Source organism: Roseburia yibonii, from assembly GCF_014297335.1.
Lineage (GTDB): Bacteria > Bacillota > Clostridia > Lachnospirales > Lachnospiraceae > Roseburia_D > Roseburia_D yibonii.
On record NZ_JACOQH010000001.1, the window covers coordinates 1 to 57,671 of the forward strand.

Sequence of the window (57,671 nt, forward strand, 5' to 3'; positions counted from 1 at the left end):
CTGTAGCTTGTCGATCGGTTTGTACATTGTTTTAGTCCCTCGTATGCTCAAAATCTGTAAAAAACTGCAAGAAAAACGATTTGTTTTCGTCAAAATCCTTGCTATCATTATACCAGAAAATGGGGCAAAAGTCAGTACAATCAAGTGTTTGCGATAGTGTAAGTTTGTTGTAGGAATTAATAGAGCAGACTTACCCCTTGAACCAGTCAGAATTAGTTGACTGATTTTAATATAGCTGTATTTATTATTTTCTACAACCCCCAAATGTGATTCTTTAGGGATGCAATTTTTTTGATTTGTGGATATGGTATTGAATACACCGGAATATCTGCCAATTCTCCAAGCTCCCGTTTGTTCTTTCTTTCTGAACTCAATATATTTGCTGCAGACAATTCTAATGCTTCGGCACCTGCAGCCATTGGCAGCTGCATTTTCTGGTATCGCACCAGTTCCAGCATACTTCTTCCGTTGCGCTTATACACTCTTAACTGAGCCATTTTATCTGCGCCAATAACAGACCAGCCCAGCGGTCTGGAACTTAATCTGTCCGAAAAAATATGACTGATATGCCCTTCAGCACTGCAATGAATGTTGTCTTTCCTGTTTCTTACGCCAGTCATAATGGCAGACCAGTGCCCAAGTATATATTTCTTAGATGCCTCCACTGCCTTTTGCTTACTTTCAGCTTCCGTTAATTCAATTATCTCGTCAAATGTTTTTTCAGCCAGCTTCTTGTTTTTCTTGTTTATGGCATGCCAAATTTCACTTCTGGCATCAGATGCGGAGTCCATAAGGTGTGAAGTTGCCGCTACAATGTATTTATGCATATGATATTTATCCAGTACGAACTTTGCTTTGCTATGAACCTTTGCTCCATACTTAATCCAGTCTGCTCCATCCCCATTTACATAAATGTGTTCGATAGAATCCTCATCATAAGCATTTGCAATGTAATCAAATACTTCCTTCCACAGACGGTCCGTTCCTTCTGGACCCTGATACCCACCACCGAAATATTTAGCATTAATTAATTCATGTCTATCATAGTCAGCATCAATTCCCTCATAAATATAAACTAATTTAGGCATAAAGGTGTTGCTATTAGAAATCTTTACATCACCCTTCTTCTCTAAATGCTGGAGAGATACATGGTCTTCATCAGCATCTATATATAAAGTTTTAACTGACTTCTTTTCATCTGGAGCCTCGAGTAGTGGAAAACATAATGGATGAAGTTTCTCCATAACGGTTTCCTTGCTTACTACAGCACCGGAAATGCATGCATTTGTCCCACCTTTGCGATAACTGCTATCTGCAGCCTCTTCAAAAATCCTCGCAACAGCATCCTCTGTTAAATATTCATTTTTTTTAAATCCAATAAGAGTGTCTGACAGATAGCAGCGTTCTCCTGTCTTCTTATTCCTGAAATATGTTCTGAAATAAGTGACTTCTCCAAGCGAAGTCAGCCTGGTAATCGGATCACGACGAATTATTTCCCAATCAGGACGAAGATTCCTGCGTTCACGTAAAACGGTATCATAAAATTCCCATTCTTCTGCAATCATGGAACATCCTAATTCCACTACACTTTTAGTTACTCCTTCTACCATTTCAGCAATTTTAGAAAGATTTGATGAATAGGAAACAAAAATATCTTCTAATTTTTTTACCCCTTCTGTCTGAAAATGTTGTATACTTTTAATCATGAAAGCACCCTCCTTTGGATTTTTGTTTTTCGTCAAACTCAATCCTAACATAAGGAACAGGTGCTTTCTTCTTTTTCTATTAAATTTTCCTACAAAAACTTTACCCTAGCAGTGTTTGCGGCTTAATCAGCAGACACTATTTAATAGTGAAGGGTATCTAAAACATTTAATCTGCTACATCTAATAGGAATCCATATCTTCCATTATTTTTTTCTTTTGTGAAATGAATTATATTTGCATCTTTATAGTTAATCTCTGGTATCTCGTTTTCAATTACAATTGTCTGTATTCCTTTTTGGTTATCAACAATATTTTCAAATAAAGTATTTCTCATAGTTTCTGATGGCTTTTTTGTTTTCTTTTCTTTAAGCGATAAGATAGGCGAATCCAATACAAGGAAATCAGGAGAATACTTTGCTTTGCTCTCCATGTATCTTGATAGAACAATAGCTACTACCGAATTGAAATATGCATTATAACCTTTTCCATTTGAACTTTTCTTTTTCCCGTTTATAACAATGTCCATATCAGCTTTGTCGAATATTACTGAAAGCAAATTATCATAATTACAATTTTCAAGAAACGATTTAATACCACTACTTAACTCGTTAATAAAACTATAATCAAGATGTTCTTTCACCTTGAACTTTAGTTCACTTTCTTCATCTGTGTCATTTTCAATCATATCAGCGGTCTTTTGCTCTGATAATTTCTTGAGAATATCTATTTCTTTTTGACATTCAATCGCATCTTTGTAGACTGATAGTTTTTCTTTTAGATTAAACACCTGTGGCTTTAGCTCTTTTCCGATAAGTTCTTCAATTGATTTCTTTTTTGCCATCAGTGTACCAATTTCTTGTTCTAAACTGAGTTTTTCAGAACGTAGCTCTTTAGAAGCACTTTCCAAATCTTTTGCTTGTAATTTTATTTTTTTATAATCTGATTTTGCAGCATCAATATAGTTTTGATTTTTCTTAACAACTACTTCGCCATCACAAAACGGGCAATGAGTTGAAAAAGAAGCGTTTAAGTTCGCTTCGCCATCAACAATAAAATTAAGTCGTTTTAAATCTGCATCATACTGAGTAGTCAGTTCATCATACCTATTTAATAGCACATTGCATTCTGATAAATTCTCATTTTTCTCATATAATTGGGCAAGAATTTTTTGATTTTCTTCAATAGAACTATTTATTCGTTTCTCATTCGTGGAGATTTCCGCCATAATTTTTTCAATTTCTACAGCAATATCTATATTGGGATTTTCCTTTAATTGAGCCAGTAATTCTTGATTTCGTTCCGATAACCTAAACAATTCTTTATTTATATACGCTTTTACAGCATTCTTTTTTGCTTCTTTGATTTCCTTAGTGTCTTTAGTCTCTGTCTCTGCAAAATCTTGACCAGATAAAAGAAAAATTAAGGATGCAATTACAGCTGTATTTGATGTATCTCTACCAGATAGTATAGCTGAATACTCAGAAATAATTTTTGTTTCTGTAAGCATAAACATGTGGCTAAAGGTTCGCCAAGACAATATCTGCTTCTTATAATTTTCATTACTGATAACCAAATGCAAATCATTGATACCAATTAACGATAGCCATACGGAATTTATAGTTTTATCATAATTGGTTCTACTTGCTTTAGTAGCATATTTTCCTGAGGGGACATTATTATCGTTACTACTAACTTCAATTTTGTTTTCCCCGATTTTTCGACTCATTGTTATCGTACCGCATTGAGTCCTCACGATTATTTTTATATATTGATAACCTGTTGAAATATCAATCGGCTCCCGTTTTGAACCAAACATATAATCGATACATTTAACAATATATGTTTTTCCTGTATTTGATGGACCATATATAATGTTCACACCGTTCGATAACTCAATAATCGAATCCGTCTTTCCTGAACCTGTGACGATTATTTTTTCAATATAGAAACTCATGATTTTTCACCTCTCAACATAGCTATTGCATATTTATTTATACAATGGGTTAATTTTCTATCGGAATAGTCAAGAAACAACACATTAGCTTTTTTTACAATTTCAATAAAATCTTCTGCATATTTATCATTAAGAGATTCACAAAAAGTAACTCCTTCTTTTGATATACTATAATTAAAACCACTTTTATTGCAATGTGGAGTGATGTAACCTCTTAATACAAGTTCTTTTATTGCCTTGGATACGATTTCTCGCTTTGATGTATACTCACTAAATCTATAATCGTTATCTCCGTGCAAATTATATTCTGATACTCCAAAATCTTTCCCATATATTGCTATAAAATCCAAAGCAGTGATTCGGTCAATAGATAATCTGGTCTGTACCGTATTCAAAATTATCAGTATTCTTAAGGATACTTCAAATGAAGTGTTAAAAATGTTATTCATTCTTCATTCACCCACCTCAATTTATTATCATTAACTAGCATATGGCAAACTCCCTTTCGTTCGCTATTTCCTATGCAATGCAGTTTGCTATCCAACATAGATTTGGATGTATTAGTTACAGCTGCTTGCTTTAAATCTTCTACCAAGCGTTTATACCCGCTATCGTATTCTTGCTCATGCGTATCAATTATTCCATTGTATATTTCTTCTTTCAATACATCAAATTGTTGAGAATCGGTCAAGGTATCTCTAACAAACCTGCGTATCGTTTCGGCAGAATAATAATCTTTTCTTTGTCTGTTTAAATGCTTAAAGTAGGAACTATATGCTTCTAAAGATTTTATAGTATCAATTTTAATATTCAATTCGTCCGAATATGCTTCTAACAAAGCAGAAATATAAGGCATCTCTTCACTCTCAACCGTGTCAGTTGGTGTTAGTGTCGTAGGAAGGCTGAGTCTACGTCCTCCAAAGCGAATATTACCATATATCGTATCTAAATATTCATCTATAACCTGTGCAATAGGATATGTTTTAATTATTGTAAAATCAAAAGACTTTATATAATCCAAAAATGACTTATCTAATGGAACTTCTTTGGTTTTAGTAATTTTTGTTTTACAGTATGTATCCCAATTCTTTATAAGGCTGGTTAGGAGGTCGGATGGCTTATCTATCAAGTCTTGCAGTGAAGAGCCTACATCGTTTGAAGCAATAATAAAATACTCCTTTGGTATGGGGATTTCTTTTTTATATGTATAATAACAGAGTTTACCTAATTCCAAATAATAATTCGTTGGAGCAAGTCCCGTATTGTAATGCTTGCATTGATAATAATCTACAGTACCATCACTATAATAACCAATAACATCTCGACCCTTATCTCCAGCACCTCCAATTCTTTTAATTGAGGAATACTTCGACTTTTTGCAGCCAAATAACCATTCCAATGTGAATTGCTCAAAAGAATCTTCATCCATAATATGAACTTTATCAATAGGTGCGATATTAGTATCCGTTCCATACAATTCGATGTCTATATGAGGTTTATCTAATTGAACAAATGATAACATATCCTCACCTCCATCCCTTTACTTTAGTGTCCCATATGTTTTGCCACTCTTTCTCATTCACTATCGCATCAAACACAGGCTCAAGAAAAGTCTGGATTTCCGTAATGACGAATGAAAACTCAAGCGTATTATCTTTTATGGTTTTCAAAAAGAATTTCCAACGCTTCTGCATATCCTCATCATCGGCAAGTGCAACAACACGCTTAAAGCTATCTCTGTCATAGGGAGTACCACGCCGCTGTAAGGTTTCAAATATAGCTGCCTGCAATTTTTCACCCTCAAAATCGAATGTCCTTGAAAGATAATAAATATCGTAAAAATCTTTCATTCTACCTGTCAGTTCAAAACGTTGCAGTATGGCATCAAATTTCTCGGCAGTGGTGCTTTCAAGGGAATAAGTTTTAATTACAGGTGCTTCAAAGTCTGGAAGCTGCGTGTTGATTGTGCGTTCTTCGGCACGGGGGACTATAATATCACCCACACCTATGTCAACATTGAACGGCACACGCACATTTTTTATTTGAGCAATAATCTGTGTACTGATACCGTGATATTTTCTTTGCGGAGAAATTTCCTCAAAGCCTTTTGCTCGCATTTCTATATAATCGTTACCTGTCGGTGTATCGATGATTTTACAAATCAAATCTTTTACATCATCTATTGAATTAGAGTATCCACGGAGCAGGAAATCGACATCAATTGTTGCTCTACTTTCAAAATTAGTTAAGGTATAAATGAACAATCCACCTTTGAGTATTAGCGTATCCTCACACCCAGATTTTGATAGCTTTCTCAAAAATTCTTCCTGCACAAAAAGCTGCAAGCATTGCTGATAGCTGATACCGGAAGCTTTTGCTTTATTTCTCAGCTTTGCCAGAACGGAAGCTGCAATATCTGCCATTACAACCACACTCCAATCAATTCTTTAACCTTTTTCTGCACACGCAGTTTTTTGGCATACATCATAAGGTTTGGTATATTCTTTTTCGGGTCATTAACATACCCTTGTATTGCTTTATTGAAAATTTCTTTATCCATTTTACTCATATTTTTCAGGACATCACAAATTGTTCGGTCACGGTCATAAATTCGCACTTTTGTAAAATCAATCTCACCTGTTGTTTCACCAATCGTAACCAAATCGGACTCAAGGCGATATACTTTAATGAATGGATACTCTATATTGGTTCGTAATTTTGAAACATTCCTGTCTATGGCAAAATTCCACTCAGCGGGGTTTCTATCGCTGTATTCATAATAGAATAGAGCAGTTTCCATACAAAGAATAGCATCGGGAAACAAACTATTAATGATAACTATTTCTTTGGCTTCGCCGTTTTCAATCCAGTGATAATAACCTCGTCTTATTCTTTCAATAAAACCCTCATCTAAAAGTTGTTTAATGTCTGCATAGTATAGCTTAGCTTCAAGAAGCTCGGCAGTAGTCATTACATAGTGATGCCGATTGAACAGCTTTCTCACATTTTTAATATCATTTTCACGAAGCATTTGTCCACCTCTATTTAATTGCCTCAATTTTTTTATTGGTTGGGTACTTTACTATATTATATGCAATTTCCATATAGAAAGTCAATAGTAAACTGCCCACTTAAAAATAAACAAGTGGGCAGTTTACTATAATAGAAATATGCGATATTTCCGATGCTTCTCTGGGGTAAAAAAATAAGCGTACCACTATTTCTAATGATACGCTTATCGTATTTAACTGTTAATCAAGGTCTATGAATACCCTTATAGTGGTATCTCTCCACTGATTTTTCCTTACATACTGTCCGTTAGCCTTTCGATAGGCTGCTGCCTGCTCGAAACTAAGCGGCAATTCAAAGGAAAGAGAACTTCTACCTATTTGCAATCGCTGCCTGTGCTGCTGCAAGTCTTGCGATCGGCACACGGAACGGTGAGCAGGATACATAATCCAGACCGATCTTGTGGCAGAATTCTACGGAAGACGGATCTCCGCCGTGCTCGCCGCAGATACCTACATGGAGCTTCGGATTTACCGGTTTTCCAAGTTTGATCGCCATCTCCATCAGTTTGCCGACACCGGTCTGATCGAGTTTTGCAAACGGATCGTTCTCAAAGATCTTGGTATCATAGTAAGAATTCAAGAACTTTCCTGCATCATCACGGGAGAATCCAAACGTCATCTGAGTCAGATCGTTTGTACCAAAGCAGAAGAAATCTGCCTCTTTTGCGATCTCATCCGCAGTAAGCGCTGCTCTTGGGATCTCGATCATCGTACCTACTTCGTATTTCAGATCGATACCGGCTGCCTTAATTTCCGCATCCGCGGTCTCTACTACAACTTTCTTTACATATTTTAACTCTTTAACTTCGCATACAAGCGGGATCATGATCTCCGGCTCTACGTTCCAGTCCGGATGTGCTTTCTTCACATTGATCGCCGCGCGGATCACTGCTTTGGTCTGCATCTTTGCAATTTCCGGATAGGTTACTGCAAGGCGGCATCCTCTGTGTCCCATCATCGGGTTAAACTCGTGCAGGGAAGCAATGATCGTCTTGATCTGCTCTACTGACTTATTCTGCGCTTTTGCAAGCTTTTCAATATCCGCTTCCTCTGTCGGAACAAATTCATGAAGCGGCGGATCTAAGAAACGGATCGTTACCGGGCATCCTTCCAGCGCTTCATAGAGTTTTTCAAAATCTCCCTGCTGATAAGGAAGGATCTTTTCCAGTGCCGCTTCTCTTTCCTCTACGGTATCGGAACAGATCATTTCACGGAATGCCGCGATTCTGTCCTCCTCAAAGAACATATGCTCCGTACGGCAGAGTCCGATGCCTTCTGCGCCAAGCTCACGCGCTTTCTTCGCGTCCGCCGGTGTATCTGCATTGGTGCGTACTTTTAATGTTCTGTATTTATCTGCCCATTTCATAACGCGGCCGAACTCTCCTGCGATCGTCGCATCCACGGTCGGGATCTGACCATCGTAAATATTACCGGTCGTACCATCCAGAGAAAGGAAGTCTCCTTCATGATACTCTTTGCCTGCCAACGTAAATTTCTTATTTTCCTCATCCATTGCGATATCGCCGCAGCCGGATACACAGCAGGTACCCATACCACGCGCTACAACCGCCGCATGGGATGTCATACCACCACGAACGGTAAGAATGCCCTGAGAAGCTTTCATACCGGTGATATCCTCCGGAGAAGTCTCCAGACGTACCAGAACGACCTTCTCTCCTCTTGCTGCCCATTCAACGGCATCCTCTGCGGAAAATACGATCTTGCCGCACGCAGCGCCCGGAGAAGCTCCAAGTCCCTTTCCTGCCGGTTTTGCTGCCTTTAATGCAGCCGCGTCAAACTGCGGATGAAGCAGGGTATCAAGGTTTCTCGGATCGATCATGGCAACCGCTTCTTCCTCGGTTCTCATTCTCTCATCCACCAGATCGCAGGCAATCTTTAATGCCGCCTGAGCGGTTCTCTTACCATTACGCGTCTGTAACATATATAACTGGCAGTTCTCAACTGTGAACTCCATATCCTGCATATCTCTGTAGTGTGCCTCCAATGTGTTGCACACGATCTTAAACTGCGCATACGCTTTCGGGAATTTTTCTTCCATCTCGGAGATCTTCATCGGAGTACGCACACCTGCAACTACATCCTCGCCCTGTGCATTGGTAAGGAATTCTCCAAACAGACCTTTCTGTCCGGTTGCCGGATCACGGGTAAACGCAACACCGGTACCACAATCCTCACCCATATTTCCGAATACCATCGCCTGTACATTGACTGCGGTACCCCAGGAATACGGAATATCATTATCGCGGCGGTAAACATTCGCACGCGGATTATCCCAGGAACGGAATACAGCCTTGATCGCTCCCATCAGCTGTTCCTTCGGATCATCCGGGAAATCACTGCCGATCTTGGACTTATACTCTGCTTTGAACTGATTTGCAAGCTCTTTGAGATCCTCGGCGGTCAGGTCGACATCCTGCTTTACGCCTCTCTTTGCTTTCATCTGATCGATCAGTTCCTCAAAATATTTTTTACCGACCTCCATAACGACATCGGAATACATCTGGATAAAACGGCGGTAACAATCCCACGCCCACCGCGGATTGTTTGATTTTTCCGCAATTACATTTACAACGTCTTCATTAAGACCTAGGTTTAAGATGGTATCCATCATACCCGGCATGGAAGCTCTCGCTCCGGAACGAACTGATACAAGAAGCGGGTTCTCTCTGTCACCGAACTTCTTGCCCGTGATCTTTTCCATTTTTACTATGTACTCATTAATCTGAGACTGTATCTCATCATTGATCTCTCTGCCATCTTCATAATACTGCGTACACGCTTCTGTCGTGATCGTAAATCCCTGCGGTACCGGAAGACCAATATTCGTCATTTCTGCTAAGTTAGCACCTTTTCCACCAAGAAGTTCACGCATATTGGCATTACCTTCTGTAAACAAATACACCCATTTTTTTGCCATATCAACAGTTCCTCCTAAAATTAGTTGTAGTTCATTCGTGTTTTGCCACTTTTGAACAATATATTGTGTCCGCTTTCCGTTGCACATTATATATTTTAACACATTTTTAGATTATATCAACATTTTTTTGTCGTCTTTTTACAAAAGTCCTGATGATTTGTTTCATTCTTTAAAAGATCATATGTCAGAAATGACGGGATTATGTATGCCCGGATGCTGTCTTTTCCCCATAACAAAAAAAATTGCATAGATATGCAATTTTTTTGTTATCATTTTTAGTTGTCCTCTTTTGCCAGCGCAAGCACTGCCCTGACACATGCGTCCACACCTATTCTCGATGAATTGAGCGCGATATCATACTGCTCCATACTTCCAAAGCTTGTATTGGTGTAATACGTACAGTATTTTTTCCGCACACGGTCGATCGCACGGATCTCATCCGCCGCCTGTGCCTCGGTCAGATGCTCCATTCTGTCTTTCATACGATTTAAGCGCCAGTTGAAATCAGCACGCACAAATACATTCAGACAGTCGTCATATTCCTTTAAGATCGCATTGGCATTTCTACCAACGATCACACAATGTCCTTTTTCTCCGATCTTGCGGATCACCTGCTTCTGCGCCTGAAAGATCTTTTCACTCAGAGGCTTGTTATAGAAATTGAACAGGCTCTGCGTAAATCCGAAATTAACCGGGACTTTCTCATCCCATTCGATCAGGCTTGAAACATCGATATCCGCCTGCGCAGCTGCCATCAAGATCAATTCCTTATCATAATAATCATAGCCAAGGCTGTCTGCCAGTCTTCTGCCGATCTCTCCGCCGCCGGCGCCGAACTCTCTGCTTATGGTTATAATCTTTTTCATGAATCTCCTGCTCCTGTTATAAAACTTTATTTAAGAAATCTATGGTACGCGGTTCCTTCGGATTGGAGATCACCTCTTCCGGTGTTCCCTGTTCCACAATATAGCCGCCATCCATAAATACGACACGGCTTGCCACTTCTCTGGCAAATCCGATCTCATGGGTAACAACGACCATTGTCATTCCATCTGCGGCAAGTTCTTTCATGACTGCGAGAACTTCTCCAACCATCTCCGGATCCAGCGCACTGGTCGGCTCATCAAAAAGCATGATATCCGGATTCATTGCAAGCGCACGCGCGATCGCAACACGCTGTTTCTGTCCACCGGAAAGCTGTGGCGGATACACATCTGCCTTTGCATCCAGTCCGACACGTTTTAAAAGCGCCATGCCCTTTTCACGGGCTTCCTCCTTGGTCATCTTTTTTAATTCTACCGGTGCCAGCATGATGTTCTCTAAAACCGTCATATGCGGGAACAGATTAAAGTGCTGGAATACCATACCGATATTTTCTCTCAGCTTGTTGATATCTGTCTTTTTGTCATCCACATGAATGCCATCGACGATGACTTCTCCTGCCGTAATATCCTCAAGACGGTTCAGGCAACGGAGAAACGTTGATTTTCCGGAACCCGAAGGTCCAAGGAGCACAACAACCTCTCCTTCTTTTATTTCCATATCAATGTCTTTTAAGACTTCGAGCTTTCCGAAACTCTTCTTTAAATTTTTAACTACTACTTTAGTTTGCTTCGAGTTTTCCAACGTTTATCCTCCTTTCAATCCTCTTTGCTACCCGGGATAACGTGATGATGACAACCATGTACATAACCGCTACGATGCCCCATACCTGAAGCGCCTTAAACGTGTTACCTACGATGATATTACCTGCCTTTGTCAGTTCCGGGAATCCGATAACCGAAAGAATGGAAGTATCCTTTAAGGAGATGATGAACTGGTTGATGATAGATGGGATCATTGTACGGATCGCCTGCGGAAGAATTACCTTTCGCATGGATTTTCCATAACTGAGACCCAGGCTTCGTGCCGCTTCCATCTGTCCTTTGTCCACCGACTGGATACCTGCGCGGAAGATCTCCGCCATATAAGCTCCGGCGTTCATGGAAAGTGAGATTGTTCCTGCCACAAGTGCGGTCAGCTTAAAATCGGTAAATCCGATTGCCTTTACCGCTGCCGGGATACCAAAATATATGAAATACGCCAGTACGATGAGCGGCACCCCACGGATGCCGTCCACATATATCGTACCGATACAATTCAATATTTTTGATTTGCTCACGTTCATCAATCCGAAGATCAGACCTATTATGAACGCGAAAATGAGGGATAATAAAGTCAGAAGAAGCGTCTGTCCCAGGGACTGAAGCAACATGACCTTATATGTCTGTATAATTGAAATCATACCTGTCTGACCTGCTTTCGCTTTTTTCTATTCGTTTATTTTGTATATTTATCCACAATTTCCTGATATGTTCCGTTTGCCTTGATGTCTGCAAGACCTTTGTTGAACATTTCAAGAAGTTCTGCATTCTGTCCCTTCTGTACTGCAAAGCCGTAAGAAGAACCTGCTGCTGTTGTGCCTTCCGGCATTTCCATTCCGGCACCCTGTTTGATGTTATATGCCATAACCGGATAATCTTCAAAACATGCTACGGTGTTTCCGGTGATCACGTCCTGATACATTGTCGGAGAATCTTTAAACTCTACGATGTCAAATCCGTACTGATCCGCGATGGATTTTGCGTAATCGGAACCGTTTGTTGCTGTCTTTACTGCTACTTTCTTTCCGTTTAAGTCATCATAGGAAGCGATGGAAGAACCTGCTGCCACTGCCATGGTAACATCCGCATCATAATATGCGTCTGAGAAATCGAACGTCTCTTTTCTTTCATCTGTGATAGACATTCCGGCGATCACACCATCTGCCTGTCCGGACTGTACGGCTACAAGCGCTGCGTCAAATCCGAGAGACTGTAATTCATATTCAAATCCCTGATCCTTTGCGATCGCATCTAAGAGATCCACATCGATACCTACAAATGCTCCGCTCTCATCTGTAAATTCAAATGGTGCAAATACCGTATCGGTTGCGATCACATATTTCTTTCCGCTTGCGGAAGATGCAGTGTTTCCGCTTTCTGTTGCAGATGTTTCTTCTTTTGCTGCGGAAGATGTATTGCTGCTGTCATTTCCTGTAGATGAACCACATCCTGCGAGCATGGATGCTGTCATTCCCAATGTTAAACAAATTGCCATCATTCTTTTTTTCATAATAGTTACCTCCACGTATTATTTTATCCATATTATCGCGCAAAATGCCACGAATATGCTTTTGATTATATCGGAAAACAAAACTTCTGTAAAGCCCCAAGCAAAGAAAAGAGCCTGTCCATAAAAATGGAAGGCTCCTTTGTCTTACATTAAAACGCGAATTTTTCTGTAAAATACGCATCAAGATCTGAAATTTTAATACGTTCCTGTTCCATGGTATCTCTGTCACGGACAGTTACTGCCTGATCTTCTTCGGAGTCAAAATCGTAGGTTACGCAGAACGGAGTACCGATCTCATCCTGTCTGCGGTAACGCTTTCCGATATTTCCTCTGTCATCAAATTCACAGTTATATTTCTTGGAAAGCTGTGCAAATACTTTCTCCGCGCCTTCGTTTAATTTCTTGGAAAGCGGAAGCACACCGATCTTGATCGGAGCAAGCGCCGGATGGAAATGCAGTACGGTACGCATATCCGGTTTTTCCTCGGTTCCGATATTTTCCTCATCATATGCAGCACATAAAAACGCGAGAACTACACGATCCGCGCCGAGTGACGGCTCAATGACATATGGAATATATTTCTCGTTCTTGGTGTCATCAAAATAAGTAAGATCCTGTCCGGAAGTATTCTGATGCTGGGTCAGATCGTAATCGGTACGATCCGCAATACCCCAGAGTTCACCCCAGCCAAACGGGAAACGGAATTCGATATCGGTTGTTCCCTTGCTGTAAAAGACAAGTTCTTCCGGTGAATGATCGCGCAGACGGATTTCATCTTCTTTGATGCCAAGGCTGTATAACCAGTCACGGCAGAACGCTCTCCAGTACTGGAACCATTCGGTATCGGTTCCCGGCTCGCAGAAAAATTCAAGTTCCATCTGTTCAAACTCACGGGTACGGAACGTAAAGTTACCCGGTGTGATCTCGTTACGGAACGATTTTCCGATCTGTCCGATTCCAAACGGGATCTTCTTTCTGGATGTTCTCTGTACGTTCTTAAAGTTTACAAAAATACCCTGTGCGGTCTCCGGTCTTAAATAAACCGTGTTCTTTGCGTCCTCTGTAACGCCCTGGAAAGTCTTAAACATCAGGTTGAACTGACGGATATCGGTAAAATTGTGCTTGCCACAGCTCGGGCACGGAACTTCATGCTCGTCGATGAAGTTTTTCATTTCTTCCTGAGACCAGCCGTCTACCGATCCGCCATAATCAATCCCGTGTTCATCACAGAAATCCTCGATCAGCTTGTCCGCGCGGAAACGCTCGTGACATTCTTTGCAATCCATAAGCGGATCTGAGAATCCTCCCAGATGTCCGGATGCTACCCATGTCTGCGGATTCATAAGGATCGCGCAGTCTACACCGACGTTGTACGGATTTTCCTGGATAAATTTCTGCCACCATGCTTTTTTTACATTGTTTTTCAGTTCCACACCGAGATTTCCATAATCCCAGGTATTCGCAAGTCCACCATAAATGTCGGAACCCGGATATACAAATCCTCTTGCCTTTGCCAGCGCAACAATCTTGTCCATTGTCTTTTCCATATCTCTAACCTCACATTTCATTATTTGTATATAATATATGCCAATCCGGTATCTGCACTGTCAGAACCCTCACCGTAAACGGTTGCCGTATCTTTTCCGGTAACCTTCACATGATCCGATACATAGAGGATCTCACCCTTCACCTTGACATCTGTATCCTGTTCTAAAATAAGTACCTTGCGGTCTTCCTCGGAAAGCACTTCATCTGCGGAAATCCCGGATACGGTCTCTGATGCCGGTTCCCATGCAGTTTCCGTGTTTTCTTCTATGATCTGACCCTGGATCACATTCTCCGTAGCCGCTTCTTCTTCCGGTACCGTGGCTGCTTCTGTTCCTGTCTCCGCACTCTCATCCGGTGTCTTAAAATTCACATCAAAATCATAACCGTCCGCCTGTGCCTGCAGCAGAGTTCCCGTATACAGCTTTGCCTCGTTGAAAGACGCGTAACTGTCGTAACCGTCATACTCCATCAAAAGACGCGCAACACCGTTTTTCACTTCGTATTTCTTTACCTCGACGCCGGATTTTCCGTTCTCTTCCTGATAAGAAGCCACTGCATCATCAATGTAACTCTTTAACTCATCCTCATTATAGTAATCCTCGCCGAAGTCCTCTACGATCACCTCGGTGATCTTCCCGTTTGACCCTACATACAGCGTATTGGTATCCACGTCCATGGATACTCCGCCACAGCCCGACAGAGAAAGCGCCATAATAAGAATCGCCGGACAAAGTCCTGCTGTTTTTTTCATAAAGTTCCTCCTCACTGTCACCAAAACAGTCTTCGCTCCTGTTAATCTTATGTATTATACTATTTTCATATTCTGATTTCAAGCCGCAATCTCATTTTACCGGCGACTGGTTTAAAATCTCCAAGGACTTAAAGTGATGCGGGATATAACTGTTCCAGTAATTCCCCATCACCTGTTCCAACACGAGAAGCACCTGTTCGGTGACCGTAAAGGTATAGAGTTTTTTTAATTCCACAGAAATAATGTACTGGAGTGTATACAGCACGGACTCATTTAAAAGGATACCACTCTCCATGGTTCCGCAGTCTTTGCAGAGCGTTCCCCGGTATTTGACACTGAAATAGCAGAGATCCTCTTTTTTTCCGCACTTCATGCAGGAGAATACATTCGGATATTCCCCGTTTACGACCAGTACCCGAAGCTCATAGATCACCTTCACCAGACGATTGTTCAAAGACGGATGCTGAAGCGCCCGAAGCGACTGGTATAAAAGCTTTAACATCTGCCGCTCGTCGTTGTTTTCCTGCGTATAATAGGACGCAAGTTCCAGAAAATAAAACCCGTAATAAACACTGTCGAGATCATTCAAAAGATCCCTGAAATAATTCGCGACCGTCGCTTTCACAAGCGTGTATGTAGTCCTTCCCTCAAACAGTTCAAATTCACCGTAACAAAACGGATTCGCCGCCGCAAGGAGCTGGCTGTTCGGCCTTCTTGCTCCTTTTGCGAACGCCGTGATCTTTCCCCGTTCTTTGGTCAGTATCGTCAGTCTTTTGTCATAATCTCCTATGGGCATTGTCTGCAAAACCATTCCCGTCAGCACGATGGTCTGCCCCATAAACGCTCTCACCTCTTACTTTTTCGTCTGCCATATGCTCTTTTTTCTCACTGTACCTGTAAGTAAGGTAATCCTCTACTTTTCCCGTTGTCACAAATGTATCCCAGGCTTCGTCTCTCATCTGAAATCCCCCTTGGTCATATTTCTTTTGCAGGTAATATTAGGATTTCCGAATTCATACAGGATATACTAGAAAAAAAAGCCAGCTATCTTTCGTCCTCTTTATAACCGAAATTCTTGATCAGGATGTCACTGTCGCGCCAGTCTTTTTTCACCTTCACCCAGAGCTTCAGGTTCACCTTGCAGCCCAAAAGCCGTTCGATCTCATAGCGTGCATTGGTTCCGATCTTCTTTAACATGGCACCGCCCTTTCCGATGATGATCCCCTTGTGTGAATCACGCTCGCAGATGATCGTCGCGTCGATATCCACGATATTTTGTCCCTTACGGTCTTTCATTCGCTCGATGGAGACTGCGATACCATGCGGGATCTCCTCATTCAGGGCATGAAGTGCTTTCTCACGGATAAGCTCCGCAACGATCTGACGCTCCGGCTGATCCGTGATCGTATCCACATCATAAAACATCGGTCCTTCCGGCAGATACTGAAAGATCAGATCTATGATCAGATCCGTGTTCTGACCGCGCAGTGCGGACGCAGGTACGATCTCCGCGAAATCATAGACTTTGCGGTATGTATCGATATAGGTAAGCATCTGATCACGCTCAGAAAGCGTGTCCAGCTTATTGATCACCAAAATAACCGGTGTCTTTGTATTTTTGAGCATTTCGATGATATGCTGTTCTCCCGCGCCGATATAGTCCGTCGGTTCCACCAGCCAGAGGATCAGATCCACTTCATTTAAGGTATGCTCCGCCACATTTACCATGTATTCCCCAAGCTTGTTTTTTGCTTTGTGGATACCCGGTGTATCAAGAAAGATGATCTGTCCGCGCTCCTCATCCGTATATACCGTCTGTATCCGGTTTCTGGTTGTCTGCGGCTTGTTTGATGTGATCGCGATCTTCTGGCCGATCAGATGGTTCATCAGTGTTGATTTTCCCACATTCGGTCTGCCGATCAGTGTCACGAATCCTGATTTAAATTTATTTTCCATGTAATGCTCCTTTTAATATAACTTTTCAATCGTGTCAAATAACGCTTTTTCTTTCTTTACCGCATCCTCGTTTCCGATCACGCACAGATTGTGATCCGAAAGGACTGCTTCGATCAGGTCCGCAAGCGCGCGGATGTTTTCCGGCTCCGCGTTTATCACTTCATCACGTTCCTTCTGCACATCCGCATAGGTCACGCCGGTCAGATAAGCACTCAACGAGCGGCTTCCCTTGGCGGAAGGATTTAACGGAGTATCGAGATCACTGATCGTTCCAATGATATATTTTGTCATATCACGCTCATCCGCGTCAAAATTTTTCAGATACTCCGGTGTTTTTTCGTATATCTCATTCGTCTTTCCAAGATTCGGATCACGATAGGAGGTAAAATAGGAATCTCCGTTTCGCATAAATCCGCTCATGCAGCCGTAGGCACCGCCTTTTACGCGGACATTGAGCCACAGATAATCATAGCTTAATATCACTTTTAAGATGCGAAGCGCTCCGGTATAGGAAAATCCCCGTTTTACAAAGTTTCCTGCTCTTGAAACATACTGTACCTGGGAAGCGTCCAGAAAGCCTTCATTCTTCTTTACGCAGTTTAATACCGGAACTGCCGCCTGCGGTGCTCCGCTTCCAAGGATCTCCTTTAAGCCGCCGATCTCTTTTACCGCCGCGTCATATCCCTCACGGTCTGCGGTAAGGCTGACCATCAGGCGCTCTTTGCAAAAGATTTTCTTTCGCAGTGCGTCAAGACGTTCGATCAGCATTCCCTTTTTCTCCTCAAAATGTTCTTCATAATCCGCGATCACCCGATACAGAGCGATTCCGCCTGTCATATCATTATAATATGCGGTTTTGGAGAAATAGGACATGGCACGGATCGCTGACACCGAATGTCCAGCGGAACTTAAAGACATCTGAAGTCTTGATTTCGCCTGCGCAAGGATCTCATAAAGACGCTTTTCATCCGTGATATCCGTGGTTCCCAAAATATCCTTTATGATGTCCATTGCCTTATCTGTATTTTCATAGAGAACCTTCGTGCGCACCTCATATTTTGCCTGATAGGAATCCGGCTTCTTCACGGAAGGATAAACCCCGATTGAAGAGGAAACGCCGCCGGTATACAGATTGATCTCATTCGCGAGATCCGCATAACCGTACCGGCTGGTGTTCATATAACCGAGCACCGCCTTTAAAATACCAAGATAAGGGATCTCCTCCTCAGAAAGATCCGTGACGTCAAAAAGGAAATCAAGGTAGTTGATCCGGTTGGTAAACATCTCGTGGAACAGAACCGTTGTTCCGTCACAGTCTCTTACTTCATTGATAAACGGGGATGCCTCTTTTTTCATATCCGACCGCTTTAACATCGGGATCTTTTCAAGATCCTCCTTCGGTGACGGCTCTTCCTGATACTGTTTTAAATGCGCCGTATCCTCGATCAGCGCCTTTATCTCGTCCGCACTTAAAGATGCCTTATAAGCCGCGAGCTGTTCTTCTAATTTCTTTTCCTTTTTCGCGTTCAGTCCGCATTCCGGCTCGATCATTACGATCGACACATGCGTATTGTCAAGCATATACTCCTGGATCAGCTTTTCAAAATAATCTGTCTTCGTCATTTCTTTTAAGAATGCGAAAACCGGTGCCGCCTCCAGATGCATAAACGGCTCCTTCTCATCATACAGCCAGCTGTCAAGACTCTGCAGGCCATAGATCAGCCCCTTCGGGAACTGACCGTAGTCCGCTTCGCGGTATTTGAATTCAGAACTGTTGATCCCTGCGAGCAGCGCCTTTTTATTGATCCCTTTTTCCACCTGCTCTTTTAATGTATCGCGGATGATCCGCACGAACTCTTCTTTCTGTTCCGGGTTTGCGTTCTTTGCCGCAACGGAAAAGATCGGCTGATATGTGCTGCTGTCGTAAGAACCCATGATATCCTTTCCGATCTTTGCGTCTAACAGCGCTTTCTTTAATGGCGCACCCGGCGCGTTTAACAACGCGTAATCCAGTACATCAAACGCGAGATACAGCTTCGGATCCAGTGTGGTACCGATCGCCATATTATAGGAAATATATGTGTTGTCTTCCGTGGACTCATCACTTGCGATCGAGTATTTCTCTCTTACCTCTCTCGGCGCGTCAAACGGCTTCTGAAGCGGTATTTTTGAATCAACGGTAATTTCTTCATAATTGCATAAATATTCTTTATCAAGCCATACAAGCTTTTCTACGATATCCATATTTCCATAAAGATAGATAAAAGCATTGGACGGGTGATAATAGGTCTTATGGAATTCCAGATAATTCTCATAAGTTAATTCCGGAATGCGCTCCGGATCTCCGCCGGATTCGTTGCTGTAAGGCGTATCCGGGAAAAGAGAATTCAAAACAAGCCGGTCTAACACTCCCTCCGGTGAAGAGAATGCCCCCTTCATCTCATTGTAGACCACGCCGTTTATTGTGATCGGTGCATCCTGGTCTTCAAGTTCGTAATGCCAGCCTTCCTGTTTAAATATTTCTTTCTTTTTATAAATATTCGGATGGAATACCGCATCAAGATAAACATCCATCAGGTTTGCGAAATCCTTGTCGTTGCAGCTTGCCACCGGATAAACTGTCTTATCCGAATAAGTGATCGCATTTAAGAATGTATTTAAGGATCCCTTTACAAGCTCCACAAACGGATCTTTGACCGGAAATTTGTCCGAACCGCAGAGCACCGTATGCTCGATAATATGCGCCACTCCGGTACTGTCCTTTGGCGGTGTGCGAAATCCGATGTAAAATACCTTGTTTTCATCATCATTACTGATCACACTGATGCGTGCTCCGCTCTTTTTATGACGCAGCAGATACCCCTTTGAATTTAAATCCTCGAGTTTCTGCTCTTTTATGATCTCATACGCGCTCAAATCCTGTATCTTCAAATTCCATTCCTCCAGTTTTTCTCTATTTTAACCACACGTTTCTGTTTTCATACCTGCAAGCAACGGTAAAATGCAGTGAAATGGATGCCTGCGCAGGCACGGCGCCCATTTTCCTCGTCGCCATTACAAAAAGAGGACGCAAATATGCATCCTCTCAGTTGTATTTTTCGGTTGTTCACTTGCTTGAAATCTATGAATTAAGCTAAACGAACTACGTTAGCTGCCTGAGGTCCTTTTTCCCCTTCAACTACATCGAATTCTACGGTTTCGCCGTCTTTTAATTCTTTGAATCCATCCATGTTCAATGCAGAAAAATGTACAAATACGTCATTGCCTTCCGCATCGGAAATAAATCCATAACCTTTCTTTGCGTTAAACCATTTTACAGTTCCTTGCATAAATAATTTCCTCCTAATACTAAAAGATGCACACTCCTTGTGCTGTTCACAAAGTAAACACTAGCATATCTTACAATTTTTGTCAACTTCACTTTTTGAGATTTACATCAATCTGCTGGAACGGGATCTCGATGCCATTTTCATCCATCGCATTCTTTAAATTTTCGGTCAGGCGCCAGCGTGCCGGCCAGTAATCCGCCGTCTTTACCCAGATGCGGCATCCCATGGTCACTTCACTTGATCCGAGCTCGGACACGAAGATATCCACGGTCTCTTCCGGCAGTCTCGCCTCTTCCGCCAGTGCGACATCCCGCATGACTTCTTTTGCTTTCTTTAAATCCGTATCGTAGGAAACACCCACCGTCAGATCGATTCTCCGCTTATCCATCTGGGTCAGGTTGGTCAGGCTTGTATTCGCGAGTGTTCCATTCGGGATCACAATGATCTTATTATCGATCGTGCGGAGCTTGGTATAGACTGTGGAAATGTGCATGACCGTTCCCTCATTGCCATGGGTATCCTCGATGATGTAATCTCCGACTACAAACGGCTTTAATACCAGGATCAGAACGCCTCCCGCGAAGTTGGAAAGGCTTCCCTGCAGCGCAAGACCCGCAGCCAGGCTGGCTGACGTCACAACCGCGACGATCGAGGTCGTCTGTATGCCGAACAGGCCAAGTATAATGCAAAGCAGTACAAAATAGGCAACGATTCTTATGATAGAATCCAAAAACTGGATCACGCCGACATCAAAGTTTAATTTGGTCAGCCACTTTTTAATCTTCTTTCGTGCAAAAGAAATAATTTTGATCCCGACAAAATAAACGATCAGGGCAATGATGATCTGCGCCCCGAGGCTTAAAACCTGTGGAAGCATTTTTTCCAGATAGGATTTGATCACTCCCGGATTGGCATTCTTTGCCGCTTCTGCTTCCTGCTGCACGATATCGGTAATCGTAACTTCGGTATCGGTAGATAATAATATCATAGGCTTCTCCTCTTAAAGATAAATTTTTTCAGTTTAATTCATGTATGAACAGACCACTGTAAAGTTTCGGTTCAAACCAGCTGGATTTTGGCGGCATCAGTTTTCCGGCGTCCGCAACCGCAAACAGTTCCGCGATCGAGGTCGGATGCATTGCGAATGCCACTGCCCATCCGCCATCCACTTTCTCTTCCAGATAATCCAGCCCGCGGATTCCGCCGGCAAAGGAAATACGCGCATCTGTCTTTGGCTCTGTGATCCCAAAGAGCGGCGCAAGCACCTTCTCCTGCAGGACGAAGACATCCAGGTTTTCCACCGGATCGCTGCTCTTATCTTTTTCATGGATCCGGCACTGATACCACTGTCCGCCGAGATACATGCCAAACATTCCCTTTTCCTTCGGTCTGCGCTCTTCTTTTGTACACGGGCTGACCCTAAAATGTTCTTTCATCCGGCTTAAAAAATCTTCCTGTGTCATACCATTTAGATCTTTCACGATCCGGTTATAATCCATGATAAAAAGTTCTTCATCCGGGAATAACACTGACAGGAAGTAATTGAATTCCTCTTCTCCGCTGTAACCCGGATTGGCTTTTCTTTTCCTTTCACTGACTTTCACCGCAGATGCCGCGCGGTGATGTCCATCCGCGATATAAACCGCCGGAACCTCTGCAAACGCCTCTTTTAACTGCGCAATCTCTTTGTCATCATCGATCAGAAATACCCGCTGTCCGATCCCCTCTCTTGAAATGAAATCATACACCGGAGTTTTTTCTTTTGCACGCGCTACCAGTTCACAGATCGTCTCGTTTTTGCGGTAAGCAAGAAAGATCGGTCCGGTCTGGGCATTGCAGGCATCCACATGGCGGATCCGGTCTTCTTCTTTTTCCGCTCTTGTTTCCTCATGCTTTTTGATCACGTTGTTTTCATAGTCATCGACCGAAGCGCAGGCAACGATCCCGGTCTGCGTCCGTCCCTCTCTGGTTTCTTCGTAAACATAATAACATGGTTTCTTTTCTTTCTCAAATCTTCCTTCTGCGATCCAGTCATACAACAGATCATGTGCTTTTTGATATACCTCCGGTGCATAGGGATCGGTATCCTCCGGGAACTGTGTCTCCGCCCGGTCAATACAAAGGAAGGACTCCGGATGCTTTGCCGTCTCCTCTCTCGCCTCCTTCCGGTTGTATACATCATAAGGCAATGCCGCTATTTTCTCTGCCCAGTCCGCCTGCGGACGAACTGCACAAAAGGGTCTGATCTCTGCCACTTTTTTCCTCCTCTTCCCCAACAGAAAAATCCAGGCACAAACGACCTGGATTTTCTGCTTTATATTCTCTTATTTGATCACGCGCACGCGAAGTACACCGTCAACTGCTTTTAATTTTTCTACCACTTCATCCGTAAGTGCTGCGTCTACATCCATCAGGGTGCAGGCAAATTCGCCACGGCTCTTGTTGGTCATATCAGAGATATTGATATCCGCATCTCCAAGTACCGTTGTATAACGGCTGATCATTCCTTTTTCATTTTTGTGAAGGATCAGAACACGTCCTGCCGCCTGGCAGATACCCATGTTGCAGTCCGGATAATTTACGGAATGTGTGATATTTCCGTTTTCCAGGAAATCCATGATCTCATTTACTGCCATCACAGCACAATTATCTTCGGATTCTTCTGTGGAAGCTCCGATATGCGGTGTTACGATCGTTCCTTCTTTTCCAACGGTAGTCGGATTCGGGAAGTCAGATACATACTTGCGTACCTTCTTTTCTTTTAACGCTTCCACCATTGCTTCCTCATCTACCAGCAGATCTCTTGCGAAGTTGAGTACAACCGCTGTCGGTTTCATCATCGCGATTGCTTCTTTGCTGATCATCTTTTTGGTAGAATCCATAAGCGGTACATGTACGGTGATGTAATCACATTCTTTGTAGATCTCTGTGACATCCTGCACATGTTTTACGCCACGGGAAAGATTCCATGCAGCATTTACGGAAATGTACGGATCATAACCAAGTACTTCCATTCCAAGATGTGTTGCGGTATTTGCTACCTTGACACCGATCGCACCAAGCCCGATCACGCCGAGTTTCTTACCGGAAAGCTCGGTTCCCGCGAAGTTCTTTTTCTGCTTCTCAGCAAGCTTTGCGATATCCGCGTTTCCTTCCTCGGAAAGTACCCATTCCATACCGCCCCGGATGTCACGGGCTGCAAAAAGCATTCCCGCGATCACAAGTTCTTTTACGCCGTTTGCATTTGCGCCCGGTGTATTGAATACAACGATTCCCTGTTCTGCGCATTTGTCAAGCGGAATATTGTTGACTCCGGCTCCGGCTCTTGCCACTGCAGTTAAATTCTCCGGCAGATCCATCTCGTGCATCGAAGCGCTTCTTACTAAAACCGCTTCCGCTGCATTGATGTCATCTGTCTTTTTATAATCATCGGTCAGTAAATCCAGTCCCACATGAGAAATCGGATTTAAGCATGTATACTGAAACATTCTACCCTAACTCTCCTTTTATGTATTTTTATGCATTCTCTGCTTCAAACTTCTTCATGAACTCTACTAACTTTTCAACACCTTCTTTTGGCATTGCGTTGTAGATAGAAGCTCTCATACCACCTACGGTACGATGTCCCTTTAAGTTTACAAAACCGGCATCTGCTGCTTCTTTTACGAATTTTGCGTCCAGATCCTTATCTCCGGTTACGAACGGTACGTTCATCAGAGAACGGTCTTCCTTTACAACAGTTCCGTGGAACATTTTGCTCTGGTCTAAGAAATCATAAAGGATCTTTGCTTTCTCTTCGTTGCGTTCTTTCATCACGGAAAGTCCGCCCATCTTCTTTAACCATTTGAATACTTTTCCACAAATATAGATACCATATGCAGGCGGTGTGTTGTATAAGGAATCCGCATCCGCATGTGTCTTGTATTTCAGCATGGTAGGTGTTCCCGGGAGTACATCCTCAGTGATCAGATCTTCACGGATGATCACAATAACAACTCCGGCAGGTCCGATGTTTTTCTGAACTCCACCATAGATAATGCCGTATTTTGTTACATCAACCGGTTCTGACAGGAAACAGGAGGAAACGTCAGCTACCAGGGTATGTCCCTTGGTGTTCGGAAGCTTTTTGTATTTCGTTCCGTAAATCGTGTTGTTTTCACAAATGTATACATAATCCGCATCTTCCGGAATATCCAGATCGGAGCAGTCCGGGATATAGGAAAATGTCTTGTCTTCGGAGGATGCAACCGCAACTGCGTCTCCGTAGATCTGTGCTTCCTTATACGCCTTCTTTGCCCACTGGCCTGTGATGATATAGGCAGCTTTCTTATTTTTCATCAGGTTCATCGGGATCATAGCGAACTGCTGTGAAGCTCCGCCCTGTAAAAATAATACTTTGTAATTATCCGGGATATTCATCAGATCACGGATATCCTTCTCTGCTTCCTTGATGATATCATCGTATACTTTGGAGCGGTGGCTCATCTCCATAACGGACATGCCGCTTCCCTTGTAATCCAACATCTCATCTGCTGCTTCTTTTAAGACCTCTTCCGGTAATACCGCAGGTCCTGCAGAAAAATTGTAAACTCTGCTCATTGTACCTTTTCCTCCTGTCACTCTTCCCTTTTATTTGTTATCCAAGTCTTCTTCACAGAACACTTCGCTGATTGCAGCGCCCGGTGCAACCATCGGCCACACTTTATCGTCACAATTTATGATACAGTCTAATACTACTGGTGTTTTGCTGTCAAGTGCTTTTTGGAAAGCGTCTGTGAACTCTTCCCTCGTCGTCACCCGTATTCCGGTGGCTCCCATGGCCTCCGCAAGCTTTACAAAATCAACCGAATCGTTTAACACGGTAGCGGAATAACGTGCCTCATAAAATAAATTCTGCCACTGTCTTACCATTCCAAGTACATGGTTGTTTATCACGACCTGGATCAGCGGTAATTTTTCCCGCACCGCAGTTGCGACCTCATTCATGTTCATCCGGAAACATCCGTCGCCGGCAATATTTACCACCTGCTTATCCGGATTCGCCACCTGTGCGCCGATCGCTGCGCCAAGTCCGTAGCCCATTGTTCCAAGACCGCCGGATGTAAGGAGTGTGCGCGGTTTTGCATAGCGGTAATACTGCGCCGTCCACATCTGATGCTGTCCGACCTCGGTGACCATGATCGCCTCACCCTTTGTCATCCGATAGACCTGCTCTACGATATACGGTCCGCTCAAGCCTTCCGGATGATAGGTGAGCGGATATTTCTCCTTATATGCCAGGATATGATCCATCCATTCTTTGTGCTCCATCGGCGCAAGCTGTGCATTCAGTCTGCCAAGGATCTCCTTCACATCTCCGATCACACTTGCTGTCACCACGATATTTTTGTTGATCTCCGCCGGATCCACATCCAGCTGCAGGATCTTTGCCTGATTGGCGAATTTCTTCGCATTTCCGAGTACACGGTCACTGAAGCGCACGCCGATCGCGATCAGAAGATCGCACTCACTGACACCGTAATTCGATGTCTTGGTTCCATGCATGCCAAGCATTCCGGTATACCGCGGATCGGTACCGTCGAATGCTCCTTTTCCCATCAGGGAATCGCAGACCGGTGCGTCAATCTTATCTACAAATTCGCGCAGATCCTCGCTCGCGCCGGAGATCACTGCTCCGCCACCGACAAATACATACGGTTTTTTTGCTTCCCGGATCAGCTTTAACGCGGTCTGCAGATCCTCTTCCGTGATCCGCCCGGTGTCTCTTTGTACTGCCACAGGTTCTTTTGCCTGATACTCCGTCTTCTGTGCCGTGACATCCTTCGGAATATCCACAAGCACCGGACCCGGTCTGCCTTTTTTCGCGATCTCAAAGGCTTTCCGGATCGTATCCGCAAGTTTTGTAACGTCTTTTACGATATAGTTGTGCTTTGTGATCGGCATGGTAACACCGGCAATGTCGATCTCCTGAAAACTGTCTTTTCCAAGGAGCGGTACACCGACATTACAGGTGATCGCCACGATCGGCACCGAGTCCATATACGCGGTCGCGATCCCGGTGACCAGATTGGTCGCGCCCGGTCCCGATGTTGCAAGACACACACCGACTTTTCCGGTACTTCTCGCATAGCCGTCCGCAGCGTGAGAAGCTCCCTGCTCGTGGGAGGTCAGCACATGCCTGATTTCATTTTTATGCTTATATAATTCATCATATACATTTAAAATTGCGCCGCCCGGATACCCGAATACGGTATCCACGCCCTGTTCTTTCAAACATTCTATTACGATCTGCGCACCTGTCAACTGCATCTATGCTTCCTCGCTTTCTAACCCCTTTTTCCCTTTTAGTTCTCTCCTGTTCCCGGAACCTGAAGGATCGCGCCACGGTTACCGGATGTAACCATTGCCGCATAACGTGCCAGATAGCCGGTCTTTACCTTTGGCTCTCTCGGCTGCCATTTTGCTTTTCTTGCCGCAAGCTCCTCATCGGAAACAGCAAGTTCGAGTGTCATCTTCGGAATGTTGATCTTAATGATATCTCCTTCCTCTACAAGCGCGATCGGGCCGCCGACTGCTGCTTCCGGTGAGACATGACCGATGGAAGCTCCACGGCTCGCGCCGGAAAATCTTCCGTCCGTGATAAGCGCTACTGAAGATCCGAGTCCCATTCCCGCGATCGCGGAAGTCGGATTTAACATCTCACGCATACCAGGGCCGCCTTTCGGTCCCTCATAACGGATCACAACAACATCTCCGGCAACGATCTTACCGCCCTTGATGGCAGCAATCGCGTCTTCCTCACAGTCAAATACGCGCGCCGGTCCTTCATGTACCATCATCTCATCGCAGACTGCGGAACGTTTTACCACGCCGCCGTCCGGTGCAAGATTTCCCTTTAATACGGCAAGTCCGCCGGTCTTGCTGTACGGATTGTCAAGCGGTCTTATCACTTCCGGATTCTTGTTTTCCGCATCCGCGATATTTTCTCCTACGGTCTTTCCGGTCACGGTCATACAATCGGTATGTAACAGCCCTGCGTCCGCAAGCTCCTTCATAACCGCGTAAACACCGCCCGCCTCATTTAAGTCTTCCATGTAAGTCGGGCCTGCCGGCGCAAGATGACAGAGGTTCGGTGTCTTTTCACTGATCGGATTTGCAAAAGAAATATCAAAATCAAAACCTACCTCATGCGCGATCGCCGGAAGATGTAACATACTGTTGGTAGAACATCCTAACGCCATGTCTACGGTCAGCGCGTTTAAGATCGCATCCTTAGTCATGATATCTCTCGGACGGATGTTTTTGCGGTACATATCCATAACCGCCATACCCGCATGCTTTGCGAGTTTGATACGCTCTGAATATACCGCCGGGATCGTTCCGTTTCCACGCAGTCCCATACCGAGCGCTTCGGTCAGGCAGTTCATGGAGTTTGCGGTATACATTCCGGAACAGGAACCGCAGGTCGGACATACTTTCTCCTCAAATTCTCTTACGTCGTCCTCGGACATGGTTCCCGCCGCATAAGAGCCTACCGCCTCAAACATGGAAGAAAGACTTCTCTTCTGTCCCTTTACATGTCCCGCTAACATCGGGCCGCCGGATACAAATACCGTCGGCACATTGATTCTTGCCGCAGCCATCAAAAGTCCCGGTACGTTCTTGTCGCAGTTCGGCACCATGACAAGCGCGTCAAACTGATGTGCCTGTGCCATACACTCGGTGGAGTCCGCGATCAGATCTCTGGTCACAAGTGAATATTTCATTCCGATGTGTCCCATGGCGATTCCGTCGCATACCGCGATCGCCGGAAATACAACCGGGACGCCGCCTGCTTCCGCAACGCCCAGTTTAACTGCATTTACAATTTTATCCAGATTCATATGGCCCGGTACGATCTCATTATAGGAGCTTACGATACCAACCATCGGCTTTTTCATTTCTTCTTCTGTGAAGCCAAGTGCATTGAAAAGGCTTCGATGCGGTGCCTGCTGCATTCCGCATTTTACATTATCACTTTTCATCTCTTTTATTTCCTTTCTCTCTATCATAAAACGCTGGAGTTTCTACACACGCTCCGCGATCAGATCACCCATCTGCTCTGTTCCGACTTCTCTGACCGAAGCACGTTTTTCCGCTTCCTGCGGCATAATATCGATCGTGCGGTATCCCTCTTTTAACACCTGTTTTACCGCCTGTTCAATGGCATCCGCCTCTTTATCCAGATCAAGGGAGTAACGGAGCATCATTGCTGCGCTCAAAATGGTCGCGATCGGATTTGCGATCCCTTTTCCCGCAATGTCCGGCGCGGATCCGCCGCTCGGCTCATACAGTCCGAATTTGGTGTCATTTAAACTTGCAGAGGAGAGCATTCCGATCGATCCGGTCACCATACTTGCTTCATCGGATAAGATGTCTCCAAACATATTCTCTGTTAAAATAACATCAAACTGGCGCGGGTCTTTTACCAGCTGCATTGCACAGTTGTCAACCAGCATATGCTCATATGTAACCTCCGGGTAGTCCTTTGCCACTTCTTCCACGATCTTTCTCCAGAGTCTGGAAGAATCAAGCACATTTGCCTTATCCACGGAAGTCACTTTTTTTCTGCGCTTCATTGCGATGTCAAAGCCGCGTTTTGCAATTCTCCGGATCTCATTTTCATTATAGGAAAGGGTATCAACCGCTGTGACCACACCGTCCACTTCTTTTGTCTCGCGTGCGCCGAAATACAGTCCACCGGTCAGCTCCCGCATGATCATCATGTCAAAACCGTCTCCGATAATATCATCCCGAAGCGGGCACGCTGCCTTTAATTCCTCGTAAAGATACGCCGGTCTCAAGTTCGCAAACAGATTTAAGGATTTGCGCAGTTTCAAAAGCCCTGCCTCCGGTCTGAGTTCCGGTGCCAGCTTATACCACGGTGAGGTGGATGTATTTCCACCGATCGATCCCATCAGCACCGCATCCGATGCCTTTGCCTGTGCGATCGCCTCATCGGTAAGCGGAACGCCTGTCGCGTCAATGGAACAGCCGCCCATCAAAATGTCTGTATATACAAACTCATGTCCGTATGTTCTGCCAATTTTATCCAATACTTTTTTTGCTTCTCTTACGATCTCCGGTCCGATTCCGTCACCGGAAATAACTCCAACCTTACACTTCATGGAATTTCTACTTCCTTTCTCATTCAAGACTTTTCTCTGATATGCTTAATAGTTATACTATATAGTATTTCTGCGTTTATTTCAATAAGCGTATCTATTCTTGTTTTTTATATTTGATATGCTTTGCGGTTATAGAAAGGCTTTTTTCTATTATTTCATCTTATAGAAAAACAGGCCGGCTTTCCTTTCGGGGAATCCGCCCTGCTTTTTTATGATCCGTTACTTAAAATCTTTCTTCGACTTCCTGTTTTAACTGTTTTACGCCGACTTTCTGTATGCCGGAAACCAGATCTTTCGCCACATTCGTGATACGGTTGGTCGAGCTCTTGCACTGTGCTACGATCGCTTCCACTTCATTCATGGAATCCAGAGTCTCTCTTGCGCTCTGCGTATTTTCCTCTGCGGTCTGCGTGAGGGTCACGATTCCCTCTTCCATCGCATTCTTATGTTCGTTTAATTCATCCACTTCCGTTCCGATGCCGTGGATGGAATCACTCACAAGCGCGATCTCCTGGTTCAGTGACGCAAAGATGCTCTCTGTCTCATGGATTTTTTTGTTCTGCTCCTCAAACGCCTGGGAAACTTTTTCTGTGATGTCCACGCTGACATTGGAATTCTCGATCAGGGTATTGACGATCGCATTGATCTTCTCCGAAGATTCCCGTGACTGATCTGCAAGTGTACGAATCTCCTCCGCAACGACCGCGAAACCTTTTCCCTGTTCTCCCGCGCGCGCCGCCTCAATACTTGCGTTTAACGCAAGAAGGTTGGTCTGGCTGGAAATTCCCGCGATGATCTCGGTTACCGTGCGGATCTGCATTGCAGACTGGTTGGTCAGATCTGTCTGGCTGCGGACATTTTCCACTGCCGCACTGTTATCCTTACTGATCGTTACAAGTTCCCGCATGATATTTTCCGCTTCTTCGTTGCAGGATTTCATTTTTCCGGCGCTCTCCACGAGCACATCGATATTCTGCGCGATCGTTTCCACCGCCTGGCTGATGTTCATGATCTTCTGCTCGATATCCCTGGTCTTATCTGCCTGTGCCGCTGTATTATCGGTAATGGAGTTTACTTTTCCGCTGACGCGTTCCACAGAATCCGACATATTTCCAAATGATTCCTGAAAATCTCCGGATACTTCCTCCAATTCCGCTGTCGCCGTGCGGATCTGGTTTACTACCTGCGCAAAAGATGTGATCATCTCATTTGCGGAACGCGCCATCTCTCCAAGCGCGTCATCCCGCTGTAAGAGCGCATTATCCTGCTCCATATGGTCATCGCCCATTTCTTCCATATGTTTGACCATAAAGCGGATCTTTCCGGTCGCTGCCCTTACTGCTGCCACTACTCCGCCGATCATCGCAAGGATCACAACAAGCAGGATCACGTTCGCCACAAGACTGCTCAACGTTCCCTTCTGTACCAGATACATCACGCCCATATTTATCAGCCACAATACTACAAACGGCAATGCACAGACACAAGCCAGTTTGCCCAGCATTGCCGTCTTTTCCTGTTCTTTTCCGGTATTCATACAAAATCCCCCTTATCCTATGTTCTTTTTACTTATTTTATCAGAAAATCCGGCTTTGCGAAAGCCCAAAAAACAAAAGAGACCCGGGGCAGCTGCCTCAAGTCTCTGTTTGACTGCCCATTATTTCTCAGCCTTTTTGTCCTTCTTATCCGCTTTTTTGTCTGTCTTGTCCACAACAGCCTCTTCCGGCTTTTCTACTGCCGCGATCGCAGCTCTCTGCATCGGAATACGGCAGTTCTTGTTGTTACCAAATTCAATGATCACTGTGTCATCTGAGATATCGATGACTACACCATAAAATCCGCTGGTTGTAAGAACCGTATCGCCAACTGCGAGCTCGGAAAGCATGGCGTCCTTACGCTGCTGTTCCTTCTTCTGCGGACGAATCATCATAAAATACATCAGTACAAAGATAAGTATCAGCCAGAAAATCATAAAACTCATCGAGCCGGTACCTGTTGCTTCTGCTAAAATAGACATTGCATTTTTCCTCCTAAAATCACCATATAAATTGCTTCCTGTCTCTTTGAAGCGCTCCTATTATTCTACACAAAGTTGTCTGCCACATCAAGTGGTTTTCCATTTTTTCATAGAAATTTTACTTATTTACCATCCATCTGGCTCATACCGTAAAGTTTTTCATCCATATAGGACGCATATCTGCCGGCGTCAATGGCATCCCGGATCTCTTCCATCATCGTATTGTAAAAATACAGGTTATGCATCACACATAAACGCATGCCGAGCATCTCCTTCGCCTTTAACAGATGGCGGATATATGCCCTGCTGTATCTGCGGCATGCCGGACATCCGCAGCCCTCCTCGATCGGTCTGTCGTCCAGTTCAAAACGCTGGTTAAACAGGTTTAATTTTCCCTGATTGGTGTAGACATGTCCGTGTCTTCCGTTTCTTGTCGGATATACGCAGTCAAAGAAATCCACCCCGCGCGCAACACCCTCCAGGATATTTGCAGGCGTTCCCACACCCATAAGGTACGTCGGCTTGTTCTCCGGCAAATGCGGAACCGTGACATCCAGGATATGATACATCTGCTCATGTGTCTCTCCTACTGCAAGTCCTCCTACCGCATATCCGTCAAGATCCATCTCCGTGATCCGCTTCGCGTGGTCGATACGGATATCCTCAAGAACTGCTCCCTGATTGATCCCGAACAACATCTGGTTCTTGTTGATCGTATCCTCAAGTCCGTTCAACCGCTGCATCTCCGTCTTGCAGCGCGCAAGCCATCTGGTCGTACGCGCCACTGAATTTTCCACATAATTCCGGTCAGCCAGCGCCGGCGGGCACTCATCAAACGCCATTGCGATCGTAGACGCAAGATTGGACTGGATCTGCATACTCTGCTCCGGTCCCATAAAGATCTTCCTTCCGTCCACATGCGAGTGGAAATATACCCCCTCTTCTTTGATCTTTCTTAAATCCGCGAGGGAAAACACCTGAAATCCGCCGGAATCGGTAAGGATTGGCTTGTTCCAGACCATAAATTTATGCAGACCACCCAGTTTTTTTACAATTTCATCCCCCGGTCTCACATGAAGATGATAGGTATTGGACAGCTCCACCTGTGTCTTTAACTGTTCGAGATCCTCGGTGGAAACCGCTCCCTTGATCGCCGCGGCAGTACCTACATTCATAAACACCGGTGTCTGTATATCGCCATGCACGGTATGAAGCACGCCCCGCTTCGCCCGTCCGTCTTTTTTTAATAACTCGTACATAAGATCTCCTTTTTCTTTTATTGCTCAGTCGTCTGTTTCTTATTATAGCGGCTTCCCCCAAAAATGTACAGAACAAAATCCCCGTTCATTTTTGATTTTCCGGTTGTCTTTCTTTTCCAAATCCTCTATACTTAAAATTATTGTATTATTATAGAAAACAGGAGGACATCATGGCAGGTTCAACGTTTGGAAATATATTTAAGATCACAACCTGGGGAGAATCCCACGGCAAAGGTGTCGGCGTCGTTGTAGACGGCTGTCCGGCAGGACTTCCTCTTTCCGAGGCAGATATCCAGGTCTATCTGGATCGTAGAAAACCGGGACAGTCAAAATTCACCACCCCGCGTAAGGAGGACGATGCGGTCGAGATCCTTTCCGGTGTCTTTGAGGGTAAGACCACCGGCACGCCGATCTCGCTGGTTGTTTTTAACAAGAACCAGCAGTCAAGGGATTACAGTGAGATCGCGTCCTACTACCGTCCGGGACATGCTGATTATACCTTTGACGCAAAATACGGTTTCCGGGATTACCGGGGCGGCGGACGTTCCTCCGGCAGAGAGACGATCGGACGTGTTGCCGCAGGTGCCATCGCCTGCAAGATCTTAGACACGCTCGGCATCCACATTCTGACTTATACCAGATCCATCGGTCCCGTTGCGGTCGATATGTCACGTTTTTCCAAAGATGAGATCAAAAATAACGCGCTTGCGATGCCGGATAAGGACGCTGCCGAAAAAGCTGCCTCCTACCTGGAAACATGCATAAGTGAGCAGAATTCTTCCGGCGGAGTCGTTGAATGCGTGATCACGGGAATGCCTGCCGGTATCGGCGATCCGGTCTTCGAAAAGCTGGATGCCAACCTCGCCAAAGCCATTCTTTCCATCGGTGCGGTCAAGGGCTTTGAGATCGGGGACGGTTTTGACGCAGCCACCGCTACCGGTCTTTCCAACAACGATGCCTTCTGTCTTGACGCAGACGGTTCTGTCTCCAAAAAGACCAATCACGCCGGCGGTGTGCTTGGCGGAATGAGCGACGGAAGCCCGGTCATCTTCCGCGCAGCGATAAAGCCGACACCTTCCATTGCTTCCACGCAGCAAACGGTAAACAAAGCAGGCGAAGAGATCCAGATCCAGATCAAAGGACGCCATGATCCGATTATCGTACCGCGCGCCGTTGTCGTGGTGGAGTCCATGGCTGCGCTCATGGTCACCGATCTGCTTTTGTCCAATCTTGGTGCCCGCATGGAGTATCTGGAAAAGATTTACAACGTTTAAAAAATCTGTCTTAAAACATTGTTTACAAAAAAAGACCACAGGACACGAAACCGTGTTCTGTGATCTTTTTTATTTCTCTTCTTCCAGTCTGCATCCGCAGGCTTCACACAGGTCATAAAAATCGGTAAGCCAGGCATCTGCCACTGTTTTTGCACCATGAAATTCATTTCCCTCTGTGTCAATTCTTTCTTCGTCCGTGCGGATTTCATCGATCATTCCCCGCAGCTGGTAGCCCTCGCGCTCATTTGCCGGCATCTGTTCCGCCAGAAGCTCAATGCAATGGCAGATCTCTTCCAAGATCTGCAGCGCATGCTCTTTTTCCCCGTGTTCCTGTGCCAGAAGCTCTTCCAGTTTTTTTGCCTCTTCGGTCAGGCTATACTTTTGACTTCTCATTTTTCTCCCCCTGTCTTTGCTGCTTTTTTATTCCTCTTTTCTGCGCAGAATATCGTACTGCATAAGTTCCTGCCCCAGGTCAAGATATAAGACCTGCTTCGGATGCGGTGCGCTTGGCATATCATTTCCTTCCTCATCCACGATGCGCTTTACCGTGACCGGAATATTATCCCCGTTCGCGCGCATGACCTCGATCGTTTCCCCGACAGAAAACTTGTTGCGCTGTTCAATCCGATAGAGCCCTTCCTCATTCTGCTCTCCTACAATGCCAAGATATGTGTATTCCTTCTCATAGGTGTTATTATCATAGATCTGAGCTTCCTCGGACGGTTTTCCAAAGAAAAATCCGGTCGTAAAATGACGGTAGGTACAGTTTGAGATCTGATCCAGATACCACGGCATATTTTCCTTATACTTTTCCGGAGATTCCAGATAATCATCGATCGCTTTCCGGTAAGTACGCGCAACTGTCGCGACGTAAAGCGCCGTCTTCATCCGTCCCTCGATCTTGAAACTGTCGATCCCGGATTCGATCAGCTCCGGAATATGCTCGATCATACAAAGATCCTTGGAATTAAAGATATAGGTTCCACGCTCATTTTCGTAAACCGGCAGATATTCACCCGGCCGTTTTTCTTCCACGACCGCATATTTCCAGCGGCACGGATGCGTACACGCACCCTGGTTTGCGTCACGCCCGGTAAAATAATTGCTGAGGAGGCATCTTCCCGAATAGGAAATGCACATCGCACCATGCACAAATGTCTCGATCTCAAGCTCATCCGGGATCTTTGCACGGATCTCACGGATTTCTTTCAAGGAAAGCTCACGCGCAGTCACAACTCTGCTTGCGCCAAGTTTCTGCCAGAATAAAAAAGTGCCGTAATTGGTGTTGTTCGCCTGCGTACTGACATGTATATCAATTTCAGGACAGACTTCCCGCGCAACCGTAAACACGCCCGGATCTGAAATGATAAGCGCATCCGGTCCGATTTCTTTTAACTCCTCGAAATACGCGCGCACGCCTTCAAGATCCTCATTATGCGCAAGGATATTTGCCGTCACATAGACTTTTACATCATGTGCATGGGCAAAAAGGATCCCCTCTTTCATATCCTCCATGGAAAAGTTTTTTGCTTTCGCACGCAGACCAAACGCTTCTCCGCCGATATACACTGCGTCCGCACCAAATATAACCGCTATTTTCAGTACCTCAAGACTGCTTGCCGGTACCAGTAATTCCGGATGTCTCATTTTTTCTCTCCTGCTTTCTATTTCTTTACGCTGACCGTGATCCCATCACCGATCGGCAATACCGCCGTGGTCAGTTCTTCGTGGTGGGTAAGGGTGTACAGATATTCCCGCATCCGTTTGTGGATCGTACGGTTCCTCCGTGTCACCGCAAAACGGGACTGTATGATGTCACCGTCCTGCAATACATTGTCCGATATCAGGGTGCCGCCGCTTTTTAACAGACGAAGCACCTCCGGCAGAAAATGGATGTACTGCCCCTTCGCCGCATCCATAAATATAAAATCAAAAGGTTCTTCTATTGTCGGAAGAACCTCTTTTGCATCTCCGGTCAGGAGTGTGATCACGGATTCTTTCCCTGCGCGCTTAAAATTTTCACGCGCGATTGGAATCCGCTTTTCATAATTTTCAATCGTGATGATCTCACACGCACCCGGATTATATTCTGCCATAAGAATCGCGGAAAAGCCGACTGCCGTACCGACCTCCAGGATCCGCGCCGGACGTTTCATCGCGAGAAACACCTTCAAAAACGTCTGCATTTCCTTGCGGATGATCGGAACATCACTGCGCAGCGCTTCCCGTTCGATCTCATCTAAAATCTCTGTATTCCCGGTTTCCAACGAATTGATGTATGTAACCAGTCGTTCCTCTACTACCACTGTCTCTTCTCCGCCTTCTTTTATGTATTCTCCGTGCTGCTTTCCGTATCTTCTTCCGCCGCCATGATCTGCATCATCTCTTCGGCGGTCATTGACGTGTTCAGGGTATACGTGCCCTCCTTGATCGCCCCGGAATAAGATGACAGTTTCAGCTGAACCACAAAAAGGTTCGCGTCACGGATCAGGCCTTTCTCCTCAAGCTGTCTGCCGACATCCTTCGCGGACATATCTGCCGTCACGGTAACTGTCTTGTCTGTACCGGGCGCGCTCTCCATCGCATCCTCTGTATAGACGCGGTATCCAAAGCCATATGCCCACTGACCTGCCCGGATCAGCCCGAGTACCACAAGAACCAGGATCAAAAGGGAAATGACGCTGCCGGTTATTCGTATTACGACTCTGCTGGTATTTTTCATCTCAACTGCCTCGCTATTCTCCTTCGTTTTCAAAACCGACTTCAAAGTCCAGTTTCTCTACAAACTCCCAGTTGATCTCCTGAATGACGCGGCAGAATGCCAGTTCTGCCGCAAGATACTCTGCCGCGAGCGAATTTTCACAGATCTTCGACTTCTCCCGCTCCAGCTTATCCATCTCTCCAAAAAGATCCGCGTCTTTCTGATTCTGTAACTGATAATTCCGTTTCCGGAATTCCGCAACTCTTTTTTCCACTTCAGGTTTCTCATGAATCCGCGCCTTGATGTCCTGATAATTTTTATATTCCTCGCTCGACCGTATCGCCGCGAGGAGCGCATCAAGCGCTTCTCTCATCTGTTCCATGTTCCTGTCCTCTGCTTTTTACCTAGACTTCCATAATGATCGGGATGATCATCGGTTTACGCTTTGTCTCTTTCCATACAAAATCGCCAAGCGCATCCTTGATCTCTGATTTGATCTTTCCCCAGTCTGTGATATTTTTATCCATACAATGATCCATGGTATCATTCAATACCTGCTTTGCCTCATCCATCAGGCTTTCCGAACCACGCACATAGACAAATCCTCTCGAAACGATGTCCGGTCCCGCAAGCACCTGCCCGGAGCCGCTTTCCAGCGTCAGAACAACGATGATGATTCCCTCTTCCGCCAGATGCTGTCTGTCACGCAGTACGATATTTCCAACGTCTCCGACGCCAAGTCCGTCTACCATGACATCTCCGACCGGTACATGTCCGGTAACTGCCGCTCCATCCTCATCAAGCTCTAATACATCGCCCGATGAGAGCAGGAAAATATGATCTTTGTCAATACCGATCTCTTCCGCGATATGTGCCTGTGCCATCAGATGACGGTACTCACCATGCACCGGGATCGCATATTTCGGTTTTACCAGTGAGTAGATCAGTTTGATATCCTCCTGGCACGCATGACCGGATACATGGACATCCTGGAAGATCACTTCCGCGCCCTTCATGGACAGCTCATTGATGATCTTGGAAACTGCCTTTTCATTTCCAGGAATTGGATTGGAACTCAAAACGATCGTGTCATTCGGTTTGATCGTGATCTTTCTGTGGATGCCGGATGCCATTCTCGATAACGCCGCCATGGATTCTCCCTGGCTTCCGGTCGTGATAAGCACGGTTTTCTCATCCGGATAATTTTTCAGCTCCTCAATATCGATCAGCGTATTGTCCGGGATATTGATGTAACCGAGCTCCTGCGCAGTGGAAATGATATTGACCATACTGCGTCCCTCGATCACCACTTTTCTGCCATATTTATACGCCGTATCGATGATCTGCTGTACACGGTCCACATTGGACGCAAAGGTAGCAATAATGATACGGTTATTCTTGTGATCCGCAAAGATCGTTTCAAATGTTTTTCCGACTGTCTTTTCCGACATCGTAAAGCCAGGGCGCTCCGCATTGGTACTGTCGCACATAAGCGCCAAAACGCCCTTCTTTCCGATCTCGCCAAAACGCTGTAAATCAATGGCATCACCAAATACCGGTGTGTAATCTACCTTAAAGTCTCCGGTATGCACAACGATACCTGCCGGTGAGTAGATCGCAAGTGCCGCCGCATCCTGGATACTGTGGTTGGTCTTTATAAATTCCACGCGGAAGCAGCCCAGATTGATATGCTGTCCGTATTTTACCACCTTGCGTTTCACCTTGGACAAAAGATTGTGTTCGGTCAGCTTGTGATCGATGATGCCCATCGTCAGCTTTGTCGCATAGATCGGCACGTTCACTTCCTTTAATACATAAGGGATCGCACCGATGTGATCCTCGTGTCCATGTGTGATGAAAAATCCCTTTACCTTGTCGATATTGTCCTTTAAATAGGTGACATCCGGGATGACCAGGTCGATGCCGTACATGTCATCTTCCGGGAAAGACAGACCGCAGTCCACTACGATAATGCTGTCCTCATATTCGAATGCCGTGATGTTCATTCCAATCTGCTCTAATCCTCCAAGCGGAATGATCTTTAATTTTGAATGATTACTGTTTTCTGTTGACTTTTTCTTCAAGTCCGCACCTCCATTTATTTTTTGATTCTCCGTTCCTGTTTCATTTTTTAAGATTTGTTCATAACGAGTCAAGCGACCATGCACGCATGTCCGCCTGACTCGTTCTTTGCGGGAATAACCGTCTGTTTCAAACGTTTCCCTATGTATCTTGTTTTTAAAATCAGCTGCCCGTTAATGTTCTATAATTCAATATCGACATCTTCCAGCATCTCGGAAAACACTTTAGCGATTGCTTCTAATTCTGCTTCTTCTTCCACGATCTCATAGACCGCTTCTTTCTCTGTATCTTCGGAAAGATCTTTTAAGACAAATGCATCTGAGTCACCGTCTTCATCTACGGTTACCAGAAGATAGTCCCTGTTATTGATCCTCGTCTGTTCCAATACATAAAACTCCAGACATTCTCCCGTGTCCGGATCGGCAAATTTTATTTTCTCCATGAAAACTCCTATTCTGTCTGATTCTTCAAAGAATCCAGATAGCCCTGAAGTATAAATTCAGCGGCAATTCTGTCCACATACTTTTTACGGTCTTCCCGTCTGATCCCGCTCTCCATCATGACCTGATCCGCAGATACTGTCGTCAGTCTCTCATCCCATAATATTACGGGAAGAGAAGTCCGTCTCTCCAGCATCTCCTTGAATTCCAGCGTCTTCGCGCAGCGCTCTCCCTCCGTATTGTTCATATTCTTGGGATAGCCAAGCACGATCCGCTCCGCACCGTATTCCGCAATGATCTCCTCGATCCTTGCCAGTGTCTGGCGCAGCTTTGTCGGGGATTTTCTCCGTACGATCTCAACTCCCTGTGCCGTGATCAAAAGCTCATCGCTCATCGCAACGCCCACAGTCTTTGAGCCAAAATCCAAACCGATGATACGCATAGTCTCCTCCTACTGCCAGGAATTGGTCTTAATATATTCTTTTAAAATTTCTTCCACGAGTTCGTCACGTTCTACCTTCATGATCAGACTTCTTGCATTATTATGGCTGGTGATATACGTCGGATCTCCTGACATAATATATCCAACAATCTGATTTACGGGATTGTACCCTTTCTCGGACAGTGCATGATATACGATATCCAGTACATCTTTGACTTTGATTTCCGGTTCTTTTTCTACTTTGAAATATTGTGTGTTATTTTTATCCTGCATAATTTCACGCCCTTATTTTTGCTCTTTTGTTCTTCTGAAGTCAAAAGCATCGCTGTTATTATTCTAATACAAATTACATTAAAATTCAACCATAAGATACAGCCCGTCGGAAAGCTCCCGCTCCATTCTGCCGCGGACCATCGTATTTGCGGCATGTCCGTCTGCCCGTACCGCCACTTTTACATACTCTTTTGTATAGCCGGTAAAATAGCGCATACCGTCCAGCTCCATCTCTTCCTCAAGCAGAGCTTCTTTTGTCCTGCCAAGATAAAATTCCCGGAATTCTTCGGACATCTCTTTTTCTAGTTCCAGCAATCTGCCGCTCCGTTTCGTCTTTATGTCCTCCGGAACCTGATCTGCCATAACCGCGGCTTTGGTCCCCTTGCGCTTTGAATATTTAAAGATATGCATTTCATAGAAATGTACGTTCTCCAAGAACTCCCTTGTCGTCTCAAATTCTTCTTCCGTCTCACCCGGGAATCCCACGATCACATCAGTCGTGATCGCCGGATGTTTAAAGTATTTTCGTAAAATCTCACATTTATTCGCATATTCTTCCGTATCATAGCGGCGGTTCATGCGTTTTAACGTCACGTCGCAGCCACTTTGCAGTGACAGATGAAAATGCGGGCAGATCTTTGGCATTCCGGCAAGTTTTTCGGCAAACTCCTCCGTCACAATACGCGGTTCCAGGGAACCGAGACGGATCCGCTCAATGCCATCCACCTTATGGACTTCTTCGATCAGGTGCAGCAAGGTATCACCGGTATCCACACCAAACGAGCTTAAATGGATCCCGGTCAGCACGACTTCCTTATAGCCCTGTTCTGCCAGATGCTCCACTTCACGCAGGACATCCTCTGTCTTTCTGCTCCGCACCCTTCCTCTGGCATACGGAATGATACAGTAACTGCAGAACTGGTTGCAGCCGTCCTGCACTTTAATAAAAGCTCTGGTGTGCTCCGCCGTCTTCTTTAAAAACAGTTCCTCATACGGCTGCCCCTTCTCATTGATGTCGATCACTGCGAGCTCTGTTTCTCCGTTTGCCTTTTCTTCTTCATACTTTCGCAGCAGCCCCGGCAGTTCATGCTTTTTGTTGTTGCCGATCACAATATCCACTGCGGTATCGTTTTTCACCTCTTCCGCCGCCGTCTGCACGTAACAGCCCATCGCGACAACCACCGCATCCGGATTCTGCTTTTTTGCCCGGTGCAGCATCTGACGCGATTTCCGGTCCGCCATATTCGTCACGGAACAGGTATTTATGATGTAAACATCCGCGTATTCATGAAACGGAACGATCTCGTATCCGCACTCTTCAAGCATCTGCTGGACCGCTTCCGTCTCATATGCGTTTACTTTGCATCCCAAATTGTGCAATGCTACTTTTTTCATTGACTTTTTTCCTCACTTTATGTTGACTTTTCCTAAAAAAAAAGTTACTATACTAATATAAAAAGAATTGTAGTAACCAAGGAGGTCTCTATATGAAAACAGTTCAAATTTCATTAAATTCTATCGACAAGGTAAAATCCTTTGTCAACGCTATTACTCAATTCGAGTTTGACTTTGATTTAATCTCTGGCAGATACGTTATTGATGCAAAATCCATCATGGGTATCTTCAGTTTAGATTTATCCAAACCAATTGACTTAGCAATTCATACCGAAGCAAATTTGGATGAAATCATGGAAGTTTTAAAACCATATCTTGTTTAATTAAAATTTCCAAAAGGGAGTGTGCATGCACTCCCTTTTTTTCTGCTCAAAATCATTCCTGTTTTCTATGCTTCTACAAGTATCGTCTCCGTCGTATCGATCGCTTCCTGCATCAGTTCATCAATCTTCTCTTCCAGTTTCTTTTCCGAATTTCTGATCACTTTAAGGCTCGGCTTGGTAACCGGATGCTTTGCAACAAAGATCGTACAGCAGTCCTCAAACGGCTGGATTGAAGTCTCATAAGTCCCGATCTTTTCTGAAATCTCAACGATCTCCTGCTTGTCAAATCCGATCAGTGGACGATATACCGGCATCTCGCAGACTTCATTGGTCACCATCAGAGACTGCATCGTCTGGCTTGCCACCTGTCCAATACTCTCGCCGGTGATCAGTCCGAGACATTTATGATTCTCTGCAAAATGCTGCGCGATCCGCATCATATAACGGCGCATGATGATCGTAAGCTCCTCATGCGGGCACTTTTCATAAATATACAGCTGGATATCTGTAAAGTTGACCACATGCAGTTTGATCGGTCCGGAATATTTTGCAACGATCTTCGCGAGATCGACCACTTTCTGTTTTGCGCGTTCACTGGTGTATGGCGGTGCGTGAAAATAGGTTGCCTCGATCTCAACACCACGCTTTGCGATCATATAACCGGCTACCGGACTGTCGATTCCGCCCGAAAGCAGTAACATTGCCCTTCCCGCTGAACCGACCGGCATTCCGCCCGGTCCCGGGATCTCCGTAGAGTAGATATTGATCTGGTTTCGCACCTCAATGCTTACCATAACCTCCGGGTTGTGGACATCCACCTTGGTCTCCGGAAGTGCGTCAAGGATCTTTTCTCCAAGCGCTGCATTGATCTCCATGGAATTCATCGGATAATTTTTTCTCGCTCTTCTCGCATTGACTTTAAACGTAAAATCCGTCTTCTGATAAGCCGCCTTTAAATAGCGCACCACATCTTCCGCAAGCTTGTCAAAGCCTTCATCATCCACCAGGACGACCGGGCAGAACGCAACGATTCCAAATACATTTTTCAGTGCGGCTACCGTCTCGTCATAATCATACTCATCGCTTATGACCTCGGCGTAGATCCTTCCCTGTTCTTTTCTTACTTCAAATTCTCCATCCACCGGATTCAAGGCAAAGCGGATCTGCTTTACCAGCATATCCTCAAACACATATCGGTTCTTGCCTTTTACTCCGATCTCTCCGTATTTAATCAAAAATGCTCTGTACATTTCCATTTCCTTTCTAATGTCTGGTATACTTCTGCAATGCAGGAACCAGTGTTTTTAACACATCCGCCGCGTAATCGATCTCCTCTTCCGTTGTGTGTACGGAAAAGCTGAACCGCACCGTAGAATCCAGAAGGTTCTGCTTTAACCCGATCCCTTTCAATGTACGGCTCACCGCCGGCTTATTGGAGGAACATGCCGATCCCGAAGACACATAGATCTGTTTGTCCTCTAACGAATGTAAAAGTACCTCTGCGCGGACTCCCTCCACGCTCACGCTCACGATATGCGGTGCGCTGTCACGGCCGGTCTTTCCATTGACCGAGACACCCGGTATCGTTGTGACTTCCCGGATAAACCGTTCCTTTAAGGCATAGAGCCTGTCCTGCTTCTCTTTAAAATCTTCATAAATTTCTGCCGCTGCTTCGCCAAGCCCCGCGATCCCCGGTACGTTTTCCGTCCCGGAGCGCATACCGTTTTGCTGTCCGCCGCCATAGATGATCGGCTTTATCTTTGTTTTTTCTTTCACATATAAAAATCCACTGCCTTTCGGACCATGGATCTTATGTCCGCTCACGGAAAGCAGATCGATCCCGCTTTTCTTCGGATAGATCCTGAATTTTCCGTACGACTGGATCGCATCCACATGTACCAGCGCCTTGGGACACTTTTCATGCACGAGCGCCGCTGCCTCCTCAACCGGCTCTACGGCTCCGATCTCATTGTTGACATGCATGAGTGAAACAAGGATCGTCTGATCGCTCAGTGCCTCCTCCAGATCTTTTAAGGAGATCACGCCGTTTTCATCCACCGGAAGATAGATTACTTCAAATCCCTCTTCCTCCAAAAACTTCATCGGATTTGCAACCGATGCGTGTTCTACAGCAGTCGTAATGATCCGGTTGCCCGTTCTGCGGTTTGCAAATGCTGTTCCGAGAATGGCAAGGTTATTGGACTCCGTTCCGCCGGACGTAAAGATGATCTCTTTTTCCGTCACTTTCAGTGTCTTTGCGATCTTTTCTCTTGCCGCTTTCACATAGCGTTCCGCCTCCACACCTTTCATATGCAGCGAGGACGGATTCCCGTAATCCTCAAGAAGAACCTTTTGCATCAGCGCAAATGCCCGGTCTGAGCACCGCGTTGTCGCTGAATTGTCCAGATATGCTTCCATCATTTTTCCTGTTTAGCCTCCATCATTTCAAGTTCCAGCATCAAAAGTGACAGCGTGGCGATCGCCGCTGTATCGGTACGCAGAATGCGTTTTCCCAGTGAGATCACCTGCATATGCTCCGTGCGCACTTTTTCGATCTCCTCCTCGGAAAAACCGCCCTCCGGTCCGATCATCACACTGATAGAATCCTTCGCATGTAAGGAATCCAGTGCTTCCCGCGTTGCCACCATACCACGTTCATTTTCATAGGGAACCAGATTCACCTGACAGTTTTTTGCGTATTCCACTGCCGAGGCAAAATCCATCACCTCATGTACTACCGGTATCCGGCTCCGCTTGGACTGCTTTGCCGCGCTCTCCGCGATCGCCTGCCAGCGTTTTTTCTTGTTCTCCGCTTTCTTTGCGTCCAGCTTCACCACGCAGTATTTCATCGCAACCGGAATGATCTCGTACACTCCGAGCTCTACCGCCTTTTGGATCACGGTTTCCATTCGGTCGCCCTTCGGCAGTGCCTGAAACAGAAATATCTTTGCACCGAGCTCTGTTCCCGCCGCCTCGGAATCTAAAATATCTGCCTGTACAAAATCATCCCCGAGTTCCAGAATCTCACAGTAGTAATCTTTTCCCTGCTGGTTGCTGACACGGATCTTTTCCCCCGGCTTCATCCGAAGGACATTTTTTATATGATTGACATCCGATCCGGTGATCGTAATAAACTCTTTTCCGATCTGCGCATCTTCTACAAAAAACTGATACATTTCTTTCTCCTGGATCTAATTCTTCTGTGCGGTAATATTTACCCACTCACCCTGATGATTGATCTCAAGCACGGTAAGTCCTGCTTTTTCAATGGCTTCCTTTACTTCATTCTCTTTAAAATCAATGATCCCGGATGTAATGAACACGCCGCCTTTTTTTAACCGCGCAGGGATCACCGGTGCCATCGGAATGATAACATCCGCTAAAATATTCGCAACCACGATATCATAGACTTCCGTCCCGACCTTTTCCTGCAGTGCCACATCATCGATGAGATTTCCCACATAAAACTCACCCATTTCTTTTGGCAGATGGTTCACTTCCATATTTTCATAAGTCGAAGTCATGCAGTTCTCATCCAGATCTGTTCCAACCACATGGGACGCACCGAGTTTCATCGCAACAATCGAGAGAATCCCGCTTCCACAGCCGACATCCAGTACCCGGTCACCCTTCTTCAAGTATTTGCGGAGCTGCCGGATACAAAGCTGTGTTGTCTCATGTTTTCCGGTTCCAAAGGACACACCCGGGTCAATCTCGATCAGGAACTTGTCCTTATCTTCTTCTTTTAACGCTTCCCAGGTCGGTTTGATCAAAATATCATCAATGTAGAAGGACTGGAAAAATTTCTTCCAGTTATTGATCCAGTCAACATCTTCGGTCTGGCTGGATGAGATCGTTCCGGCTCCGACATCCACAAACTGCCGCTGTTCCTCCAGACCCAGCATGACTTTTCGCAGAATTTCCTTCGCGTCTTCCTGTTCTTCCAGATAAAAGCTAACTCTGCTTGTCCCGTCATCTTCCGGAAGTTCCGGCGGGAAGTCAATAAACATCCCCTTCTGTTCTTCCTCCGTCAGCGGTATGTTGTCTTCAATTTCAATTCCCTCAATGCCAAGGTCATTTAACATCGCACTGACAAAATCCTCTGCCTGTGTTGTCGTTTCAATCGTAAATTTATTCCATTTCATTTTTTCACCTTTTGCTCCGTCTGCAATTTTACCTTCTATTATAGAAGGCATACTTGTTTTATATCATAACACAGTTTGTTTTCGGTTGCAACTGCCCCGTTTTTCCCACACACAAGAGAAAACCGCGGCAGTAACATATACTGCCGCGGCCTAGCCTTCCAGTCTGTCTTTCAACTCGTCATATTCCCGGTTGATCTCCTGTATGGTATTGGTATCTCCCGAAATGTTATCCGGATGATAGATCTTGATCAGATCCTTGTATCGCTTTTTCAGTGCCAGCTCACTGGTGACTCCGGCAAAAAACATCTCCCCGCGGATCGTAGCTCCTGAGGAGGATGATCTGCGTTCAAATTCATTGATCTGCTCATAAAAGATCTTCTGCTTTTCCACCTGCTGCTTTTCATCCGCAAGCCTCTTTACTTCCTCTTCCAGAAGACTCCACTTCATGGCAAACAGCTGATTCTCTCTCGCAAGCCTGGCGCGTTCCGATTCACTTTCCCGCTGCAACCGCTTTCTGTCGAGTTCAAGCTGCCTCTGCCCTCTTTTCAGCTCGCGCTCTTTCCTCTCTAAAGAATGCCTTAATACTTCTGCCTCCTCTATGGAAAGAATGCTTCGCTCTGTTCCCTCTTCTGTTTTCTTTCGTGTTGTTTTGCTCTGTTCCATGGTTTTTACCCCTTTTTGACAAACACTCCTTTGCAACCGAAATAAACCATTCACTGATACAAAGTTTACAACTACTTAAAGAGGAAGTCAACTCCATTTCCAAATTTTACCGGACTGTAAAGCAAAAAGGCAATGCCCTTACCGCACTGCCTTTCTCGCTTTTTATTTACATTTCATCAAATGCTTCTTTTATTTTGTCTTTAAATCCTTTTTTCTTCGGTTTCGCTTCCGCTGTTCCCTGCTTCTTTAACGTCTGTCCGGTCTGTTCGTCAAATGCGCGCAGCGCTTCTTTTGCTGCTTCATTCAATCCGGTCGGCACCTGTACAACCAGCGTGACATACTGATCACCACGAACTGCCTTGTTACGCAGTGACGGAACACCTTTTCCTTTCAGCCGGATCTTGGTATCAGTCTGGGTACCCGGTTTTACCTCGTAGAGCACATCTCCGTCTACGGTGTTGATACGAACCTCTCCACCGAGCGCTGCCTGTGCAAATGAGATCGGTGCCGTGGAGTAAATATTCATATCCTGTCTCTGGAAGATCGGATGTCTGGACACCACAACTTCCACCAGAAGATCTCCACGCGGTCCACCATTTACACCCGGTTCCCCTTTTTCACGGATCCTTACGCTCTGTCCGTCATCAATACCCGCCGGGATAGATACCTGTATCTTCTTTTTGCTCGCGATATATCCGGTTCCGCGGCAGTCCGGACACTTCTCCTTAATGATCTGACCGGTTCCGTTACAATCCGGGCAGCTCTGTACATTCTGCACCATACCAAACAGTGACTGCTGGCTGTATACCACTTTTCCTTTACCGCCGCATTTCGGGCAGGTTTCTTTGGAAGTTCCGGGCTTTGCACCACTTCCATGACAGGTCTTACACTCATCTTTTAAAACCAGTTCAATTTCTTTTTCGCATCCAAAAACTGCTTCCTCAAATGTGATCCGGATACTGGTGCGGATATTCGCGCCTTTCATCGGTCCGTTGTTTGCTCTCCGGCTTCTGCTTCCACCGCCAAAGAAGTCTCCGAAAATGTCTCCAAAGATATCTCCCATATCCATACCGGAGAAATCAAATCCGCCTGCTCCTCCGCCTGCACTGCCATCAAACGCCGCATGACCGAACTGATCATACTGTTTTCTCTTCTCCGCATCGCTTAAAACTGCATATGCCTCAGAAGCCTCTTTAAATTTCTTTTCTGCCTCTTTATCCCCCGGGTTCGCATCCGGATGATACTTCTTCGCCAGAACACGATATGCTTTTTTAATTGTTGCTTCATCCGCGTTTCGGTCTACACCGAGCACTTCATAATAATCTCTTTTCTGTTCAGCCATTTTCAATTCCCTCTTCTTTATATATAGACAGCCTGATTATTGTCACATAGATCTTTGCGGCCTCATCCGGCTGTAAAGATCTATATAACAATCCAAACAAGCATGCCTGAAACTTTTCTGTTCCAGGCATGCTTCCTGGCTTGCGCCATCCGCATCCGCGGCGGCATTCATACCGAATCTCCGGTATTTTGCTTCGCTGTCTAATTAAACTTCTTTGTAATCAGCATCTACTACATCATCATCTGCATTGCCTGCACCTGCTGCGCCTGCGTTTGCACCCATGTCCGGTCCTGCTGTCTGACCGCCCTGTGCTGCCTGTGCCTGCTCATACATCTTTGCAAATACTTTCTGTGCAGACTCTGTCAGTTTTTCTTTTGCTGCCTTCATATCTGCGATCTGTGCATCTGTCATGTTTTCCGGCTGCGGATTTGCTTCTACCAGATCCTTCAATGCTTTCAGGTCTGCTTCTACTGCAGATTTGTCAGCCGGATCCAGATTTGCGCCTACCTGATCCAGTGCTTCCTGGGTCTGGAATACAAATGCGTCTGCATCATTTCTGGTGTCGATCGCTTCTTTTCTCTTCTTATCCTGTGCTTCAAATTCAGCTGCTTCTTTTACTGCCTTATCGATATCTTCATCGGACATATTAGAACCTGCTGTAATGGTAATATGCTGTTCTTTTCCGGTTCCAAGATCCTTTGCGGATACATTTACGATACCGTTGGCATCGATATCAAATGTAACTTCGATCTGCGGAACACCACGACGTGCTGGCGGGATACCATCCAGACGGAACTGTCCTAAGGACTTGTTGTCTCTCGCGAACTGTCTTTCACCCTGTACTACGTTGATATCAACGGCAGTCTGGTTATCGGCTGCAGTAGAGAAGATCTGGCTCTTCTTGGTCGGGATCGTAGTATTTCTCTCGATCAGTCTGGTTGCAATGCCACCCATAGTCTCGATGGAAAGAGAAAGCGGAGTAACATCCAGAAGTAAGATATCGCCTGCGCCTGCATCACCTGCAAGTTTACCACCCTGAATGGATGCACCGATTGCTACACATTCATCCGGGTTCAAGGATTTGCTCGGCTCTTTGCCTGTGATCTGTCTTACCTTATCCTGTACAGCCGGGATACGGGTAGAACCACCAACTAAGAGTACCTGGCCAAGATCCGCATTGGTAAGTCCTGCATCTTTCATTGCGTTCTGTACCGGGATTGCTGTCTTTTCTACCAGATCATGTGTCAGTTCATCAAATTTTGCTCTGGTAAGGTTCATATCAAAATGCTTCGGTCCTTCAGCAGTAGCTGTAATGAACGGAAGGTTGATGTTTGTTGTTGTTGCGGAAGAAAGCTCTTTCTTTGCTTTCTCTGCAGCTTCTTTCAGACGCTGCATTGCCATCTTGTCACCGGAAAGATCAACGCCTTCTGCTTTCTTGAATTCATCGATCATCCACTGTGTGATACGGTTATCAAAATCATCACCACCAAGATGTGTATCACCGTTTGTAGATAATACTTCGATAACGCCGTCACCGATCTCAATGATAGATACATCGAATGTACCACCACCTAAATCGTATACCATGATCTTCTGCTCTTTTTCATTGTCAAGGCCATAAGCAAGCGCTGCTGCGGTCGGCTCGTTGATGATACGTTTTACATCAAGACCTGCGATCTTACCTGCGTCTTTGGTTGCCTGACGCTGTGCGTCATTGAAGTAAGCCGGTACTGTGATGACTGCTTCTGAAACTTTTTCTCCAAGGTATCCTTCCGCATCCGCTTTTAATTTCTGTAAGATCATTGCGGAGATCTGCTGCGGAGAATACTGTTTTCCTTCGATCTCTTTCTTGTAATCCGTACCCATGTGTCTCTTGATAGAAGAAATGGTCTTTTCTGCATTGGTAACTGCCTGACGTTTTGCCGGCTCACCAACCAGTCTTTCTCCTGTCTTGGTAAAAGCCACGATAGAAGGTGTTGTTCTTGCGCCTTCCTGGTTTGCGATAACGGTAGGTTTTCCACCTTCCATAACTGCTACACAGCTGTTTGTTGTTCCTAAGTCAATACCAATTATTTTACTCATAATAAAGCCTCCTGATTAAATATATTCTTTATTTTGAATGTTTGTTTCCTGCCTGTTACTGTACTACTGCTACCATGCTGTGTCTTACGACTGAGTCATGGTAAATGTAACCCTTTTGTAATTCCTGAGCCACAATTCCGGAATCGTATTCTTCACTTTCCACCTGCATGACTGCATTGTGGAATTCCGGATCAAACTCCTTGCCAACTGCTTCGATCGGTTTTACGCCGATCGCGTCAAGCTCTGTGAGCATCTGACGATATACTTTATCCATTCCGTCAACGAAAGCACTGTCTTTTTCGTCTTCCGGAACAGCTGCAAGTCCTCTTTCAAAATTATCAATGACCGGAAGAATCTTTTCGATCACGCTTTTCGCGCCCGTCTCGAACATCTGTGTTTTTTCTTTTTCCGTCCGCTTACGGAAGTTATCAAATTCCGCCATCTGGCGTTTCACCTGATCGGTCAGTTCCTCGATCTTCTCATCCTTTTTGTCTTTCTTTTCCTTTTTCTTAAAGCCGCTCTTTTTTTCTGTCTTTTCGGCTTTTTCCTCTTTCTTCGGTTCTTCTTTATCTTTTGAAGTATCTTTCTTTTTCTCAGCCTGATCTGCGGCATCTTTTTCGAGATCTTCCAAAACCTCTTCTAATACTTCTTCCTCTTTTTTCTTATCTGACACTTTGTTAGCCCCTTTCTCCTACTTCTTTCTGCGATCCAAGATTCCATCCAGCTGTGCCTTCAGATTCTTCAGATTGCTCATGACGTTCTCATAATCCATACGCTTGGGTCCGATGATTCCGATCGTTCCCTTCACGCCTTCGCCCAATTCATACGTTGCTGTCACCACACTGCAGTCCTTCATGGTCTGAATCGGTGCCTCATTTCCTATATAAACCTGGATTCCTGTCTGTTCCTCGTCTTCCGCGAGGTTCTCTGTAACCAGGCTGACCAGCTGATCTTTTTCTTCAAATGCGTTAAGCAGCTCACTTGCATTTCCGGAATCACTGAGTTCCGGGTATTTTAAGATGTTCGTTGCCCCGCTGGTATATATTTCCAAATCCTCGCCTTCATTGATCGCCTCGGCAACCGCATCCAGTACACTGCCGATCAGCTTGCTGTGGATTCCTGCTTTTTCCTTTAGTAAAGCGATCGTTCCAATATTGATCTCTTCCATGGAAAATCCGGTAAGGTTGGTATTTAACAGCATATTCAGCTTTAACATCTGCTCATTGTCGATCGGCTCATCGACCGGGATAATCTTATTCTTTACCAGATTGCCTTCCAATACTACAACCACCAGAATATTATGTTCATCCACATTCGAAAGCTGTAAAAACTTCACCTTGCTGTGATGTGTCTGTGGGGAAGTGATCATTGTCGCATAGTTTGTATTCACGGCTAACAGCTTTGCTACCTGCTGCAGCACCTGATCCATCTTTTCCGTATGCTCGATGACGAATGCTTTCATATCCGCCACTTCTTTGTCCTTTTCCTCCATCAGATGATCGACATAAAACCGGTATCCTTTATCGGAAGGAATTCTGCCTGCCGAAGTATGCGGCTGTAAGATATAGCCCAGTTCTTCCAGATCAGACATTTCATTGCGGATCGTTGCCGAACTCAAATTTAAATCGGTATATTTGGAAATTGTCCGGGATCCCACCGGTTCTCCGGTCTCCAGATAATTCTTGATAATCGCATTTAAAATTTTGGTTTTCCGTTCATCTAATCCGTTGTCTTCCATGTTCTCACTTCCGATTCCTGATATCTTTTTGTTTTGTTAGCACTCACTTGTTTGGAGTGCTAATTTCTATGTATTTAAGATAGCACCATACATTTTCTTTGTCAACACCTATTTCAATTTTTTTCAAAAACAAAGAGGATCCGCATGGGAATCACCCACACCAATCCTCTTTTTCCTTTTTCTTAATAATATGCTGCCATGTCAAAGACCATCCGGAAGATCCCGACGACACTGTAGATCACACTTCCTGCAACCAGTAAGGAATAGATCACCGTATAAATGATCGGAAATGTTTTCTTTCTTCCTAATATATAGGCACGCCATATGTAATACCCCGGGCGTAAAAAGATCGCGAACAGGATCAGTCCGGTAATCTTGTAGCCAGCCTTGTTAATCTTTACAATGTCAAGTACCAAAAATACGATCATCGCGATCGAGAGCGCAAACGCGATCACGCTGCACGCCACATACCCGCCGGAATAAAGCAGTTCCGGGTATGCTCCGTTATAGTATCCGGAAAACTGCATCACTGACAAAATATCATTTAACATGACAAGCGAAACCACGATCTGCAGAATAAAGATCACAAGCAGCAGATTACAGAAAACATCTTTCACCTGACTTTTCGGCTGCGGTGCCTGCCACTGCGGATTTCCGCCCTGCCAGTACTGCTGCTGCCCCTGCCACTGTCCGTTATTCCACTGTTTGTTATCCCACTGTGGATCTCCCCCTGGATATGGCTGTCCCCCGTTTGTATAATTTCCATCCATAATTCCAAGTCCTCCTTTTATTGTTTGTACTTATCATACTGTTTTTCCATCCCGTTTGCAACTGCTACTTATCGAGCAAAAACTGTGCCATCACATAATTACTGACATCCAGCCCGCGCTCTGTCAGGAAGATCCGCCCATCCTCTTTTCTCAAAAGCTGATCCGCGATCTGCTGCTCTAACACCGGTCCGTAGACAAGTTCCACCGTAAGCCCGAATGTCTGTCGAAAACATTCTGTCGAAATCCCATCGGTCATACGGAGTCCGAGAAACATAAACTCTTCCATCTGGCTCTTTTTGTCCAGCTTTTCCTGCTCGTACGCCAGATAATCTCCGCCAAGATAGTCCGTGAGATCCGTTGTATTATGGAAGCGTTCATTTTCTAGCAGGGAAGCGCTTCCCAGTCCAAATCCAAGATAATTCTCTCTACGCCAGTAACCGATGTTGTGCCGGCACGCATATCCCCTTCTCGCATAATTGGAAATCTCATAGCGCTCATAACCATGCGCCAAAAGCAGTTCCTTCGTCCGCTCATACATCAGGCGTTCTGTTTCCTCCGATGGAAGCATCTGCGGCTTCTCACCCTTCTCACGCAGCAGCTCATCCGCCTCATACTTCTCATAGAAGGGCGTTCCCTCCTCTATGATCAGGCTGTACGCCGAAATATGCTCCGGTTTGAGCGCAAGCACCCGCCGCAGGGTCTGCTCATAACTTTTTAATGTCTGTCCGGGAAGTGCCGCCATCAGATCGATATTAACATTTGAAAATCCTTTTTTGCGGATCAGATCATAGCTTTTTAAAAAGTCCTCATAGGTATGGATCCTGCCAAGTTCCCTTAATTCCGCATCCGAAGCCGACTGCAGTCCAACACTGATCCGGTTGATGCCTGCACTCTTATATATAGAAAGTTTTTCAAACGTAAGTGTCCCCGGATTGCATTCTATTGCTATTTCCGCATCCTTACGCACTTTAAAATTCCGGTGTATCGCATTTAGGATATCCGCGATCCAGCCCGCTTTTAATATAGAAGGCGTTCCACCGCCGAAAAATATGGTTGTCACCTCATAATCCGTACAGCGAACGCCTTTTTGTTCTATTTCAAGCAGCAGATTCCGCACATATTCCTGCTGCGTGTCCGCACCGGCCGGTGCGGACAGAAAATCACAATACTCACATTTTCGGACACAAAACGGAATATGCACATATAATTCCAACGACTTGTCTGCCATTTTTATTCCTCGTCTAATTTCAGCACACTCATGAATGCTTCCTGCGGAATTTCTACATTGCCGACCTGGCGCATCCGCTTCTTTCCTTCTTTCTGCTTTTCGAGCAGCTTCTTCTTTCTGGAAATATCACCACCGTAACACTTGGCAAGCACGTCTTTGCGCATTGCCTTGATCGTTTCACGTGCAATGATCTTTCCACCAACTGCTGCCTGGATCGGAATTTCAAAAAGATGTCTCGGAATCTCTTCTTTTAATTTTTCGCACATCTTTCTTCCGCGCTCATACGCACTGTCCTTAAATACGATAAAGGAAAGCGCATCCACTTCTTCCTTATTGACCAGAATATCCAGCTTCACGAGTTCGGAGCGCACATAGCCCTTCATTTCATAATCAAAGGACGCATATCCTCTGGAACGGGATTTTAACGCATCAAAGAAATCATAGATGATCTCATTTAACGGCAGATCATATTTGATCAGTGCACGCGTTTTTTCAATATATTCCATACTGATATAAACACCGCGGCGCTCCTGACACAGATCCATGATCGCTCCAATGTACTCACTGGTCACCATGATCTCCGCACTCACCATCGGTTCTTCCATATATTCGATCTCAGACGGATCCGGCAGATTGGATGGATTTGTCAGCTCGATCACTTCTCCGTCCGTCTTATGGATCTTGTAGATAACACCCGGTGCCGTTGTAACAAGATCCAGATTAAACTCACGCTCCAGCCGCTCCTGGATGATCTCTAAATGAAGCAGTCCCAAAAAGCCACACCGGAAACCAAATCCAAGTGCGACCGATGTCTCCGGTTCATACTGCAAAGCCGCGTCATTGATCTGAAGTTTCTCGAGTGCATCCCGAAGATCCGGGTATTTTGCGCTGTCTGCCGGATAAAGTCCGCAGTAAACCATCGGATTTACTTTTTTATAGCCAGGAAGTGCCTCCGCACACGGCCGGTCTGCTTCCGTCACCGTATCACCCACGCGTGTCTCACGCACATTCTTGATCCCCGCACAGATATAGCCTACCATTCCAGCACTCAATTCCTCACACGGGATAAACTGACCGGCTCCGAAATAGCCCACTTCCGTCACTTCATCCATCGCGCCTGTCGCCATCAGCTTTATCGTTGTGCCGACCTTTACACAGCCCTCCATGATCCGGCAAAATACAATCACGCCCTTATAGGAATCATAGATTGCATCAAAGATCAGTGCCTTGAGCGGTGCCTCCGGATCTCCCTGTGGTGCCGGGATCCTCGTTACGATCTGTTCTAAAACATCTTCGATATTTAAACCTGTCTTTGCAGAGATACGCGGTGCATCCATCGCCTCTATACCAATGACATCCTCGATCTCCTGCGCAACCTCATCCGGCTGTGCGCTCGGAAGATCGATCTTGTTGATGACCGGAAGCACATCCAGGTCATGATCAAGCGCCAGATAGACATTTGCAAGTGTCTGTGCCTCTACCCCCTGTGCCGCATCTACCACAAGGATTGCTCCATCACACGCCGCAAGGCTTCGCGACACCTCATAGTTAAAATCGACATGCCCCGGGGTATCGATCAGATTAAAGATATACTCTTCTCCGTCTTTTGCTTTATAAATAATGCGCACCGCCTGCGATTTGATCGTAATTCCACGTTCTCTCTCCAGATCCATATTATCAAGTACCTGCGACTGCATTTCACGGCTGGTCAGTGTTCCGGTCATCTCAATGATGCGGTCCGCCAGCGTGGACTTTCCATGGTCAATATGTGCAATGATGCAAAAGTTTCTGATTTTACTCTGATCGATATGTGACATTTATCTCTATTCCTCCGTCTAACTGCAATTCAATGGGTTTATTATAATGCATCAGAGCGGTTTCTTCAACTGATTTTTGTTGTCACAGAAAGGCTCACCTTTCCATTTTTCATAAACTGCTTTCCAGTCATACTCCGGCGCAAATTCTTCTGCCGCCTCGCAGATGGATCGTATCGGTGAAAGATCTTCTTCCAGTTCCTGCGCGATCATCTCCGACGTTTTTCCTTTTTTCAGTTTTGTACAGATCTGTCGAAAAAGCAGCTGTTCTTCCCCGACAAGCCTGCCTTCTTCTCTGCCACGCTCGATTCCGATCGTCACTCCTTCTGTTCTGCCCTGCTCAATCCCGGCTGCTACGCCTTCCTCATAGCTCTGCTGTCCCAGCTGACGCAGGGTCTCTTCCTCATCATATTCAAAGATACACATCTCTATGGCCTCCTCCCTGTATTTTAACAGGAAATCCCGCAGGATCCCTTCCCTGATGCAGGTATCCACCGTATGCTTCACCGCTTCTTCCCGTCCCATGCTCTTTTCACAGGTTCTGAGCCGGTCAACAAACTGCGCGTATTCAAGCAGCGTATGGCACTGTTCCATCAGTTCTTTATTCCTGCCGAGGTTGATATTTAACATCACAACTTTTAATTCCAGTGCCGGATCTTCCTCCGGGTTCATGAACGCGTCGGACAACTTTAACACCTGCCGCTCCGGCTGCATATCCCTTCCGTTATAGAACACGAAAAAGCGAGGTGTCGGTATCTTTACGAGCTGTCTCCCATAAATTGTCCGACCACCGCTCCAGCTGCGCAGCTCCCTTGCCACATAATGCAGGTTGCGAAGCGGAATATTCGGATTATAGGTGCTCTGATGCTCATACAGATCCATGTAAAAATCCATGACGACCGCCAGATCATTTTTCATGTTCATGTAAATAGCGTTTTCCAGTGTCACGACGGTAAGCGCCTCCAGATCGGTGTATGACGTGCCGTTCACTGCGTTATAAAGCCCGAGCAGCTCCTTTTTCTCCCGGAACACCATGCGGAACAGCCTGTCTTTGTAACTGCGGTATACCTGATTTCCTGTTTCTTTTGTTTTGTCCATATTTTATTTTCCTCCTGTTGCCGCAGGAGTAATTTCTTCGAAAACCCCTGCTTTTTGATTGTGGAAAAAGCATGAATTTTCTGAAATAACAAGAATGTTTAGAACCGCCGGATGGCGGACAGACGGACTGTTGTCCGGATAGAAAATATGCTTTTATATATTTATCTTAGCACACGCCGATTCCGGGAACAAATTAAATTATTATAAACTATTGATTCTAAAAAACCGGCGCCCAGACATTTCTGTCCGGGCACCGGTTCTATCTAACTTTCTACTTTTCTTTTTTATTCTAAAAATCCACTTCCGTATCATAGTAGCAGCATTTTAAGAGTTTTTCCATCTCCTCCTGGCTCGGCTGTCTCGGGTTAGAACCGGTACAGGCATCCAGAATTGCATTCGCCGCGATTTCCGGCAGTCTCTCTAAAAATACTTCCTCCGGGACAAATCCCTGCTCAGTCGGATAACTGTCCGCGCCATAATTTTTGATGCAGTGCGGGATGTTCAGTTCATCATTCATACCGCGCAGATACCGGATCAGAAGATCCACTTTCTCATCATCGCTGTTTCCGCCAAGATTCATGTAATCCGCGATCGCACCGTACCGCTTCTTTGCGGTCTCATCTTTTGCGTTGAACGCAATTACTTTCGGCAGATACATCGCGTTCGCAGCTCCATGGATGATATGTGCGCCGTAATCCGCAAATGCGGCGCCGGTCTTATGTGCCATGGAATGTACGATTCCGAGCAGTGCGTTGGAAAATGCCATTCCCGCCAGACACTGCGCATTGTGCATGGAATCTCTCATTTCCATATCTCCATTGTAAGATTTTACCAGATCATTCTGGATCATATGGATCGCATAGAGTGCAAGCGGATCGGTAAAATCGCAGTTTGCCGTGGAAACATATGCCTCGATTGCGTGTGTCATCGCGTCCATTCCGGTGTGCGCCACCAGTTTCTGCGGCATGGTCTCCGCAAGATCCGGGTCAACAATGGCAACGTCCGGTGTGAT

54 protein-coding genes (1 of these 54 running past the window's edge) are annotated in these 57,671 nt (G+C 45.3%); 2 read left to right on the plus strand and 52 right to left on the minus strand.

The genetic code is table 11. The features are described from left to right. Positions 1 to 251 precede the first annotated feature (251 nt). The 28 genes from H8Z76_RS00005 to tgt all read right to left on the minus strand — a co-directional run bounded on the left by H8Z76_RS00005 (position 252) and on the right by tgt (position 32,849). Positions 252 to 1,706: an ISLre2 family transposase gene (locus tag H8Z76_RS00005; protein WP_186981310.1), complete on the minus strand. Its 1,455-nt coding sequence runs from the start codon at positions 1,704 to 1,706 to the stop codon at positions 252 to 254. A gap of 166 nt (positions 1,707 to 1,872) precedes the next feature. Continuing rightward, on the minus strand, positions 1,873 to 3,660 hold the full coding sequence (locus tag H8Z76_RS00010; RefSeq protein ID WP_186981311.1) for a coiled-coil domain-containing protein: 1,788 nt from the start codon (positions 3,658 to 3,660) through the stop codon (positions 1,873 to 1,875). After that, complete coding sequence (locus H8Z76_RS00015; protein ID WP_186981312.1) at positions 3,657 to 4,109, minus strand: ABC-three component system middle component 2; 453 nt, start codon at positions 4,107 to 4,109, stop codon at positions 3,657 to 3,659. The genes H8Z76_RS00010 and H8Z76_RS00015 overlap by 4 nt, the downstream gene beginning before the upstream one ends. Next, positions 4,106 to 5,182 (minus strand): ABC-three component system protein, encoded by a 1,077-nt coding sequence (locus tag H8Z76_RS00020; RefSeq protein ID WP_186981313.1) that lies wholly within the window; start codon positions 5,180 to 5,182, stop codon positions 4,106 to 4,108. The genes H8Z76_RS00015 and H8Z76_RS00020 overlap by 4 nt, the downstream gene beginning before the upstream one ends. A 4-nt stretch (positions 5,183 to 5,186) precedes the next feature. Then, the gene (locus tag H8Z76_RS00025) at positions 5,187 to 6,083 is read right to left on the minus strand and encodes a nucleotidyl transferase AbiEii/AbiGii toxin family protein (RefSeq protein ID WP_186981314.1); all 897 of its coding nucleotides are present in this window, start codon (positions 6,081 to 6,083) and stop codon (positions 5,187 to 5,189) included. Continuing rightward, positions 6,083 to 6,691 carry a type IV toxin-antitoxin system AbiEi family antitoxin domain-containing protein gene (locus H8Z76_RS00030; RefSeq protein ID WP_118148531.1) on the minus strand — a complete coding sequence of 203 codons (609 nt, stop codon included), beginning with the start codon at positions 6,689 to 6,691 and terminating at the stop codon, positions 6,083 to 6,085. The genes H8Z76_RS00025 and H8Z76_RS00030 overlap by 1 nt, the downstream gene beginning before the upstream one ends. 350 nt (positions 6,692 to 7,041) lie before the next feature. Next, entirely contained in the window at positions 7,042 to 9,669 is a 2,628-nt protein-coding gene (gene ppdK, locus H8Z76_RS00035; RefSeq protein ID WP_186981315.1) for a pyruvate, phosphate dikinase, read from the minus strand. Positions 9,670 to 9,944: 275 nt separating this feature from the next. Then, positions 9,945 to 10,535 carry a cytidylate kinase-like family protein gene (locus H8Z76_RS00040; protein ID WP_022514718.1) on the minus strand — a complete coding sequence of 197 codons (591 nt, stop codon included), beginning with the start codon at positions 10,533 to 10,535 and terminating at the stop codon, positions 9,945 to 9,947. A gap of 16 nt (positions 10,536 to 10,551) precedes the next feature. Beyond that, the gene (locus H8Z76_RS00045; protein ID WP_022514719.1) at positions 10,552 to 11,295 is read right to left on the minus strand and encodes an amino acid ABC transporter ATP-binding protein; all 744 of its coding nucleotides are present in this window, start codon (positions 11,293 to 11,295) and stop codon (positions 10,552 to 10,554) included. After that, positions 11,273 to 11,953, minus strand: a complete 681-nt coding sequence (locus H8Z76_RS00050; protein ID WP_022514720.1) for an amino acid ABC transporter permease — start codon at positions 11,951 to 11,953, stop codon at positions 11,273 to 11,275. Before H8Z76_RS00050 ends, H8Z76_RS00045 begins: the two co-directional genes overlap by 23 nt. Positions 11,954 to 11,988: 35 nt before the next feature. After that, positions 11,989 to 12,822, minus strand: coding sequence for a transporter substrate-binding domain-containing protein (locus tag H8Z76_RS00055; protein ID WP_022514721.1), 834 nt, complete (start codon positions 12,820 to 12,822; stop codon positions 11,989 to 11,991). 149 nt (positions 12,823 to 12,971) lie between these two features. Then, positions 12,972 to 14,369 carry a glycine--tRNA ligase gene (locus H8Z76_RS00060; protein ID WP_147619085.1) on the minus strand — a complete coding sequence of 466 codons (1,398 nt, stop codon included), beginning with the start codon at positions 14,367 to 14,369 and terminating at the stop codon, positions 12,972 to 12,974. A gap of 20 nt (positions 14,370 to 14,389) precedes the next feature. After that, positions 14,390 to 15,121, minus strand: coding sequence for a hypothetical protein (locus tag H8Z76_RS00065; RefSeq protein WP_147619086.1), 732 nt, complete (start codon positions 15,119 to 15,121; stop codon positions 14,390 to 14,392). Between the two features lie 91 nt (positions 15,122 to 15,212). Next, positions 15,213 to 15,959, minus strand: coding sequence for a DNA repair protein RecO (gene recO / locus H8Z76_RS00070; RefSeq protein ID WP_147619087.1), 747 nt, complete (start codon positions 15,957 to 15,959; stop codon positions 15,213 to 15,215). Beyond that, entirely contained in the window at positions 15,898 to 16,080 is a 183-nt protein-coding gene (locus H8Z76_RS00075; protein ID WP_186981316.1) for a hypothetical protein, read from the minus strand. The genes recO and H8Z76_RS00075 overlap by 62 nt, the downstream gene beginning before the upstream one ends. An 85-nt stretch (positions 16,081 to 16,165) precedes the next feature. Continuing rightward, a complete protein-coding gene (gene era / locus H8Z76_RS00080; protein WP_022514726.1) occupies positions 16,166 to 17,077 on the minus strand; it encodes a GTPase Era in 912 nt (303 codons plus the stop codon). A gap of 12 nt (positions 17,078 to 17,089) precedes the next feature. Then, positions 17,090 to 20,008 (minus strand): insulinase family protein, encoded by a 2,919-nt coding sequence (locus tag H8Z76_RS00085; RefSeq protein WP_147619088.1) that lies wholly within the window; start codon positions 20,006 to 20,008, stop codon positions 17,090 to 17,092. A 197-nt stretch (positions 20,009 to 20,205) separates the two neighbouring features. After that, the gene (locus tag H8Z76_RS00090; protein ID WP_022514728.1) at positions 20,206 to 20,406 is read right to left on the minus strand and encodes a cold shock domain-containing protein; all 201 of its coding nucleotides are present in this window, start codon (positions 20,404 to 20,406) and stop codon (positions 20,206 to 20,208) included. Between the two features lie 88 nt (positions 20,407 to 20,494). Further along, complete coding sequence (locus tag H8Z76_RS00095) at positions 20,495 to 21,394, minus strand: mechanosensitive ion channel family protein (protein ID WP_147619089.1); 900 nt, start codon at positions 21,392 to 21,394, stop codon at positions 20,495 to 20,497. Positions 21,395 to 21,422: 28 nt separating this feature from the next. Further along, positions 21,423 to 22,661 carry a DUF1015 domain-containing protein gene (locus H8Z76_RS00100; RefSeq protein ID WP_147619090.1) on the minus strand — a complete coding sequence of 413 codons (1,239 nt, stop codon included), beginning with the start codon at positions 22,659 to 22,661 and terminating at the stop codon, positions 21,423 to 21,425. 69 nt (positions 22,662 to 22,730) lie between these two features. After that, positions 22,731 to 23,894 (minus strand): phosphoglycerate dehydrogenase, encoded by a 1,164-nt coding sequence (locus H8Z76_RS00105; RefSeq protein WP_147619091.1) that lies wholly within the window; start codon positions 23,892 to 23,894, stop codon positions 22,731 to 22,733. A 28-nt stretch (positions 23,895 to 23,922) separates the two neighbouring features. Continuing rightward, positions 23,923 to 25,005 carry a 3-phosphoserine/phosphohydroxythreonine transaminase gene (gene serC, locus H8Z76_RS00110; RefSeq protein ID WP_147619092.1) on the minus strand — a complete coding sequence of 361 codons (1,083 nt, stop codon included), beginning with the start codon at positions 25,003 to 25,005 and terminating at the stop codon, positions 23,923 to 23,925. Positions 25,006 to 25,035: 30 nt separating this feature from the next. Further along, a complete protein-coding gene (gene ilvB / locus H8Z76_RS00115) occupies positions 25,036 to 26,715 on the minus strand; it encodes a biosynthetic-type acetolactate synthase large subunit (RefSeq protein WP_147619093.1) in 1,680 nt (559 codons plus the stop codon). Between the two features lie 35 nt (positions 26,716 to 26,750). Then, positions 26,751 to 28,430 (minus strand): dihydroxy-acid dehydratase, encoded by a 1,680-nt coding sequence (gene ilvD / locus H8Z76_RS00120; protein ID WP_147619094.1) that lies wholly within the window; start codon positions 28,428 to 28,430, stop codon positions 26,751 to 26,753. 42 nt (positions 28,431 to 28,472) lie between these two features. Continuing rightward, a complete protein-coding gene (leuB, locus tag H8Z76_RS00125) occupies positions 28,473 to 29,573 on the minus strand; it encodes a 3-isopropylmalate dehydrogenase (RefSeq protein ID WP_147619095.1) in 1,101 nt (366 codons plus the stop codon). A gap of 223 nt (positions 29,574 to 29,796) precedes the next feature. Next, on the minus strand, positions 29,797 to 31,110 hold the full coding sequence (locus H8Z76_RS00130) for a methyl-accepting chemotaxis protein (RefSeq protein ID WP_186981317.1): 1,314 nt from the start codon (positions 31,108 to 31,110) through the stop codon (positions 29,797 to 29,799). A gap of 120 nt (positions 31,111 to 31,230) precedes the next feature. Next, positions 31,231 to 31,590: a preprotein translocase subunit YajC gene (gene yajC, locus H8Z76_RS00135; RefSeq protein WP_022514738.1), complete on the minus strand. Its 360-nt coding sequence runs from the start codon at positions 31,588 to 31,590 to the stop codon at positions 31,231 to 31,233. 122 nt (positions 31,591 to 31,712) lie between these two features. Beyond that, positions 31,713 to 32,849 (minus strand): tRNA guanosine(34) transglycosylase Tgt, encoded by a 1,137-nt coding sequence (tgt, locus tag H8Z76_RS00140; RefSeq protein WP_022514739.1) that lies wholly within the window; start codon positions 32,847 to 32,849, stop codon positions 31,713 to 31,715. A gap of 170 nt (positions 32,850 to 33,019) precedes the next feature. Here tgt and aroC point away from each other — a divergent pair, with 170 nt between their 5' ends. After that, positions 33,020 to 34,123 carry a chorismate synthase gene (gene aroC, locus H8Z76_RS00145; protein ID WP_186981318.1) on the plus strand — a complete coding sequence of 368 codons (1,104 nt, stop codon included), beginning with the start codon at positions 33,020 to 33,022 and terminating at the stop codon, positions 34,121 to 34,123. A 69-nt stretch (positions 34,124 to 34,192) separates the two neighbouring features. Here the strand turns inward: aroC and H8Z76_RS00150 are convergent, their stop codons facing one another. The 10 genes from H8Z76_RS00150 to mtaB all read right to left on the minus strand — a co-directional run bounded on the left by H8Z76_RS00150 (position 34,193) and on the right by mtaB (position 41,456). Next, on the minus strand, positions 34,193 to 34,516 hold the full coding sequence (locus tag H8Z76_RS00150; RefSeq protein WP_022514597.1) for a hypothetical protein: 324 nt from the start codon (positions 34,514 to 34,516) through the stop codon (positions 34,193 to 34,195). A gap of 27 nt (positions 34,517 to 34,543) precedes the next feature. Further along, entirely contained in the window at positions 34,544 to 35,770 is a 1,227-nt protein-coding gene (locus H8Z76_RS00155; protein ID WP_186981319.1) for a peptidase U32 family protein, read from the minus strand. A 17-nt stretch (positions 35,771 to 35,787) separates the two neighbouring features. After that, on the minus strand, positions 35,788 to 36,429 hold the full coding sequence (locus H8Z76_RS00160) for an O-methyltransferase (RefSeq protein ID WP_147619098.1): 642 nt from the start codon (positions 36,427 to 36,429) through the stop codon (positions 35,788 to 35,790). A 20-nt stretch (positions 36,430 to 36,449) separates the two neighbouring features. Then, positions 36,450 to 36,845, minus strand: coding sequence for an endolytic transglycosylase MltG (locus H8Z76_RS00165; protein ID WP_186981320.1), 396 nt, complete (start codon positions 36,843 to 36,845; stop codon positions 36,450 to 36,452). Between the two features lie 13 nt (positions 36,846 to 36,858). After that, positions 36,859 to 37,206 carry a YlbF family regulator gene (locus H8Z76_RS00170; RefSeq protein WP_186981321.1) on the minus strand — a complete coding sequence of 116 codons (348 nt, stop codon included), beginning with the start codon at positions 37,204 to 37,206 and terminating at the stop codon, positions 36,859 to 36,861. 22 nt (positions 37,207 to 37,228) lie between these two features. After that, positions 37,229 to 38,908, minus strand: a complete 1,680-nt coding sequence (locus H8Z76_RS00175; protein ID WP_186981322.1) for a ribonuclease J — start codon at positions 38,906 to 38,908, stop codon at positions 37,229 to 37,231. Between the two features lie 179 nt (positions 38,909 to 39,087). Continuing rightward, complete coding sequence (locus H8Z76_RS00180) at positions 39,088 to 39,348, minus strand: DUF1292 domain-containing protein (RefSeq protein ID WP_186981323.1); 261 nt, start codon at positions 39,346 to 39,348, stop codon at positions 39,088 to 39,090. Positions 39,349 to 39,356: 8 nt separating this feature from the next. Continuing rightward, positions 39,357 to 39,788: a Holliday junction resolvase RuvX gene (gene ruvX / locus H8Z76_RS00185; RefSeq protein ID WP_022514590.1), complete on the minus strand. Its 432-nt coding sequence runs from the start codon at positions 39,786 to 39,788 to the stop codon at positions 39,357 to 39,359. Positions 39,789 to 39,797: 9 nt separating this feature from the next. Then, positions 39,798 to 40,061 carry an IreB family regulatory phosphoprotein gene (locus tag H8Z76_RS00190; protein ID WP_022514589.1) on the minus strand — a complete coding sequence of 88 codons (264 nt, stop codon included), beginning with the start codon at positions 40,059 to 40,061 and terminating at the stop codon, positions 39,798 to 39,800. Between the two features lie 78 nt (positions 40,062 to 40,139). Next, a complete protein-coding gene (gene mtaB / locus H8Z76_RS00195; RefSeq protein ID WP_147619102.1) occupies positions 40,140 to 41,456 on the minus strand; it encodes a tRNA (N(6)-L-threonylcarbamoyladenosine(37)-C(2))-methylthiotransferase MtaB in 1,317 nt (438 codons plus the stop codon). Positions 41,457 to 41,548: 92 nt separating this feature from the next. On the opposite strand from mtaB, the gene H8Z76_RS00200 reads away from it, so the two are divergent. Then, complete coding sequence (locus tag H8Z76_RS00200; protein ID WP_022514372.1) at positions 41,549 to 41,779, plus strand: HPr family phosphocarrier protein; 231 nt, start codon at positions 41,549 to 41,551, stop codon at positions 41,777 to 41,779. A gap of 65 nt (positions 41,780 to 41,844) precedes the next feature. Here H8Z76_RS00200 and thiI read toward each other — a convergent pair whose 3' ends face one another. The 14 genes from thiI to H8Z76_RS00270 all read right to left on the minus strand — a co-directional run. Next, on the minus strand, positions 41,845 to 43,029 hold the full coding sequence (gene thiI / locus H8Z76_RS00205) for a tRNA uracil 4-sulfurtransferase ThiI (protein ID WP_147619103.1): 1,185 nt from the start codon (positions 43,027 to 43,029) through the stop codon (positions 41,845 to 41,847). A 13-nt stretch (positions 43,030 to 43,042) separates the two neighbouring features. Further along, positions 43,043 to 44,197 (minus strand): cysteine desulfurase family protein, encoded by a 1,155-nt coding sequence (locus H8Z76_RS00210; protein WP_022514374.1) that lies wholly within the window; start codon positions 44,195 to 44,197, stop codon positions 43,043 to 43,045. Then, complete coding sequence (locus tag H8Z76_RS00215) at positions 44,197 to 44,955, minus strand: 16S rRNA (uracil(1498)-N(3))-methyltransferase (protein ID WP_022514375.1); 759 nt, start codon at positions 44,953 to 44,955, stop codon at positions 44,197 to 44,199. Before H8Z76_RS00215 ends, H8Z76_RS00210 begins: the two co-directional genes overlap by 1 nt. Positions 44,956 to 44,970: 15 nt before the next feature. Beyond that, positions 44,971 to 45,924, minus strand: a complete 954-nt coding sequence (gene prmA / locus H8Z76_RS00220) for a 50S ribosomal protein L11 methyltransferase (RefSeq protein WP_022514376.1) — start codon at positions 45,922 to 45,924, stop codon at positions 44,971 to 44,973. A gap of 150 nt (positions 45,925 to 46,074) precedes the next feature. Continuing rightward, on the minus strand, positions 46,075 to 46,587 hold the full coding sequence (locus H8Z76_RS00225) for a J domain-containing protein (protein ID WP_186981324.1): 513 nt from the start codon (positions 46,585 to 46,587) through the stop codon (positions 46,075 to 46,077). A 166-nt stretch (positions 46,588 to 46,753) separates the two neighbouring features. After that, positions 46,754 to 47,929, minus strand: a complete 1,176-nt coding sequence (dnaJ, locus tag H8Z76_RS00230) for a molecular chaperone DnaJ (protein WP_022514378.1) — start codon at positions 47,927 to 47,929, stop codon at positions 46,754 to 46,756. Positions 47,930 to 48,133: 204 nt separating this feature from the next. Beyond that, positions 48,134 to 50,011 carry a molecular chaperone DnaK gene (gene dnaK / locus H8Z76_RS00235; protein ID WP_022514379.1) on the minus strand — a complete coding sequence of 626 codons (1,878 nt, stop codon included), beginning with the start codon at positions 50,009 to 50,011 and terminating at the stop codon, positions 48,134 to 48,136. Between the two features lie 55 nt (positions 50,012 to 50,066). After that, positions 50,067 to 50,684, minus strand: a complete 618-nt coding sequence (gene grpE / locus H8Z76_RS00240; RefSeq protein ID WP_186981325.1) for a nucleotide exchange factor GrpE — start codon at positions 50,682 to 50,684, stop codon at positions 50,067 to 50,069. Between the two features lie 18 nt (positions 50,685 to 50,702). Continuing rightward, positions 50,703 to 51,749, minus strand: a complete 1,047-nt coding sequence (gene hrcA / locus H8Z76_RS00245; RefSeq protein ID WP_186981326.1) for a heat-inducible transcriptional repressor HrcA — start codon at positions 51,747 to 51,749, stop codon at positions 50,703 to 50,705. 182 nt (positions 51,750 to 51,931) lie between these two features. Further along, positions 51,932 to 52,519: a hypothetical protein gene (locus tag H8Z76_RS00250; RefSeq protein WP_186981327.1), complete on the minus strand. Its 588-nt coding sequence runs from the start codon at positions 52,517 to 52,519 to the stop codon at positions 51,932 to 51,934. Positions 52,520 to 52,583: 64 nt separating this feature from the next. Beyond that, positions 52,584 to 53,747, minus strand: coding sequence for a radical SAM family heme chaperone HemW (gene hemW / locus H8Z76_RS00255; RefSeq protein ID WP_186981328.1), 1,164 nt, complete (start codon positions 53,745 to 53,747; stop codon positions 52,584 to 52,586). Positions 53,748 to 53,749: 2 nt separating this feature from the next. Beyond that, positions 53,750 to 55,564, minus strand: a complete 1,815-nt coding sequence (gene lepA, locus H8Z76_RS00260) for a translation elongation factor 4 (RefSeq protein WP_022514384.1) — start codon at positions 55,562 to 55,564, stop codon at positions 53,750 to 53,752. 51 nt (positions 55,565 to 55,615) lie between these two features. Then, entirely contained in the window at positions 55,616 to 56,659 is a 1,044-nt protein-coding gene (locus tag H8Z76_RS00265) for an RpnC/YadD family protein (protein ID WP_186981329.1), read from the minus strand. Between the two features lie 289 nt (positions 56,660 to 56,948). Then, positions 56,949 to 57,671, minus strand: partial view of an iron-containing alcohol dehydrogenase gene (locus H8Z76_RS00270; RefSeq protein WP_147619111.1) — the 3' portion only. 495 nt of this gene lie beyond the right edge of the window; 723 of the gene's 1,218 nt are visible here — the last part of the coding sequence; the start codon falls outside the window, past its right edge — the gene reads right to left on this strand; its stop codon occupies positions 56,949 to 56,951.

What these genes read in the sequence shown, in the direction of transcription:
- H8Z76_RS00005 (WP_186981310.1), bottom strand. Translation starts at nt 1,706, where the DNA reads ATGATTAAAAGTATACAACATTTTCAGACAGAAGGGGTAAAAAAATTA.
- H8Z76_RS00010 (WP_186981311.1), bottom strand. Translation starts at nt 3,660, where the DNA reads ATGAGTTTCTATATTGAAAAAATAATCGTCACAGGTTCAGGAAAGACG.
- H8Z76_RS00015 (WP_186981312.1), bottom strand. Translation starts at nt 4,109, where the DNA reads ATGAATAACATTTTTAACACTTCATTTGAAGTATCCTTAAGAATACTG.
- H8Z76_RS00020 (WP_186981313.1), bottom strand. Translation starts at nt 5,182, where the DNA reads ATGTTATCATTTGTTCAATTAGATAAACCTCATATAGACATCGAATTG.
- H8Z76_RS00025 (WP_186981314.1), bottom strand. Translation starts at nt 6,083, where the DNA reads ATGGCAGATATTGCAGCTTCCGTTCTGGCAAAGCTGAGAAATAAAGCA.
- H8Z76_RS00030 (WP_118148531.1), bottom strand. Translation starts at nt 6,691, where the DNA reads ATGCTTCGTGAAAATGATATTAAAAATGTGAGAAAGCTGTTCAATCGG.
- ppdK (WP_186981315.1), bottom strand. Translation starts at nt 9,669, where the DNA reads ATGGCAAAAAAATGGGTGTATTTGTTTACAGAAGGTAATGCCAATATG.
- H8Z76_RS00040 (WP_022514718.1), bottom strand. Translation starts at nt 10,535, where the DNA reads ATGAAAAAGATTATAACCATAAGCAGAGAGTTCGGCGCCGGCGGCGGA.
- H8Z76_RS00050 (WP_022514720.1), bottom strand. Translation starts at nt 11,953, where the DNA reads ATGATTTCAATTATACAGACATATAAGGTCATGTTGCTTCAGTCCCTG.
- H8Z76_RS00055 (WP_022514721.1), bottom strand. Translation starts at nt 12,822, where the DNA reads ATGAAAAAAAGAATGATGGCAATTTGTTTAACATTGGGAATGACAGCA.
- H8Z76_RS00060 (WP_147619085.1), bottom strand. Translation starts at nt 14,369, where the DNA reads ATGGAAAAGACAATGGACAAGATTGTTGCGCTGGCAAAGGCAAGAGGA.
- H8Z76_RS00065 (WP_147619086.1), bottom strand. Translation starts at nt 15,121, where the DNA reads ATGAAAAAAACAGCAGGACTTTGTCCGGCGATTCTTATTATGGCGCTT.
- recO (WP_147619087.1), bottom strand. Translation starts at nt 15,959, where the DNA reads ATGGGGCAGACCATCGTGCTGACGGGAATGGTTTTGCAGACAATGCCC.
- H8Z76_RS00075 (WP_186981316.1), bottom strand. Translation starts at nt 16,080, where the DNA reads ATGAGAGACGAAGCCTGGGATACATTTGTGACAACGGGAAAAGTAGAG.
- era (WP_022514726.1), bottom strand. Translation starts at nt 17,077, where the DNA reads ATGGAAAATAAATTTAAATCAGGATTCGTGACACTGATCGGCAGACCG.
- H8Z76_RS00090 (WP_022514728.1), bottom strand. Translation starts at nt 20,406, where the DNA reads ATGCAAGGAACTGTAAAATGGTTTAACGCAAAGAAAGGTTATGGATTT.
- H8Z76_RS00095 (WP_147619089.1), bottom strand. Translation starts at nt 21,394, where the DNA reads ATGATATTATTATCTACCGATACCGAAGTTACGATTACCGATATCGTG.
- H8Z76_RS00105 (WP_147619091.1), bottom strand. Translation starts at nt 23,894, where the DNA reads ATGTTTCAGTATACATGCTTAAATCCGATTTCTCATGTGGGACTGGAT.
- serC (WP_147619092.1), bottom strand. Translation starts at nt 25,005, where the DNA reads ATGAGCAGAGTTTACAATTTTTCTGCAGGACCTGCGGTATTACCGGAA.
- ilvB (WP_147619093.1), bottom strand. Translation starts at nt 26,715, where the DNA reads ATGCAGTTGACAGGTGCGCAGATCGTAATAGAATGTTTGAAAGAACAG.
- ilvD (WP_147619094.1), bottom strand. Translation starts at nt 28,430, where the DNA reads ATGAAAAGTGATAATGTAAAATGCGGAATGCAGCAGGCACCGCATCGA.
- leuB (WP_147619095.1), bottom strand. Translation starts at nt 29,573, where the DNA reads ATGAAGTGTAAGGTTGGAGTTATTTCCGGTGACGGAATCGGACCGGAG.
- H8Z76_RS00130 (WP_186981317.1), bottom strand. Translation starts at nt 31,110, where the DNA reads ATGAATACCGGAAAAGAACAGGAAAAGACGGCAATGCTGGGCAAACTG.
- yajC (WP_022514738.1), bottom strand. Translation starts at nt 31,590, where the DNA reads ATGTCTATTTTAGCAGAAGCAACAGGTACCGGCTCGATGAGTTTTATG.
- tgt (WP_022514739.1), bottom strand. Translation starts at nt 32,849, where the DNA reads ATGTACGAGTTATTAAAAAAAGACGGACGGGCGAAGCGGGGCGTGCTT.
- aroC (WP_186981318.1), top strand. Translation starts at nt 33,020, where the DNA reads ATGGCAGGTTCAACGTTTGGAAATATATTTAAGATCACAACCTGGGGA.
- H8Z76_RS00150 (WP_022514597.1), bottom strand. Translation starts at nt 34,516, where the DNA reads ATGAGAAGTCAAAAGTATAGCCTGACCGAAGAGGCAAAAAAACTGGAA.
- H8Z76_RS00155 (WP_186981319.1), bottom strand. Translation starts at nt 35,770, where the DNA reads ATGAGACATCCGGAATTACTGGTACCGGCAAGCAGTCTTGAGGTACTG.
- H8Z76_RS00165 (WP_186981320.1), bottom strand. Translation starts at nt 36,845, where the DNA reads ATGAAAAATACCAGCAGAGTCGTAATACGAATAACCGGCAGCGTCATT.
- H8Z76_RS00170 (WP_186981321.1), bottom strand. Translation starts at nt 37,206, where the DNA reads ATGGAACAGATGAGAGAAGCGCTTGATGCGCTCCTCGCGGCGATACGG.
- H8Z76_RS00180 (WP_186981323.1), bottom strand. Translation starts at nt 39,348, where the DNA reads ATGGAGAAAATAAAATTTGCCGATCCGGACACGGGAGAATGTCTGGAG.
- ruvX (WP_022514590.1), bottom strand. Translation starts at nt 39,788, where the DNA reads ATGCGTATCATCGGTTTGGATTTTGGCTCAAAGACTGTGGGCGTTGCG.
- H8Z76_RS00190 (WP_022514589.1), bottom strand. Translation starts at nt 40,061, where the DNA reads ATGCAGGATAAAAATAACACACAATATTTCAAAGTAGAAAAAGAACCG.
- mtaB (WP_147619102.1), bottom strand. Translation starts at nt 41,456, where the DNA reads ATGAAAAAAGTAGCATTGCACAATTTGGGATGCAAAGTAAACGCATAT.
- H8Z76_RS00200 (WP_022514372.1), top strand. Translation starts at nt 41,549, where the DNA reads ATGAAAACAGTTCAAATTTCATTAAATTCTATCGACAAGGTAAAATCC.
- thiI (WP_147619103.1), bottom strand. Translation starts at nt 43,029, where the DNA reads ATGTACAGAGCATTTTTGATTAAATACGGAGAGATCGGAGTAAAAGGC.
- H8Z76_RS00210 (WP_022514374.1), bottom strand. Translation starts at nt 44,197, where the DNA reads ATGGAAGCATATCTGGACAATTCAGCGACAACGCGGTGCTCAGACCGG.
- H8Z76_RS00215 (WP_022514375.1), bottom strand. Translation starts at nt 44,955, where the DNA reads ATGTATCAGTTTTTTGTAGAAGATGCGCAGATCGGAAAAGAGTTTATT.
- prmA (WP_022514376.1), bottom strand. Translation starts at nt 45,924, where the DNA reads ATGAAATGGAATAAATTTACGATTGAAACGACAACACAGGCAGAGGAT.
- H8Z76_RS00225 (WP_186981324.1), bottom strand. Translation starts at nt 46,587, where the DNA reads ATGGAACAGAGCAAAACAACACGAAAGAAAACAGAAGAGGGAACAGAG.
- dnaJ (WP_022514378.1), bottom strand. Translation starts at nt 47,929, where the DNA reads ATGGCTGAACAGAAAAGAGATTATTATGAAGTGCTCGGTGTAGACCGA.
- dnaK (WP_022514379.1), bottom strand. Translation starts at nt 50,011, where the DNA reads ATGAGTAAAATAATTGGTATTGACTTAGGAACAACAAACAGCTGTGTA.
- hrcA (WP_186981326.1), bottom strand. Translation starts at nt 51,749, where the DNA reads ATGGAAGACAACGGATTAGATGAACGGAAAACCAAAATTTTAAATGCG.
- H8Z76_RS00250 (WP_186981327.1), bottom strand. Translation starts at nt 52,519, where the DNA reads ATGGATGGAAATTATACAAACGGGGGACAGCCATATCCAGGGGGAGAT.
- hemW (WP_186981328.1), bottom strand. Translation starts at nt 53,747, where the DNA reads ATGGCAGACAAGTCGTTGGAATTATATGTGCATATTCCGTTTTGTGTC.
- lepA (WP_022514384.1), bottom strand. Translation starts at nt 55,564, where the DNA reads ATGTCACATATCGATCAGAGTAAAATCAGAAACTTTTGCATCATTGCA.
- H8Z76_RS00265 (WP_186981329.1), bottom strand. Translation starts at nt 56,659, where the DNA reads ATGGACAAAACAAAAGAAACAGGAAATCAGGTATACCGCAGTTACAAA.